Source organism: Mannheimia sp. E30BD (assembly GCF_041807785.1).
Lineage (GTDB): Bacteria > Pseudomonadota > Gammaproteobacteria > Enterobacterales > Pasteurellaceae > Mannheimia.
Genome location: NZ_JBGTYX010000015.1, coordinates 1 through 47,677, shown reverse-complemented (window position 1 = coordinate 47,677; position 47,677 = coordinate 1). Strand labels below are relative to the sequence as shown.

The 47,677-nt window shown below is 40.1% G+C and carries 37 protein-coding genes, 1 pseudogene and 1 CRISPR repeat array; of the genes and pseudogenes, 11 read left to right on the top strand and 27 right to left on the bottom strand.

All coding sequences use genetic code 11. The features are described 5' to 3' along the window. Positions 1-271 precede the first annotated feature (271 nt). Positions 272-856, top strand: a complete 585-nt coding sequence (locus tag ACERCG_RS08840; protein ID WP_373611678.1) for a sigma-70 family RNA polymerase sigma factor — start codon at positions 272-274, stop codon at positions 854-856. 214 nt (positions 857-1,070) lie between these two features. On the opposite strand, the gene ACERCG_RS08835 is transcribed toward ACERCG_RS08840, so the two are convergent. The 10 genes from ACERCG_RS08835 to allE all read right to left on the bottom strand — a co-directional run bounded on the left by ACERCG_RS08835 (position 1,071) and on the right by allE (position 13,487). Further along, positions 1,071-2,423, bottom strand: a complete 1,353-nt coding sequence (locus tag ACERCG_RS08835) for an NCS1 family transporter (RefSeq protein ID WP_373611677.1) — start codon at positions 2,421-2,423, stop codon at positions 1,071-1,073. A 2-nt stretch (positions 2,424-2,425) separates the two neighbouring features. Continuing rightward, positions 2,426-3,805, bottom strand: a complete 1,380-nt coding sequence (allB, locus tag ACERCG_RS08830; protein WP_373611675.1) for an allantoinase AllB — start codon at positions 3,803-3,805, stop codon at positions 2,426-2,428. A gap of 109 nt (positions 3,806-3,914) precedes the next feature. Then, a complete protein-coding gene (locus ACERCG_RS08825; protein ID WP_373611674.1) occupies positions 3,915-5,150 on the bottom strand; it encodes a M20 family metallo-hydrolase in 1,236 nt (411 codons plus the stop codon). A 43-nt stretch (positions 5,151-5,193) separates the two neighbouring features. Continuing rightward, positions 5,194-5,388, bottom strand: a complete 195-nt coding sequence (locus ACERCG_RS08820) for a hypothetical protein (RefSeq protein WP_373611673.1) — start codon at positions 5,386-5,388, stop codon at positions 5,194-5,196. Positions 5,389-5,401: 13 nt separating this feature from the next. After that, the gene (locus tag ACERCG_RS08815; protein ID WP_373611672.1) at positions 5,402-6,994 is read right to left on the bottom strand and encodes an L-lactate permease; all 1,593 of its coding nucleotides are present in this window, start codon (positions 6,992-6,994) and stop codon (positions 5,402-5,404) included. Positions 6,995-7,055: 61 nt separating this feature from the next. Further along, positions 7,056-7,304, bottom strand: a complete 249-nt coding sequence (locus ACERCG_RS08810; RefSeq protein ID WP_373611671.1) for a YceK/YidQ family lipoprotein — start codon at positions 7,302-7,304, stop codon at positions 7,056-7,058. Positions 7,305-7,426: 122 nt separating this feature from the next. Then, entirely contained in the window at positions 7,427-8,359 is a 933-nt protein-coding gene (arcC, locus tag ACERCG_RS08805; RefSeq protein ID WP_373611670.1) for a carbamate kinase, read from the bottom strand. A gap of 137 nt (positions 8,360-8,496) precedes the next feature. Continuing rightward, a complete protein-coding gene (gene fdrA / locus ACERCG_RS08800; protein WP_373611668.1) occupies positions 8,497-11,496 on the bottom strand; it encodes an acyl-CoA synthetase FdrA in 3,000 nt (999 codons plus the stop codon). Between the two features lie 131 nt (positions 11,497-11,627). Next, positions 11,628-12,680: an ureidoglycolate dehydrogenase gene (allD, locus tag ACERCG_RS08795; RefSeq protein ID WP_373611667.1), complete on the bottom strand. Its 1,053-nt coding sequence runs from the start codon at positions 12,678-12,680 to the stop codon at positions 11,628-11,630. Between the two features lie 21 nt (positions 12,681-12,701). Further along, on the bottom strand, positions 12,702-13,487 hold the full coding sequence (gene allE, locus ACERCG_RS08790; RefSeq protein ID WP_373611665.1) for a (S)-ureidoglycine aminohydrolase: 786 nt from the start codon (positions 13,485-13,487) through the stop codon (positions 12,702-12,704). A 77-nt stretch (positions 13,488-13,564) separates the two neighbouring features. Between allE and ACERCG_RS08785 the strand changes: the two genes are divergently transcribed. Continuing rightward, positions 13,565-14,422 (top strand): alpha/beta hydrolase, encoded by an 858-nt coding sequence (locus ACERCG_RS08785; RefSeq protein ID WP_373611664.1) that lies wholly within the window; start codon positions 13,565-13,567, stop codon positions 14,420-14,422. Positions 14,423-14,528: 106 nt separating this feature from the next. On the opposite strand, the gene ACERCG_RS08780 is transcribed toward ACERCG_RS08785, so the two are convergent. Both ACERCG_RS08780 and allB (ACERCG_RS08775) read right to left on the bottom strand, forming a co-directional pair. Next, a complete protein-coding gene (locus tag ACERCG_RS08780; protein ID WP_373611663.1) occupies positions 14,529-15,857 on the bottom strand; it encodes an NCS1 family transporter in 1,329 nt (442 codons plus the stop codon). Positions 15,858-15,943: 86 nt separating this feature from the next. Next, positions 15,944-17,350, bottom strand: a complete 1,407-nt coding sequence (gene allB / locus ACERCG_RS08775; RefSeq protein WP_373611662.1) for an allantoinase AllB — start codon at positions 17,348-17,350, stop codon at positions 15,944-15,946. A gap of 123 nt (positions 17,351-17,473) precedes the next feature. Between allB (ACERCG_RS08775) and ACERCG_RS08770 the strand changes: the two genes are divergently transcribed. Beyond that, complete coding sequence (locus ACERCG_RS08770; RefSeq protein WP_373611661.1) at positions 17,474-18,331, top strand: DUF2877 domain-containing protein; 858 nt, start codon at positions 17,474-17,476, stop codon at positions 18,329-18,331. A gap of 86 nt (positions 18,332-18,417) precedes the next feature. Beyond that, entirely contained in the window at positions 18,418-19,413 is a 996-nt protein-coding gene (locus ACERCG_RS08765; protein ID WP_373611659.1) for a hypothetical protein, read from the top strand. Between the two features lie 148 nt (positions 19,414-19,561). Here ACERCG_RS08765 and murQ read toward each other — a convergent pair whose 3' ends face one another. The 6 genes from murQ to hemW all read right to left on the bottom strand — a co-directional run bounded on the left by murQ (position 19,562) and on the right by hemW (position 24,907). After that, the gene (murQ, locus tag ACERCG_RS08760) at positions 19,562-20,476 is read right to left on the bottom strand and encodes an N-acetylmuramic acid 6-phosphate etherase (RefSeq protein ID WP_373611657.1); all 915 of its coding nucleotides are present in this window, start codon (positions 20,474-20,476) and stop codon (positions 19,562-19,564) included. A gap of 6 nt (positions 20,477-20,482) precedes the next feature. Beyond that, positions 20,483-21,604, bottom strand: a complete 1,122-nt coding sequence (locus ACERCG_RS08755; RefSeq protein WP_373611681.1) for an anhydro-N-acetylmuramic acid kinase — start codon at positions 21,602-21,604, stop codon at positions 20,483-20,485. Between the two features lie 205 nt (positions 21,605-21,809). Then, positions 21,810-22,649 carry an NADPH-dependent 7-cyano-7-deazaguanine reductase QueF gene (gene queF, locus ACERCG_RS08750; RefSeq protein ID WP_373611656.1) on the bottom strand — a complete coding sequence of 280 codons (840 nt, stop codon included), beginning with the start codon at positions 22,647-22,649 and terminating at the stop codon, positions 21,810-21,812. Between the two features lie 8 nt (positions 22,650-22,657). Next, a complete protein-coding gene (gene gmhB / locus ACERCG_RS08745) occupies positions 22,658-23,206 on the bottom strand; it encodes a D-glycero-beta-D-manno-heptose 1,7-bisphosphate 7-phosphatase (RefSeq protein WP_373611655.1) in 549 nt (182 codons plus the stop codon). Further along, positions 23,206-23,676: a thioredoxin-dependent thiol peroxidase gene (gene bcp / locus ACERCG_RS08740; RefSeq protein ID WP_373611680.1), complete on the bottom strand. Its 471-nt coding sequence runs from the start codon at positions 23,674-23,676 to the stop codon at positions 23,206-23,208. Before bcp ends, gmhB begins: the two co-directional genes overlap by 1 nt. A 73-nt stretch (positions 23,677-23,749) precedes the next feature. Next, positions 23,750-24,907 (bottom strand): radical SAM family heme chaperone HemW, encoded by a 1,158-nt coding sequence (gene hemW / locus ACERCG_RS08735; protein WP_373611654.1) that lies wholly within the window; start codon positions 24,905-24,907, stop codon positions 23,750-23,752. A 224-nt stretch (positions 24,908-25,131) separates the two neighbouring features. Between hemW and ACERCG_RS08730 the strand changes: the two genes are divergently transcribed. The 6 genes from ACERCG_RS08730 (at position 25,132) to nhaC (ending at position 33,749) form a co-directional block, all read left to right on the top strand. Then, positions 25,132-26,730 carry an ABC transporter substrate-binding protein gene (locus ACERCG_RS08730; RefSeq protein ID WP_373611653.1) on the top strand — a complete coding sequence of 533 codons (1,599 nt, stop codon included), beginning with the start codon at positions 25,132-25,134 and terminating at the stop codon, positions 26,728-26,730. 208 nt (positions 26,731-26,938) lie between these two features. Further along, complete coding sequence (locus ACERCG_RS08725) at positions 26,939-27,892, top strand: ABC transporter permease (protein WP_373611651.1); 954 nt, start codon at positions 26,939-26,941, stop codon at positions 27,890-27,892. Beyond that, a complete protein-coding gene (locus ACERCG_RS08720; protein WP_373611650.1) occupies positions 27,892-29,865 on the top strand; it encodes a dipeptide/oligopeptide/nickel ABC transporter permease/ATP-binding protein in 1,974 nt (657 codons plus the stop codon). The genes ACERCG_RS08725 and ACERCG_RS08720 overlap by 1 nt, the downstream gene beginning before the upstream one ends. Then, positions 29,862-30,668 carry an ABC transporter ATP-binding protein gene (locus tag ACERCG_RS08715; protein WP_373611648.1) on the top strand — a complete coding sequence of 269 codons (807 nt, stop codon included), beginning with the start codon at positions 29,862-29,864 and terminating at the stop codon, positions 30,666-30,668. Before ACERCG_RS08720 ends, ACERCG_RS08715 begins: the two co-directional genes overlap by 4 nt. 57 nt (positions 30,669-30,725) lie before the next feature. After that, positions 30,726-32,318: an FAD-binding protein gene (locus ACERCG_RS08710; protein ID WP_373611679.1), complete on the top strand. Its 1,593-nt coding sequence runs from the start codon at positions 30,726-30,728 to the stop codon at positions 32,316-32,318. 48 nt (positions 32,319-32,366) lie between these two features. Beyond that, entirely contained in the window at positions 32,367-33,749 is a 1,383-nt protein-coding gene (gene nhaC, locus ACERCG_RS08705; protein WP_373611647.1) for a Na+/H+ antiporter NhaC, read from the top strand. A 47-nt stretch (positions 33,750-33,796) separates the two neighbouring features. Further along, positions 33,797-34,230: direct repeats of the CRISPR family, unit length 32 nt; unit sequence GTTTCAATTCACAGCCACGCGAAGGTGGCTGC. Between the two features lie 190 nt (positions 34,231-34,420). Here the strand turns inward: nhaC and cas2 are convergent. The 9 genes from cas2 to cas3 all read right to left on the bottom strand — a co-directional run bounded on the left by cas2 (position 34,421) and on the right by cas3 (position 46,693). Beyond that, positions 34,421-34,714 carry a CRISPR-associated endonuclease Cas2 gene (gene cas2 / locus ACERCG_RS08700; protein WP_006248114.1) on the bottom strand — a complete coding sequence of 98 codons (294 nt, stop codon included), beginning with the start codon at positions 34,712-34,714 and terminating at the stop codon, positions 34,421-34,423. A gap of 66 nt (positions 34,715-34,780) precedes the next feature. After that, positions 34,781-35,794, bottom strand: a complete 1,014-nt coding sequence (cas1c, locus tag ACERCG_RS08695) for a type I-C CRISPR-associated endonuclease Cas1c (RefSeq protein ID WP_373611645.1) — start codon at positions 35,792-35,794, stop codon at positions 34,781-34,783. A 2-nt stretch (positions 35,795-35,796) separates the two neighbouring features. Continuing rightward, positions 35,797-36,984, bottom strand: coding sequence for an MBL fold metallo-hydrolase (locus tag ACERCG_RS08690; protein WP_373611644.1), 1,188 nt, complete (start codon positions 36,982-36,984; stop codon positions 35,797-35,799). 40 nt (positions 36,985-37,024) lie between these two features. Beyond that, positions 37,025-37,699 carry a CRISPR-associated protein Cas4 gene (gene cas4, locus ACERCG_RS08685; RefSeq protein ID WP_373611643.1) on the bottom strand — a complete coding sequence of 225 codons (675 nt, stop codon included), beginning with the start codon at positions 37,697-37,699 and terminating at the stop codon, positions 37,025-37,027. Continuing rightward, a complete protein-coding gene (gene cas7c / locus ACERCG_RS08680) occupies positions 37,699-38,562 on the bottom strand; it encodes a type I-C CRISPR-associated protein Cas7/Csd2 (RefSeq protein ID WP_373611642.1) in 864 nt (287 codons plus the stop codon). Before cas7c ends, cas4 begins: the two co-directional genes overlap by 1 nt. Before the next feature lie 9 nt (positions 38,563-38,571). Beyond that, entirely contained in the window at positions 38,572-40,350 is a 1,779-nt protein-coding gene (cas8c, locus tag ACERCG_RS08675) for a type I-C CRISPR-associated protein Cas8c/Csd1 (RefSeq protein ID WP_373611641.1), read from the bottom strand. After that, positions 40,347-41,024: a type I-C CRISPR-associated protein Cas5c gene (cas5c, locus tag ACERCG_RS08670; protein WP_373611640.1), complete on the bottom strand. Its 678-nt coding sequence runs from the start codon at positions 41,022-41,024 to the stop codon at positions 40,347-40,349. Before cas5c ends, cas8c begins: the two co-directional genes overlap by 4 nt. Positions 41,025-41,160: 136 nt before the next feature. Beyond that, the gene (locus ACERCG_RS08665; RefSeq protein WP_373611639.1) at positions 41,161-44,241 is read right to left on the bottom strand and encodes a TrlF family AAA-like ATPase; all 3,081 of its coding nucleotides are present in this window, start codon (positions 44,239-44,241) and stop codon (positions 41,161-41,163) included. Between the two features lie 163 nt (positions 44,242-44,404). Further along, positions 44,405-46,693 carry a CRISPR-associated helicase Cas3' gene (gene cas3 / locus ACERCG_RS08660; protein ID WP_373611638.1) on the bottom strand — a complete coding sequence of 763 codons (2,289 nt, stop codon included), beginning with the start codon at positions 46,691-46,693 and terminating at the stop codon, positions 44,405-44,407. 263 nt (positions 46,694-46,956) lie between these two features. Here cas3 and ACERCG_RS08655 point away from each other — a divergent pair. Beyond that, positions 46,957-47,677 (top strand): annotated as a pseudogene (locus ACERCG_RS08655) (YcaO-like family protein); the annotation flags it as partial.

Here is a 47,677-nt window from a genome sequence, read left to right as displayed (position 1 = left end):
AAGTTATCGGCTCTCTAAGCTACACAACGAAGTGCTTTCAAGGGACGAGACGAGATGCCGATAACGGGTTGTGTTGCTTAGTTTAACTCATTTGAGATATACAAGGGGCGGGTCCTGTGCCCGCCCGTAAATTAATATCGTTTGTGGGTACTATATCTGTCCCTACTGGTATGATAGAACTTGACATCTTGCTTTACTAAAAGGGGGGAGCTTTTTATACCTTATGATTACAAGCGGTTAATTTCCCCAAAATTTTTACAAAAGGACAACAATGACCAAACCCGTTTTACGGCAAATCCCACCGCAACAGTTGGAAGAAATTCGTCTGCAAATGGTGAAATTTGCCTTTTTACATTTAAAGCAAAGCGATCTCGCCGAAGATGTGGTGCAGGAAGCCTTTGTCAATGCGTATAAATATGCCGAAAGTTTTAAGGGCGACAGTGCATTAAAAACTTGGCTGTTTGCGATTTTGAAAAACAAGATTGTTGATCTACTGAAAGCCAAAGGCAAAATGGTGGCAGTTTCCGAACTGGTTGAGCAAGAAGAGCAAGATCTCAGTGAAAAACTATTTCACGAGAACGGAATATGGGATCGTGATGCTTACGAATCTTCCGAATGGAAAAACACCGACAGTCAAGCCTATTCCGAGCAGTTCTGGCAAGTGTTCGACCTCTGTTTAAACCACCTGCCACCGAGCCAAGCCCGTGTATTTATGATGCGAACCCATTTGGAGATGGAGACAGAAGGGATCTGTCGAGAGTGCGAGATTTCCAGTGCCAACCTACATACCCTGCTCTATCGGGCGAGGTTACAACTGCAAGTCTGCTTAACGCAAAAATGGTTTGGAGAAAAATAAGATGTTAAATTGTAAGAAACATACCGAATTGATTTCGCTCTCTTGCGAACAAAAATTGACTTTTAAACAGCAATTACAGCTCAAAATTCATTTAATGATGTGTCCTTGCTGTCGGGGATTTCAGAAGAATTGTCAAACGCTTGAAAAGATGATGAAAGAGTTTAAATAATATTGTGCGGTCAGAACTTAGCAAAGTTTGACCGCACTTTTTTATTTATTCTAAGATAGTTCCTTTACGGAAAGATGCTGAACTTTTCAAGGCTTTCATTAAAATGTAATAGCTTAAACCAGAAGGAATTAGACTTACATACCAAGAAAGATCAACTACGATTAATGAGCAAAGTGATCCGATTGCAATCGCAATTACCGCTGCCCAGTTGATACCTTTGAAAATCCCCTCTTTGTTATATAACTCATTCACGTTTAAGGTGCGTTTTCTTAAGATGTGGTAATCCACCACCATTACCGCAAAAATTGGGCCTAAGAACGCAGAGTAAATTTTTATGAAGAGTGATAATCCATCTGCTGATTCTGCTGTTACCAATTTCCAAGGCATTACACACATAGAAAGAATACCAACTAAAATTGTTGCGTGCGACCATTTCATTTTAAAGGCGTCCATTAAAATATATGATGGAGGAACAATATTATTCAACACATTTGTGGTTACCTGTGCGAAAGCGATGAATAATAAAGTGATGACGGTTAAGAATTTATTATCCATTGCGGTGGCAAATACTTCAATTGGGTCGCTATTACCTGTGGCTGCGGTAACTAATAAGCCGATTAAGCCCATAAATAGGGTCACAGGGAGAATCGATAGCACATAAATTACCCCTGTTGTGGTTGAGCTTGTGCCTTTTTTAACGTGGCGTGAATAGTCTGAGGCATTTAATATCATTGTTGAATAAATACCCAAGAAAGCCGTCGTTGCCGCCCATAATGGCATTCCCCAAGAGCCCTCAATATTGGCAAAACGGTCGCCAATTTCAACTGAGAATTTGGTATTTACCACATATAGCATATAGGCAAGAATACCGATTAGGAACACGACCGAAACATTTTCTAGCCATTTAATCCCTTTAAAGCCATTAATAGATAGACCTACTTGTAATAAGGTGAATAGCACATAAATAACAGGTAAGTTATCAAAACCAAATAGCAGCTTTAAGCACATATTGATTGCACCTGCACCCACCCAGCTTTGGAAACCAAACCAAACGATTGCGGGAACGCCACGCAAAATCCCCGGAATTTTTACCCCAGTTACACCAAAAGAGCTACGCAGTTGAATCGGGAACGGAATACCATATTTATGACCGCCATTCCCAATCAGCACTAAGCCAATAACAATCACAATACAACCTATCGCCATCGCCAGAATAGCTTGGCTTACGGTCAAAGCCCCAATCAGACTTGCTCCCATTGAGAATGTACCGATAGACACACAACCGCCCAAGAAGCTTGCCCAATAGGAGAAGTTATCCATAATACGCTCTTGGGTTGGCTGAAGATCGACATTGACCTCTTTTGCCAGCTCAGGGCTGAGTTCTTTGTTATCCAACATAATTATGCTCCTTCTGTTTTACGAATGAATTTACCAAAACCTTTGCTATCGGTGAGCCTGCCATCTTGGGCGATCACTTTTCCTCTTACAATGGTATAAACAGGTAAACCTTTTCCTTTTTTGCCGATATACGCCGAGATTTTATTTACATATTGCAAATCTTCTGCTTTGATTTCCCACTCTTTGTTTGGATCGATAATGGTAAAATCTGCATCAAAACCCACTTGGATATCGCCTTTTTGACCATAAATTCCGAATGCTTTAGCTGGCAGTTTCGCCATTGCATTAGCAAGCACGGTTGGCGATACACCACGTTCTACACAGCCTTCATAGAACGCCACTTGTACGCAGCTTTGAATGCCACTAATTCCGCCCCACACATCAAACACATTTTCAATTTTTTGACCTAAAATTTCATTGTACTTTTCATCGTAAGAACAAGGAGAATGGTCGCTGCCAATACCGCTGAATGTGCCATCAACCACATAATCCCATAAACGATCGACATCTGCTTTGCTCCGAAGTGGTGGAGCACATTTGAATAACGCACCTTTTTCAATCACATCATCTTCACTAAAACAGAGATAGTGGGCACAGGTTTCTGCGGTAATATCGTAGCCTTCTTGTTGGGCTTCTTTGATTTTTTGAGCAACGTCTGGGTGGCTAACGTGGCAGATGTGAGCTTTACAGCCGGTGGCTTTCGCAATTTCGATAATATTAATAGTGGCAAGCATTTCTGCAATAAGTGGGCGGGAGTCAAGGAAAGCTCTCCAGTCTAATCGACCTTCATTTTTCATTCGTTGCTCTTGCCATTTGATGGTAGAAAAATCTTCACAATGGAAGCCAGCACGTCCGCCGAATTTTTGGATAATTTCCATTGCTTCAACGGTTTGACCATAGTTGAGCGAAGCATAATCAGGCGAAACAGGGCCAATAAAGGATTTTAACGCCACACAGCCTTTATCATTTAATTCACTTAAATGCTCAAAATTACTTGGCACTAAGCCGCCCCAAAAGCAGTAATCCACATAAGCATTTGGCGATACTTTCGCAATTTTGGCATCAAAAATTTTACCGTCTGTTAAAGCTGGCTCATTTTGCAATGGCATATCAATAATGGTGGTATAGCCACCTACTGCAGCGGCTGCTGTGCCGTGAGCATAATCTTCACGCCATTCATAACCCGGATCGTTTAAGTGAGCGTGGGTATCTATCGCCCCCGGAAAAATGAAGTTGCCTTTCACATCAATTACTTCCTTGGCTTCAGGAACAGTGCCGTCTTCCAAAATCGCGGCAATTTTTCCTGCTTTGACCGCAATATTGCCGTCAAATACGGCATCGGATAAAACTATCTTCCCATTTTTAAGAACGAGATCGTACATAGTCGAATACTCCTTGTAGTTATGGTTTTAGTAAAATTCTAAGCTCGTTAAACAGGAACAAGCGGTCAATTTTTTATAAAATTTTGCAACTTGTTCCTGTTTCACAACATTATTCGTCTAATAGTTTTTCCACCAACTCTTGTTGCAATACGGCAGCTTTGGCGAAGTAGTGATACTCGGTAAACTCGACCGGCGTATGGCTTCTGCCCTCTTTGCTTGGTACGAAAATCATTACCGTTGGGATTTTTTGCCCGATTTCTAATGAATCGTGCCCTGCTCCACTCGGCAAGCGTTTATAGCTAAATTGATATGCTTTGGTTGATTCTTCTAAAATATCCAGCATTTTTTCAGAGAGCTTGACCGGTTGAATAATCAATTTTGTCTCTTTATCAAAGGTTGAACCAATTTTTGCGGTTTCTTCGGCTAATGCAGCATCAATTTTTTCAGCAATATCTTCAATATTTGCCATATTTAATGAGCGGATATCCACACTAAAGATCACTTTTTCTGCCACAATGTTAATACCCCCCGGTAGAACGCTCATATAACCAACCGTTGCTACTGTGCCATCATCTTTCTCTCTTGCCCAATCTGCAATTTTAGAGATAACTTTGGTGGCAACATCAACCGCATCTAAACGCATATCCATTGGGGTTGTGCCAGCGTGATCCGCTCGCCCGTGAACGGTAAACATATGGCGGTGTAAGCCTACAATACCTGTTACTAAACCAATTTCAAGACCGTGATTTTCTAACACAGGGCCTTGCTCAATATGGGTTTCAATAAAATGACCGATTGAGCCCTCTTCCCATTTCGCATTTTGCACTTTTTCTGGATCTAAGCCGTAGTTACGCATTGCCTCGTAAATTGAGATGCCATCTTTATCTAAGAATTTTTTGCAATAATCCGCATCACGAAGCCCGAGCATTGCCCCCGAGCCGAAATACCCTGTGCCAAAACGCATACCTTCTTCATCATTAAAGCCTGCAACTACAAAGTTACGTTTAAATTTTTTACCGCTGTCTTTTAATAAACGAGCCGTTTCAAGTGCCGTAATTACACCTGCAATACCATCATAATCGCCACCGTGAAGTACACTATCATAGTGAGAGCCTGACATCACACAGGGTAAATCAGGTTGCTCCCCTTCTAATACCCCAAAAATATTGCCGGCTTCATCTTCTCTTACACGAAGCCCGGCTTCCACCATTAAATCTCTTAAATAATTGACCGCATTTCTTGCCTCAGGTGTAAAGGGTAAACGGGTACAACCATTACCCGGTGTAGCGGTAAATTGTTTTAATGTTTCTAAATTTTGCGTAATACGTTCTGTAATTTTTTCCATTTTATATTCCTTTTTTGATAGGCGAATAACAATTCGCGCTACGTTATTTTTTTCGATTGAGGATAAAAACATCAATAGGCGAATAAACCATCGCTGCCACCATTACTACAAATCCGATATGGATAAAGGTGTTATTAGCTTGGTCAATACCTAACATAATTAAGAAAAATGCCAATAGCGTTGCAATAAAAGCTAAGGTCATTTTGCCTGCTTTGGTTTTTAAAAATGAGTTTGCCATTTTTTATCCTCTCCTAAAGTGAAGCAAAATAGGCTACAACACCAATTAATAAAGTTGGTAGTAAGGTGATCCAGATGATCGTTTTCATTACATCGCCTTCTTTACCTAAAATATTCGCCGTTGTTGTTCCTAAAATAATTTTACTTGGGCTAATCGCACTCCCGATTGCGCCACCTGTGGTTTGAGCCCCCAAAATTGCCGCTGAATTTGCATTAAGTAATTTTGCTGTTGTCATTTGGAAATCACCAAATAAGATGTTTGAGCTCATATTACTGCCTGTCATAAATGTACCTAAGAAACCTATAAATGGCGATAAAATCACATAAGATTTGCCTAATACGCTCGCCATTCCTTGAGCTAACACCGCCGTTTGCCCTGTTCCGCCCATAATTTTAGACATAATCACTAAGCCTACTACCGCAATGCCTGATGGCATTGTCATCGAGATAGATTTTGCAAAAATTGCTCTTGTTCCTGCTTTGGCTATCCAGCCCTTACGTTGGTAATAAATCAAGCCAATAATCGATGATACAAATAAGAATATACTTGCGTGAGTGAAAATAGCAATTGGTGAGTAAGATTCGTACGCCTTATTCACAAAACCATAACCTGTTACTGTTTCAGGGAATGCAAAGCCAAATTTAAATTGTGATAAGAACTGATTCACTGGCGTAATAACAAGAATTGCCAATGTCATTACTGATAGCACAATATACGGAATAAAGGCTTGCAGTAAATTCATATTTGGCAAGGATTCTTCATTTTCAGTGGTTTTGGTTCTATCCATAATTGGGCTATCTTCCACACGCCAGACTTCTTTATACATACTCATTTTGCTGATAAGCACAATCGCTAAAATCGACAAACACGCAGGAATAAAGGCAGAAATTGTGGTATTCACTTGGCTCAGTAACAATTCGCCACCACCTTGAATAGTGGCAATAATTAAGGTGGCTACTAAGCCTTTTTTCAGCGCTTTGCCTCTACCATAGAACCACGCAATGGCTAAGCCTGTTACTACAATCCAGAACCATAAAAAGGCAGCAGACCAAAGTGCGGTGAGGAAGTAATCATCACTGCCAACTTCTAAACCTGCTGAAACGGCTAATGCGTCCCACGCTGCCGCTAAAGTACCGAAAGTATTACCCCAAGCCTGACCGAACAATGGCAATACTACCGCCCATAATGGACGAACACCAATCCCAATTAATAATGGAGCACCCACCGCAACAGGCACACCAAAACCTGTGATACCTTGTAGGAAACTTTCAAAAATCCAGCCCATTGTCATCACAAGCAAGAGTTCATTTGGGAACAATTTACTCATTCCAGCACGAATGACTAAAAAGGCTTTTGCCCCATCGCTGACTTGGTACATCAGCACAGCCGTCCAGACGATCAAGAGAATCACTAATGCATTCCAAATGCCTTTTGCTGATTCAATAGCGATTAATGGAATATCCGCTTGATAAAGAAATAACCCCGTAAAAATGGTAATAAGCAAGCCAACAGGAGCAGCTTCTGTTGCTCCCCATTGGAATTTAACCATTAAAATAACCAATGTGATAATCGGCAATAGCGCCATAAACCACATAAAAAAATTCACTGGAATATCCATTTTGTTTAAAACAACCTAATTACAAAAAATTGAAAAAAATGACCGCTTGTTAATTGGAAATAGCACAAATTGCCGTAACAGGTAACAGTACCGTATCTGCAACTAAACTAAAAGGCATATCAACTATACCTAATGCAGTAAGAGCTGGACCATCTGGGCCAGGTTCAGACATCAGTTCAGCATTCGCTCTCACGCCTGAATAAGGGGAGCAATCTCCTACGCCGAATGATAAAAGTGTTCCACAGCCTGATAGAGAAGTCGCTAATAATGTGATTACCGCTAATTTTGTTAATTTCATAGTTGAACTCCAATGTTCTTATGTTTAAACAAGCTAATTGCAAAAAAATGAAGAAAAATGACCGCTTGTCATTATATTTTGTAGGGGCTAATTGCAATTAACCCCTACAAATTCATTCAAATTTACGAATAAATCACCGTACCTGTTTCGCCTGCAATACCTTCTGCCGCTTTATCTAACAATGTGATTAATGCTCTACGCCCTTCGCCACTTTCTGCGAATTTCAATGCAGCTTCCACCTTCGGCAGCATTGAGCCTTTCGCAAATTGCTCTTCGGCAATATATTGGCGAGCCTGTTCGGTGCTTAATTCAGAAAGCCACTCTTGGTTAGGCTTACCCCAATTAATGGCAACCTTTTCTACTGCTGTTAAGATAACTAAATAGTCGGCATTAAGTTTTTCAGCCAATAGCGAGCTGGCGTTGTCTTTATCAATAACAGCATTTACACCCACTAATCGACCATTTTTATCAGCAACCACAGGAATACCGCCACCGCCACAAGTAATTACAATATGCCCTGCTTCCACTAATGTTTTAATAGTTTCCAGCTCACGGATAAGTTTTGGTTTTGGCGAAGGCACCACAATACGATAGCCACGCCCAGCGTCTTCCATTGTGCGAATACCTTTTGCTTCTAGCTCGTCAGCTTCTTCTTTAGTTAAAAATCTGCCTATTGGTTTGTCTGGATTTTGGAATGCAGCATCTTTTGGATCAACCTCAATTTGCGACAAAATTGTACTGACTTTCTGCTCAATACCACGAGTAACCAATTCATACTTAATCGCATTTTGTAAATCAATGCCAATGTAACCTTGACTCATTGCAACACTGGTGGGTAATGGAATTTCATCGCCTGAACTCTTGGCGAAATCATCCATTGCTCGCTGGATCATCCCCACTTGCGGTCCATTACCGTGGGTAATCACAATATTTTTACCCTGTTGTAAGATATCCACAATCACTTTCGCTGTTTTTGCAACGGCTTCACGCTGCTCTACTAAATTATTGCCTAATGCATTACCGCCTAAGGCTAATACGATGGTTTGTTTTGACATTATTTCTCCTTTTTATCCCTACTACCCCATACGAGCCGTATGGGGTTCTATTATCCGAGCCACTTTGCGTCTCTAAAGTCCTGGAGGGACTTGGTTTATTAAACCTAGCACGGCTCGTGCTAGGTTAATACCAGATACTAGCCGTTAAACCCTAACTTTCTTGCATAGGCAAGCACAGCTTTTTCAAAACAAGCTAGTGGTGGGCGTACTGTGCCTGCACCTATTTGACCGAAACCAGCCACTTTGTGGGCAATACCTGTGTTGATTACAGGGGTAATGCCTTTTTCAACCACTAATCTTGCATCAATACCTAAGCAAGCCCCTTGGAAGTTCCAGTTCGGCACAATGTAGTTAGGGTTACGGTCGATACAAATTTCCATCATATCGTTACTGGTGCGAAGAGCATCTTCATAACCGCCAGCCCCCACAAAACGAGTTACCGCTGGTGCGGCGATCATAGCCAAACCACCCACACCTAAGGTTTCAGTAATGGCTGAGTCGCCAATATCCGGGCAAGCATCTTCGCCATCATAACCTGTGAAATATAAGCCTTGTGGTGTATTCACAGGGCCAACAAACCATTCATCACTCATACCTGCAATACGAATACCAAAATGCACACCATTACGGCACATTGCGGTAACAATAGTCCCTTCAGTAATGGTTCTTGCACCGTCCATAATCGCTTTACTGGTTGCCATTATAATATTAAGGAAGAATTGGTCGGTATCCGCTAAGAATTTAATGACTTCATATTTATCATTTTCCGCTAAATCGCTCATTGCCGTAATGCGTGGAGCAACTTCTTTGAAGAATGACATTGAAGCCGCAATATTACGTTGATGGAATTCATCACCCATAGCAATTGCTTTTGCCACTAATGGATTAACCGCTAAGCCATTTTCCATTGAGCGGATTGCTTTACCAAGCGCTGGGCCTAGCACATCACGCATCCACTCTAAACGTTTAACCACCTCATCAGAATAAGCACCGAAACGCAATACCTTACCGATACCTTCGTTCATCGTACAGTAAGCAAAGTTACCGTCAGTTGCGTTCTCAACCATCCAAACAGGCATATTGGCGGTAGTAATACCGCCCATCGGGCCTACTGCATTAACGTGGTGGCACGGTATAAATTTAATTTCGCCACTTTCTAATAAGGCACGAGCTGAGGCTTCATCTATTGCCCATTTTTCAAATAGTACCGCCCCAACGCAAGAACCTTGTACTGTGTTTGGCATATCTTTATATTGAATTGGTGGGCCAGCGTGTAAGATCACTTTGCCTTCATTAAGTTCTTTGATAACCGTTTTCGCTAATACGTTATCACGAATAATTGGTGCTGCAGCTACCACTTTTGCAATTACTTTACGGTTCGCTTCATCAATATCAACTGCTTCATATTCATTTAAGAAATTTAATGCTTTGATAAGTTGAATGTTACCGCCTGCCGGTGGTTGCCAGTTAAATTGCACCACTTGGCAGCCAAATTGTTCTGCCACATCTGCAAAACTCTTTAAGCCAATGTTGATGATCTTTGGTTTTTCTGACAATAAACGTAATAGCTGTTCAGAAGCAGGACGATTTTCACCTTGTACCACAGTTTTTGGCTGAACTGGTTTGGTTGGTTCATCAAATTGTAAACCTAATAATGCTAGGGATTTTTCTACTGCAATTTTATTGGTTTCGCACACGTCCACACCAGCTTCAACTAATTTACGCACGGTTTCATCATAGCCTTGGTAATCGCTGCGAGTACCGCATACGGTTGCCACAAAAGCAACATCACGGCTTTGAGCTTTAGCTTTTTGTTGCAGTTCTTGAATGGTCGGAATTAAGGCTGTTGCCATATCTTCGTGCGAGCCGTATCCTAACACAATGTCGAATAAAATCACGCCAGTAGTCGCATCATCAACCGCATCACGCATAGATTCAATACGCTTGGCGGGGTCAATCATCGGGTGCGGTTTGCCTTGAGTATAAATATCATCGCCTAAATCCACCACAATGTGTCCGTCTTGCTTAAACATAAAGCCGTCAGCTTTTGCACCGCTGCCTTCAATGTTTAACGCATCTTTTAGCAACATTGCCGCTTCGCCTGCAAGCGTACCACCTGAATAATAGGCTTTTAAAGTTTTACCACAAGCGGTCGAATTTACACTATTTTTTGCAAATGCAGGAATTGGCTCATTACGCACTAAGGCAACGGCTAAGCGAGCAGCTTCATCTAGCGTGTAAGCGTGATAGAAATTCTCTTCGTGGAACTCAGGTTTTTCGCCTAAGAATAGCGTAATCACAGGCTTGGTGTAGCGGCTTAAACGAGCAGAAATTTTTTCACGCACTGCTTTTGCAGGTGGTTTAGAGATCACGATCAGCACTTTTACTTTCTCATTTTGCTCCATCGCCTCGATAGTATCTAGCATTGTGATACCACCGATATCTTCATAGAGATCACGACCACCTGTGCCAATCGCATTTTCAACACCTTCGCCTAAACGATCAATGATAGTTGTCAGTTCTTGAATACCCGTACCAGATGCACCAATAATGCCGATTGAACCCGGTGTTACGCTATTTGTAAAGGCAACTGGAACACCTTGAATAATCCCCGTTCCGCAGTCTGGGCCCATTACCACTAAACCTTTGCTATGCGCTTTTTCTTTGAGGGCTTTTTCATCTTCAACGCTGACATTATCACTAAACATAAACACATTTAAGCCTTCATCTAACGCTCGATTTGCTTCTAGTGCAGCATAAGCCCCGGGAATAGAAATTACTGCTAAATTGGCATCAGGCAATGCAGCGGTTGCTTTACTCCAAGATTTTACGGCTTCTTTTCCTGCTTGAGCTGAAGCTGCTTGCGATTTCTGTTTTAAAAATTCTTCTACTTTTTCCATTACTACGTTGATCACGTCTTCTTGCTCAACGTCTGCAACCACCACCATATCGTTAGCCGTTGCTTCTAATAATTCTGGGGTATCTAACCCACTTTGGGCGAAAATATCTTTATTCGCAGGCGTTGCCATCATCACAGATACTTTTTTTACGCCTTCAAGCCCTGAAATTGCATTAGTAAGTAGCATCAATACCACAGAATCGTGGTAACTACCCTTTTTTACGACAGTTTTTAACATCTTTTATCCTTCCTATCTACAATCCCATACAAGCCATATGGGGTTCTATTATCCTAGCCGCTCTGCGACTACATAAGCCCCAAAGGGGCTTGATTTATTTAACCTAGCACGGCTTGTGCTAGGCAACAAGATTAATCCGCAAAACGGTTTTTGTGATCGTAACGGTCAAAATGGATATCATCGCTGATTAAATATTCATAGACCTTATCTACAATTTCAATGCCACCATTTGCGTAATATTTATCACGACGCATTTCTGCACGCTGTCCCGGATAATATACTTTATCATTGCCTGCAGCAGGCTGCATTGCATTAAGCTCATCGATAGATTGAGCCATATTTTCACGGAATTGCTCTGCTCCGCAGAAACGTGCAGGGTCAATCACTATGTGCATTTGCCCCAAGCGTCGACCTTCTGATAAATCGTGGTACATTGAAGAAACGTGTTTGCCGAATGGAACGCCTAATAAGATACCGGAGAAAATATCCACCATCATCATTAAGCCGTAACCTTTCGCCCCTGCAATCGGCACTAAGGCATTCACTTTGTTCGGATCGGTTACCGGATTACCTTCAACATCGACAGCCCAATCTGGAGGAATAGATTCACCACGAGAACGTTTATCCAAAATTTTCCCCCAAGCCTGAACGGTGGTTGCCATATCAAATACCACATTTCTGCCTTCATCAGCAGGAGCAGCAAAAGAAATCGGGTTTGTACCGTAATAAGGCTCAGAACCGCCATAAGGCACAGCCATTGGGTCTGATTGGCAGAATGAAATAGAGAGTAATCCTTCTTTCGCAGCCATTTCTGTGTAATAACCAATCGCCCCACTATGCGAAATGTTACGAATACCAACAATCGCAATACCTGATTTTTTCGCCATTTCAATCGCTTTTTCCATTGCGAAAGTTGCCGCTACATAACCGCAGCCGTTATCCCCTTCAAAAACCGCTGAAGCAGGGCCTGTCTCTTTCCACTCAAATTTAGGATCGTGCGTAATACCGCCTTTAAAAATACGTTCGCAGTAATATTCCATACGAACTGCACCGTGAGAGTGATAGCCACGTTCATCAGACCACGTCAGAATTTCAGCGGTAATATCTGCGTGTTGATCGTTTAAACCCGCTTTCATTAATTTTGCTTTCATCAAGCCTTTTAATTCATCTCTTGATAGTTTCATTGTTCATTCCTTAACGTTAAATTAAAGTTCTACATCACGGTTACACTCTTTCGAGTAGATATACACGAAATCTTCATCACCTACTGCATAACAGGCTTGCGGGCAGTAGGAATCCATAAACACATAATCATCTTTCTTCACAGGAATCCACTCATCATCTAAACGATACATTCCTTTTCCTGAAAGGAATAGCATTCCATGTTCTTGGAAATGGGTTTCGATATAGCCGTGCGAAGCACCTGGTTTGAATAACAAGATGTGCATATTCATATCAAAACCAAAATCGGTGGCTGAAGGCAGTAAATCTTTGATGAGGCAGGTTTTCATACCCTCATATTCAATGTAGTCAATTTCATTCACATTGCCTACATAAGTGGTTGCTTGATGCCCTTCTAACGGGGTATAACGGCGACGATGAATATAAATTTTAGTTGATTGTTCAGACTTATTCACAAAACTCAACACTTGGTCGGCAGGCGAGAAAATATAACCGCCACTTTCAAGGGTAATTTCAGTATCGCCATTTTTAACCGTAAGCTCGCCACTTACCGAATAAACAAACACCTCAATACCATTACCGCCCAATTGTGTGCAACCACCATTTGGGTGAACGGTTGCAATGTAATCGGCAAAAGATGCACCCAGTGCTGGGGACGATAAAATACTAATATCACAATTATGGTAATTTGGAATACTGTTTTTCACCAAGCCATCAGTTTCCAAAATCACAAAGTTATTCTTACGAATTACCGAACGTGTTTCCAGCAACCCTTTACGATAACCTGTTTGACCATTCAAATATCCCATAATATTCTCCTTCTTTATGTGAGTATGATAAGTTGAATTAATTTGTACTATAATTCATACAAAAATCGAGGTTCATTATGTTGCAAACAACACAAATCACACTAAATACTGTTAAAATTGAAGATATGCCTCTAACTATTGAGGCAACGCTCTATCAAGATGATAACATCGCACCTAAAGCCAATCTTATCTACCTACACGGCGGTGGCTTACTTTACGGAACAAAAGAGGATTTACCTCAACTGCATATTGAAACCTTTACCCAAGCCGGTTTGCAAATTTTTGCGATAAATTACCCGCTTGCACCACAGGCTCAGATTGAAAATATTGTTAGTTCGATACTTAACTCTATTCAGCAGCTACAAACTCAATCGAATTTTACAGAACTCCCCTATTTTCTATTCGGTCGCTCTGCTGGAGCTTATCTTGCATTATTAACGGCTGCTAAACTAAACCAACAAGCCGACATTAAAAAGCCACAAGGCGTTATTTCTTATTATGGTTATGGCTTTTTAACTGATAGTTGGTTTGATAGCCCAAGCCCACACTATTTAAAATTACCATTAGTCAGTGAAAGCACTTTTCAATCACTAATAGCAACTCCAAAGCAAGCAGCAGATTTAAATACCCACTTTAGTTGCTATATTTACGCTCGCCAAACAGGCAAGTGGAAATCGTTAATTTATCAAGGTAGAGATAAATTTTTCTACCTTGATTACAGCTTACGTTTGGCGGAATTAAACTTACCTGTTTTCGCTGCCCACGCAACGAATGATCCTGATGTGCCGTTTGCCGAGTTTCAAGCATTATGCGAAAAATTTAATCCAACCAAATTTGTCATTTCAGCCGATCTTCACGATTTTGACCGAGATGAACAGTCTGAATATACGAAAGAATTGCTTCAAGCAACTGTAGATTTTATCGAAACCACCTAGCACAAGCCGTGCTAGGCTCAATAAACTAAGCCCCTTCAGGGCTTTTAGAGAGCCACAACGTGGCTCAGATTATCTAGTCCCATACGGCTCGTATGGGGTTATGAGCTTATTTCTCCAAAATCGTGCCTTTTCTGAAACGTGCACTTGATGCCATATATTTCATACCAAAGTAATAAACCAATCCTGTTGGGATTGTCGCTGTTAGGAATGAAATATCAGCATTAAATAAACCGATAACCGCACCAACAGAGATAGCTAAAATCGCAGCCCAGTTTACCCCTCTGCGATTGCCGTTTTCATCATAAAGTTCAGCAATATCTACTTTCTGTTTGCGTAAAATATAGTAATCCACCAATAACACCGCAAAGATCGGACCGAAGAATACCGTGTAAGTTAATACGAAAATATCTACGCCTTTTGATGAAGCATCTGAGGTAATTAACCAAGGGCAAGTCGCAATCGCTAATAAGCCGATAAGCACTACCGAAGTTTTGTGCTTGATTTTGAATGCATCCATTAGCGCATATGCAGGTGGTACAACGTTACTTGCAAGGTTTGTTGTCATCTGTGCAAATAAAATAAAGAGTAAGGTAATAACCACTAAGAATTTATTATCGGCTGCTTGTGCAAACGCATTAATTGGGTTTGCGATACCTGTTGCTGAGGAGATCATTAAACCGATAATCCCCATAAATACCGTTGTTGGCACCATCGCTAAGAAATAAACGACACCACGTTTAGTAGTTGAATAACCGGCTTTTAACTCACGCACATAGTCACCAACATTAAGCATTACTAATACGTTTACGCCAAAGAATGCTACAATCGCACTCACAAATGGTAAGCCCCAAGTACCTTCTTTATTAATAAGGTTTTCTTCAATACGCCCACCAAATTTAGTCATACATACATAGAACATATAGGTAAGCGAGGCAATAATCACCATCGCACCAATGTTCTCTAACCATTTTAAACCGTGGAAACCTGTAGTAGAAATCCAAATTTGTAGTGCTTGGAATAATAAGAAATAAAGCACTAAATTATCATAACCAAATAATAAAATAGAGATTTGGTTAATTGCAGAACCGCCTAACCAACTTTGCACACCATACCAAACAATAGCCGGCACACCACGCAGCATAGCAGGTAAAATACCGCCTTTTGTCCCGAATGCACTTTTTAATTGAACGGCATAAGGCACACCACTTTTATAGCTCATTTGATCGTTTAAGCATAAACAGACAATCAATAACAGCGAGCCTATCAGCATTGCCACGAATGCTTGAGTGAGATTTAACCCCTTCTCTAATTGCCCTGAACCTAACGCAAATGTACCGATAGATACACAGCCACCAAGCCATAGGAAAAGGTAAGACAATAAATCCATAATCCGTTTATTTTCCGGAATGGGTTGTAAGTTGGTTTTTTCAGACATTTTCTGCTCCTGTAATTTGCATTTATATTTATCATAATAAAAATGCGGTCAATTTTTACCTTCATAAAAACTGACCGCATTTAAATTTATCGCTTAACCGGACGAATAAACTCTCCATAGCCCATTGCATCTTGTTTATACATACCATTCTCTGCCACTAAACGACCACGAATAAAGGTATGGGTTGCTGCACCTTTTCCTTCTAATCCATCAAAGCAAGTAACGTGTCCTTTGGTAAAGAGTTTTTCCTGTTCTACTTTCCACGGTTTTTCCGGATCAACAACCACAATATCCGCATCAAAACCGATTTCAAAAGCCCCTTTACGACCGTATAAACCAAACAATTTCGCTGGGTTTACCCCCATTACTTTCGCAATGAGGCTCGGGCTAAGTTTACGTTGATGAACCACCATATCAAACATCATCGGTAGGAAGAATTGAATACCGTTTAAGCCACCCCACGCTTCCCAAATATCGTGAGTCTCATTATTTTTTTCTTCATCAGCTGCTGGTGAGTGATCGCTACCCACGCAAGAAAGCGTACCGTCAATCACATAATCCCACAGTTTTTCCATATTCTCTCTTTTACGCAGAGGAGGCGTACATTTCGCAGGGCCACCTTTTTCAAACACAAAATCTTCGGTAAAACCTAAATAATGTGGGCAAGTTTCACCAGACACTGGCAAACCTTCGTAAATCGCATCTTTAACCAACTGAGCCACCATTGGGTGTGTAACGTGGCAAATATGCACTCGTCCACCTGTAGCACGGGACATATCAATGATATTTTTTGTTGCCACATACTCCACCCACACATCGTGAGCATCTAAAAATTCACGGATTTTTTCCTGATTGGTTAAGCCTGTTTTCGCTTTTGCCTCTTTCACACGCTCTTTTACTTGCCCATATTCTTCGCAGTGAAAACCAGATAACGCATTAAATGGCTTTAAAATTTCCAATGCTTTACGCACATTACCTAAATTCACAGTTGGGAATAAATCGCCGTTCGGACAAGTAAAACCTTTGAATGCTGCCACACCACAGGCTTCAAGATCAACTAAATCAGCAGAATTACTTTTAATGGAATTTGGGCTATCGTCATAATCGCCGACAATCCCGCCCCAGAGGGCAAAATCAATAAAGGAATGTTTACTAACATTGGCGTGTTTAAGTTTGAAAACGTCTTTGTTTATTAAGGAAGGATCATTATTAAGAGGCATATCAATTAAGGTTGTACAACCTGCTGCTACAGCTGCACGAGAGCCTGTTTCAAAATCTTCACGATAATCAAAACCCGGTTCATTTAAGTGAGCGTGGCAATCGATAATACCCGGATAAACCAAATGCCCCTTTACATCAACCACTTCTTTCGCTTGGATTTCAATGTCCGGCGCTAAAAAACCGGCAAATTTACCCTCTTTTACCGCAATAGTGGCAGGATAAATTCTATCAGGTGTAACTAATTGACCGTTTTTAACGATTAAATCATACATAATAAACCTTCTTTTTATTGACTTTTAACGGTTTGAAAGGAAAATACAGAATATAAAATCGCATTTCAAATTGAACCAATACTAATCAATAAAATAATAAAAAATCAACAGGTATTTTTTAAAATGAGCATAAATGAGCAAATAATAAACATTCCTATTTCAATAACAAGCCAATATGCCCATCAAAAAGTAGGCGAATCTCCTACGATTTCAATCCATTCCATTTATAACAAAACCATTAACCTATTGATTAATAATGAACTTTTCTCTCTACAACCAATTGTGAGCGAACTCTCCCCTATCAGCTTAATTACAAATTTCACACAAACACAATTTGAACATCTGAAATTAGAGCCACATCAAACCTATCAACTTCACTTAAATTATCAAAATTGTGCAATTTTTTGTACAAAATTGACCGCTTGTAACTATCATTTACATCATAAATTCAATGTTTGTACTGAACTTACTCAACAAATATTACAGCATTCAGATAAAAAAGGATTAAATCTTCTGTTTCAAGCACAAAATGATGACCTAATACTATCTGCTTTTAAGCAATATTTATCCCAAGTTGAACATTTTTATGCAATAAATGATGAGGAAAATGCTTGCCATATTTTGACTAAATTGATTGGATTAGGCATAGGACTTACCCCAAGTGGCGATGATTTTCTCTGTGGATTACTCGCTTCGTTTCAATATTTCAATGCAACACAAAGCTCTTTTTATAAAAAACTCACACACAAAATAAGACAAAACTTAGCGAATACTAACGCCATTAGCAGCAGATTTTTATACTGTGCATTACAACAACAATTTTCTACTCCGGTACTGACTTTCTTTAAAAATATGAATAAAAAAAATGTAGAAATAGGGCAACTGAGTAAACTATTTGAAAATATTGGGCATTCATCAGGAATGGATACACTCTTTGGGATTTATTATGGGAGTAATTTATTATTAGAAGGACTAACATAATTAATTACAAATTTTTTATAAAAATTAACCGCTTATCTATTATAATATAAATTATTTTAATTTATAACAGTATGGAGATTCAAATTATGTCTATATACGAAGCTTATTGTATTCAACTTAATAGAGTTGTATCTATTACAGAAGCAAGAACTGAATTCTTAAATCTTTATCCCTGCAAAAGATTCCAGTTTTTATGTTCAACAGAGTCTTGTCGTATAAAAGGGGTTAAAATTACTGGGGTAAACTATGATCATTTTCCAGATGAAATAAAACAATCGCCCCATTTCAAATATCTATCTAAAAATAATATTGCACACTCAGCAGATTGCCAATGGAATCAAACCAAAATTGAGCCTATTGCAGGAGAAAGTGATGAAGAATATAATCTCAGAAAAGTGCGTAGTAAATTACACGATTTTATAGATGAATTTCAATTACCAGAAGATGATATTGGACTACAAAGCGAAGTAACGAATTCCTTATCAACAACATCTCAATCTAAGATAAATAAAATAATTTCAAATCAACACAATCAGGCTAAACGAAGATATATAAAAACAAATCAATTAATAAGGTTAGTTGAAGCATATTTAGATGCCAAGAAGAATTTATCAGAAAAAGAATTTTTAAATCTACCGCTTAAGGTAGCTAATTCAAACATACGCTATCTATACCAATATTTTCGCAGAACAGAGAAAGCCATTCAAAGGAAGCAAAAATGTGTGTGTATTGCTGAAGTAGAATATACGGAAACAGATAAATGGCTATATTTTAAATTACAAAAACCTTTTAAAGAAAATGAAAACTCTCCTGAAATCCCTATTTATTTAGGTATTAAGAAAATAGATTTAGAAAACTACCACTATCGCAGAGTACTTTATGCTCACATTGAAAGCAATAAATATAAGAATAAATATTTCAAAATATATTTTATTCCACAAGAAAAAGATTTTAATATCAAAAAGATGAAAAATAAAGATGGAAAAGAAATTGAGCTATATTTTTTTGAAATAAACAACCTCAATTTATTCTGTTTATTTAACTATAACTACTTGAGAAAGAAAAAACAATCTGTTTTATAAAACTATAAGCAATTACTATACCAAGCAATCGGTTGATCTTCACCTAAAATATTAGATATTTCTCCTAAAGCAAAAGTAACCAATTAAATATTCCTTTAGAGTAACTCTTTAAAGATATTATAGCTATTAGGATTGCGGTAGCCTGGCTCTATACTTTTAACGCCTTTTGTAATCTTCCTTGATTTTGAGCTAATAAACTTTCCGCTTCAGGCTTATCTAAATTGCCTAAAATCATCATAATCGCTAATTTTGCGTTATTTTCGGCTAATTTTAGGGTATTTTCAGCCACATCTCTTTCACACTCTGTCGCTTGCATTACAATACGGATTGCACGAGCTTTTAACTTTTCATTGGTGGCTTGCACGTCCACCATTAAATTTTGGTAGCATTTGCCGATTAAAATCATTGAAGCGGTTGTCAGCATATTCAGCACAAGCTTTTGTGCCGTGCCTGATTTCATACGGCTTGAGCCTGTCAGCACTTCTGCCCCCACAACCGTATCAATCGCAATATCTGCAATTTGTGCCATTGCAGAGTTCGGGTTGCTAGCAATCGAAACTGTCGTTGCACCAAGTGAATTAGCATATTCCATCGCCCCTAGCACATAAGGCGTTCTGCCACTGGCTGCAATCCCGACTAATACATCTTTTTGCGAAAAATTGACCGCTTGTAAATCTAGTTTGCCTTGCTCTCGGTTATCTTCCGCCCCTTCAATCGGGAAACGTAACGCTCTTTCGCCACCTGCAATTAATCCTACCACCATTTCAGGTTTTACTCCATAAGTGGGTGGACATTCTGAAGCATCAAGCACACCTAAACGCCCACTTGTGCCAGCACCAACGTAAACTAAACGCCCTCCTTGCTGAAAGGCTTGCACAATTTTTTCGACTGCCTTAGCAATCTGCGGTAAACATTTTTCTACTGCAAGTGGCACTTGTTTATCTTCATTATTGATAATCTGCACAATTTCTAGTGCAGACAGGCTATCAATATTCTTCGAATGAGGATTACGCTGTTCGGTAATCATCTGCCCTAAGGCATTAAGTAAATTCTTCTCTGTCATTTTTCTTTATTCCGCTGGGTAAATCACCCCTAAACTTACCGCTTTTTTTGCTCCTGTAACACTTGGCATATTACTTGGTAAATTATTCATTCGCTGATGAGCAAGCCACGCAAATGCAGCCGCTTCCACATAATCAATATCTAAACCGAATTCTGTTGTGGTTGTAACGTTCCAGTTTGGCAGTAAATCAGCTAAGCGTTCCATTAAGAGCGGATTTCTTGCTCCACCGCCACATACCAATAGCAGGCAAGGCAATTCAGTTTGAAGTGTGATTAATTCATTGGCGATACTTTTTGCAGTAAATTCTGCAAGCGTACGCTGCACATTTTCAGGCTTGCAAGCGGTGAAATTTTCTAATTTTTTTGCAAGCCACGTTAAATTAAATAGCTCTCGACCAGTGCTTTTAGGCGGCGTTTTACTAAAAAACGGCTCATCAAGTAAGCTCTCTAACAAGGCTTCATTCACCTTACCACTTATCGCCCATTCGCCGTTTTTGTCGTATCGTTTGCCTTGATGTTGCTCGATCCAGCTATCCATAAGCGTATTGCCAGCCCCTACATCATAGCCAATGGCCGGGCGGTTTGGTTTTAGCACAGAGATATTACTAATACCACCGATGTTTAGTACTACGCTTAAACGACTAGGATCATTAAAGATCGCTTGATGAAACGCTGGCACAAGTGGAGCCCCTTGCCCACCAACCGCCATATCTTTACGGCGGAAATCGCAAATGGTAGTAATGCCTGTTTTAGCAGCAACTAAATTCATATCGCCAATTTGGGTGGTGAAAGGATATGCAGAATCCGGCGAATGCCACACCGTTTGCCCGTGGCAACCAATGGCTTGAATATCTTCCACCTTTAGCTGATTTTTCACTAAAAACACATTAATGGTTTGTGCATAAAGCAAGCCTAAACGATGGTCTATCTCCCCTAGTTTTTGGAGATTGGTTTCGCCCGTTTTAAGCAACGCGGAAATATCCGCTCGTAACTCCTCCGGCATTGGGAAGAAATCACAAGTGGTCATTTTTGGCGGATTTTTTGCAAAATCCATTAAGGCGATATCAACACCATCAAGGCTCGTGCCGGACATCACTCCGATGTAGTAATTTGGGCTATATTTATTCATCACAAAAATCAAAATCTGCTCTTTGTTACTTTTCTTTGCTTTGCCAAAGAAAAGTAACCAAAAGAAAGGCAACCCGAACTTCACCGCTATCCTCGCTTAGTTTGAATTGGCTTAACGGCAAATTTACATTCGCTCCGCTCAGAGTAAATTTACCTACCAATTCAAACACACTCAGGCGGTTCAGACGGAAATAAAAACAGTGAAATCATTGACGTGCCATTCGTCGATTTTCTGGCACACTTTCAAAATTCGACCTGAACGGATTAATATCTAACCCGCCACGTCTGGTGTAGCGTGCATATATGGTTAATTTTTCAGGCTGGGCAAATTGCATTAAATCGCAGAAAATGCGTTCTACACATTGCTCGTGGAACTCGTTGTGCTCACGGAATGACACTAAGTAACGCAATAATTTTTCACGGTTTAATTTTTTACCTTTGTAGCGAATTTGCACACTGCCCCAGTCTGGTTGTGAAGTGATTAAGCAGTTAGATTTGAGCAAATGACTGACTAAGGTTTCTTCCACCATTTCATCTTCGGCTATACTCTCTAAATAGTGGGTTGAAAATGCGTAGCTGTCGATGTGAATATCTTGTTCATCGATGCAATCGCCCTCAAAATCCACAATCGGTTGTTGCGTGTAGTGCGACAATGTGTAAATTTTTACCAAAACTTGACCGCTTGCACAGTTGGCTAAATCTTTTTGGAGGGTCTTTTCCACCTCTTCAATAGAATCAAATTTAGTTTGGTTAAAACTGTTTAAATAGAGCTTGAAACTTTTGGACTCGATTAAATTTTCGCTATTGAAATCAATGGCAACATCAGCAATCGCCACTTGCGGTAAGCCGTTTTTGTTTAGCCACGAAAGTTCATAGCACGTCCACACATCAGCCCCTTGAGTAAACGGCTGAGATTGCGTAATCCCTAATCCATCACGATTCAATTTACGAGGAACAGGTTGTAAAAGTGAAGCGTCATATTCGCTTTTATATTCGGTTTTTTGCCCCAATTTTAGGGCATCAAGAGATTTATCGTTGTAGTTCATTTCAATTCTTATTTAATATATCTAACTAAATCCACAAGGCTGTCTAGTACTAAATCTGCTTTTGCTTCGCCTTCGGCTGTAACGGCCTTGCCAGTTCGCACCAATACTTTGGTTTTCACACCTGCCTTTTCGGCTGCCAGTAAGTCTTCTAATTTATCGCCTACCATATAGGATTGAGTAGAGTCGATATTCAGATCTTTAATTGCTTGCTCAAACATTCCCGCTTTCGGTTTGCGGCAATCGCAATCTTCACGATATTCGCCATTGCCCTCTGGGTGATGTGGGCAGTAGTAAATGCCATCAAGCACCACACCGTAATCTTCATCGAGCGACCAATCCATCCATTCAGTAAGTTGCATAAATTGATCTTCGCTGAAATAACCACGAGCAATGCCGGATTGATTGGTAACCAGCACAAGCAAATAGCCTTTATCTTGAAGCTGTTTTAACGCTTTGCCAACACCTTCGATGAACTGGAAATCATCAATTTTATGCACATAACCGTGATCGATATTAATTGTGCCATCACGATCAAGAAAAATTGCTTTTTTAGCCATCAATTTGATCCTTTAATAAAATCGACCACCATTTGATGATGTTCGCTTGTTTTGAATTTATCAAAAACCTGTTCGATCACACCTTGTTCATTCACTAAAAAACTGATGCGATGAATGCCTTCATAGGTTTTGCCCATAAATTTCTTCTCGCCCCATACACCGAAAGCCTCTGCAACTTGGTGGTCAGGGTCTGATAACAAGGTGAAATTAAGCTTTTTTTTCTCGACAAATTGAGCTAATTTTTTCGGTAAATCAGGGCTAATGCCAAGTACCACTACATTTAGCTCGTCTAGTTCTGATTTGCTATCACGCAGTCCGCACGCTTGTGTAGTACAGCCTGGAGTAAGAGCCTTGGGGTAGAAATAAACTAACACTTTTTTGCCCGCAAATTGGGAAAGTGAAACCGCTTCATCAACCTGATTTTGAAGGATAAATTGAGGGGCTTTCTCGCCTGCTTTTAAGATATTCATTTGTAATTTTTCCATAAAAAATAACCGCTTGTATTGTACTACAAGCGGTCAAATCTTAAAATTTTTTTGCAAATTATTCTAAAAATCCTTCCAGCAATTCATTTAAAAACAGCTTGCCGTGTTGGGTAATTTGCCAATGGGTTGAGGTTTCAGAAATATAATTTTGGTTTAATGCCCAATCCATTGTTGAACGAACAATATTTCTATCTAGCCCTGTAAAGTATTCAAATTCTTGTTTTGGTGTGGCTTCAAGCAAGCGGAAACGGTTCATAAAGAATTCGAATGGACGGTCGTCTAGCTCAATCAAATTTTGGCTGTAGCGATATTCGCCTCGCATATAGCCTTTCGGGTGCTTGGTTTTGCTAAAGCGATAAATTTCGCCTGTCGGATACGAAATTTTGCCGTGAGCCCCGCAACCAATCGCTAAATAATCACCAAACCGCCAGTAATTGAGGTTGTGTTTGCATTGGTAGCCTTTTTTCGCATAGGCGGAAGTTTCGTATTGCTCGTAACCTGCATTGGTGAGTAATTGATGTCCTTGCTCGAAAATATCCCATAATTCGTCATCATCGGGTAAGATTGGCTTGCGGTAATAGAACATCGTATTTGGCTCAATAGTGAGCTGATACCACGATAAATGCGGCGGATTAAGGGCTATCCCCTGTTCTAAATCACTTAACGCCTGTTTTACCGATTGATTAGGTAATCCGTGCATTAAGTCTATGTTAAAGCTGTTCAAACCAAATTTTGCAGAATTTTGGGCAAAAACGATCGCTTGTTTTGCCTCTTGGCTATCGTGAATACGCCCGAGCTTGAGCAGTTTTTCTGGCTCAAAACTTTGAACCCCCATTGAAATGCGGTTTACCCCACCTTGAACATAACCGATAAATCGCTCTGCTTCCGCCGTTCCCGGGTTAGCTTCCAACGTAATTTCAATATTCGGCTCAAAAGCAATTCGCTTTTCCACTTCTTTTAATAAATAAGCAATACCGTCTGCGGAAAAGAGACTGGGTGTGCCGCCACCAATAAAGATAGAATGTAATTTACGTTCGCCGATTGCCGCTTTATAAGCAGTTAAATCTTGCGATAAATCTGCAAGGAGATGTTCGATATATTCTTGTTCAGGAATGAACCCTTTTTGAGCGTGGGAGTTGAAATCGCAGTAAGGACATTTTTGCACACACCAAGGAATATGGATATAAAGGCTTAGAGGAGGTAAAATGAGTTTCACGTTAAATATTTCGTTGTGTTTAAGAGGCGTAAATAATAACGAAAAGCAAATAAAGTGGGAAGTAGAGATTTTTTCGTGAGCTAGATCACAAATTCAAAAATTACCGCTTTACCACTTTGTTGTTAATGATATGATGATTTCGTTTCAAAAAATTAATATGTTTTGATAAATTCACTTCATATTAAAAACAAACTATCCAATATAGCGACCTTAAGGAGCTTACTATGACTAAACAATTTGAACACAACGAATCACGTCGTGGTTTTATGAAATTAATGGCTGGTGTGGGTGCAGGTTTTGCATTCAGCAGTACATTAGGCACATTTTCAGCACCGGCTGCAGCGGCAACAGCTCCAGCAAAAGGTTCTGTGATTGAAGCCGGTATTTCGTACTCTCTTTCCACAGGGTTCGATCCCTTGCGTACTACCGGAGCAACACCAATGGCGGCAAACCTGCATATTTTTGAAGCACTCGTGGACTTACACCCAGCCACACGTGAGCCATATTTAGGCTTAGCTGCAGCAATGCCTGAAAAAGTGGACGATACAACCTATCGCATTACTCTGCGTGATGGTGCAATCTTCCACGACGGTAAACCGGTTACAACCGCTGATGTGGTATTCTCTTTTGAGCGTGTATTAAACCCTGATAACAAATCATTATTCGCTGGTTTCGTACCATTTATCGACAGCGTAAAAGCAGTTGATGACAAAGTAGTTGAGTTCAAACTCAAATACCCGTTTGCCTTATTTGCTGAGCGTTTAATGATTGTGCGTATTGTGCCAAAACACGTTGTTGAAGCAGTCGGTGAAAGTGCCTTTGATGCAAACCCTGTAGGTTCTGGTCCATACAAATTTGTATCCGCAGTGAAAGATGACAAAATCGTATTTGAAGCATTTGAAGGCTACAACGGTATTTACCCGGCAAAAGCAGAGAAAATGGTTTGGGCATTATTATCAGATGATGCTGCGCGTGTAACAGCTCAAGAATCTAAACGTGTTCAAGCGATTGAATCTGTACCATATCTTGATATTCAACGCTTAAAATCGAAAAAACAATCTGTTGAGTCTGTTCAATCATTTGGCTTACTGTTCTTAATGTTTAACTGTGCTGAAGCTCCGTTTAATAATCCGAAAGTACGTCAAGCATTCCACTATGGCTTAGATACACAAAAAATGATCGATATCGTGTTCTTAGGTAATGCTCGTGCAGCAACATCTTACTTACAAGAAACTCACCCTGATTATGTGAAAGCGGCAACTCAGTACGATTACGACAAAGAAAAAGCCGCTGCATTATTAAAAGAAGCAGGTATCGATAAGCTAGAGTTTGAATTACTTGCAACAGATACTTCTTGGGTTAAAGAGTGTGCTCCGTTAATTCTTGAATCTTGGAATGCAATTCCGGGTGTGAAAGTAACCTTACGCCACTTACAATCAAGTGCGTTATATGGTGAGTTTATCGCATCAGGTAACTTCAAAGTCGTTGTAGCACCGGGCGATCCGTCTGTATTCGGTAACGATGTGGACTTATTATTAAGCTGGTTCTATCGTGGCGACGGTTGGGCGAAAAACCGTTATCGTTGGTCTGACACACCAGAGTATGCAGAAGTGCAAAAACTCTTAGATGCTGCAGTGGCTGCTAAGTCACACGATGAAGCAAAAGTGGAATGGTCGAAAGTGTTCAATATTATTGCTGAACAAGTGCCACTCTACCCGCTAATTCACCGTAAATTGCCAACAGCGTGGGACGAAAAAGCATTAACTGACTTCCAACCATTACCAACCACAGGTATGTCTTTCTTAGGCGTTGGACGTAAATAAGCCTTGATACACGGCTAAACAAGCGGTCGGTTTTTAGGAAAATTTTGCAAAAGATCGACCAAAACCTACCGCTTGTAACTTTCGATTTATTCCCAAGTTTTTCCGTGTTTTCTATATAGCATAGAGAGTGCGTTTTACGCACTATGACAAATCAATTCAGTGTATTCGCACTCAACCTTCCACTAATGTTTTATAGTCGGAGATAAAAATGGAAATTGTACTTCGCCTGTTATTCCGCCGTTTATTAGCATTACCAGTAATGATTATCGGGGTAACAGCATTAGTTTTTATTATTTTACAATTCACGCCGGGCGATGCCGCAACGGTTGCATTAGGTGATGCAGCCAGCGATGAAGCTAAACATTTATGGCGTGAACAACGTGGGTTAAATGATCCATTATTTCTTCAATACTTCCGTTTTCTCGGAAATCTTCTCGTGTTAGATTTAGGGGTAACTACACCACCTGAATTGCCGATTTCATCAATGATTGCTAAAGCCTTCCCAATCACACTGCAATTAACTTTTATTGGTGTAATCCTCGCCGCAATCATTTCATTCACCTTAGGGGTATTTGCCGCACTTCATCGTGATCGCCTTGCTGACCAAATTATTCGTTTATTCTCGGTAGCAGCGGTTGCAACACCTTCTTTCTGGCTCGGTATTTTATTAATCCAATACTTCTCTCTAGAACTTGATTGGTTACCATCTGGTGGCTATGTGCCATTTAGTGAAAGTCCAAAAGAATGGGCTATCTCAATAGTTCTTCCATCACTTGCATTGGCTATTCCTGTTTGTGCCTCTCTTATTCGAGTAGTACGTACCGCAATGGTAGAAGAGATGGATAAAGATTATGTACGTACAGCAATTGGCAACGGCGTACCATACTCAACTGTTATTCGCCGTAATGTATTACGTAATGCATTAATTACACCAGTCACCGTACTTGGCTTACGTGTTGGTTACTTGCTTGGTGGCGCAGTCGTTATTGAGCAGATTTTTGACTTACCAGGAATGGGTAAACTGATTTTCAACGGAATTACGAATGTAGACCTAAACTTAGTACAAGGCGTGGTACTCACCATTGCATTGACGTTTGTATTAGTAAACATCATCGTTGATATTCTTTATCTGATTATTAACCCTAAAATTCGGAGTCTATAATGTTTCGTCAAGGATTAGCAGACAGACTTGCTTCTGGCGGGGCAAGATTCAAAGCATTATCAACCGCCTCCAAAATTGCCTTAATCTTCTTGATTTTTATGGCTCTTGTGGCAATTTTCGCACCATTGGTTGCACCTTATGATCCACTGCAAACCCTGCGCCCAGTGCAAGCTCCAGGTTCAGAATATTGGTTCGGTACAGACCGTTTAGGACGTGATATTTTCTCTCGTATCGTTTACGGAGCTAGAACCTCTCTCTTTATCGGCTTAGGTGCAGTAGCCTGTGCAATCGTATTCGGTAGTATTTTAGGTGCAACGGCTGCAACGGCTGATAAATTCGGTAACGAAGTGATTATGCGTCTGATGGATATTCTAATGGCATTCCCTGGCATCGCACTTGCTGCTGTATTATTAGCGACTTTCGGCAACTCTTCACCGATTATTATCTTAACAATTGCGATTGTTTACACGCCACAATTAGCTCGTGTTGTTCGTGCAAACGTGGTTTCACAATGGGAAGAGGACTATGTGCGTGCTGAGCGTGTAATTGGTGGTAGCCGTACTTATATCTTATTAAAACACGTTGTGCGTAATACCGCAGCACCTGTTTTAGTATTCGCAACAGTAATGGTTGCTGATGCAATTATTCTTGAAGCATCACTTTCTTTCTTAGGTGCAGGGGTTCAGCCACCACATCCGTCTTGGGGTAATATCTTATCTGAAGGTCGTAACTTAGTATTAAGCGGCTTCTGGTGGGCAACGACATTCTCAGGTTTATGCGTACTTTTAACGGTATTATCATTAAATATTCTTTCTGAAGGTTTAACTGATGCGTTAGCAAATCCAAAAACCAAGAAAAGTCCAACAGCAGCAAAAAACGATGTGTCAAAACCGCTTTCAACAGACGTTCAGGAAGCAATGGCAGAAAGCTTGGCATTAAAACGTTATTTATTACAATTAAACCAAGCAGAAACTGTACGTACTGACCGTATGCAACTTAACCCAAATGCAAAACCGATTCTGCAAGTGAAAAACTTATCTATCCGTTTCCCGAACCGTTATGGTGAAACACCATTGGTAGATAACATCAGCTTTACCGTACACGAAGGCGAAACAATGGGCTTAGTAGGTGAATCTGGTTGTGGTAAATCAATTTCTGCCTTCTCAATTATGGGCTTATTACCAAAAACAGCCAAAATCACCGGGGAAATTTTGTTTACTGACCGTGCGGGCAATCAACACGATTTATTAAAAACTGACAAGTTGAACGATCTTCGTGGTCACGAAATCTCGATGATTTATCAAGATGCGTTAAGTGCGTTAAATCCATCAATGCGTATTCGTGAACAAATGGAGCAGTTAATCAGTCGTGGCGGTAAACAGTCCGCAGAGACATTACTCAAATGGGTACATCTTGATCCTGAAAAAACGCTCAACCGTTATCCACACGAACTTTCAGGTGGTCAGCGTCAGCGTGTGTTAATTGCAATGGCATTGGCTCGTGAACCGAAATTATTAATTGCGGACGAACCAACCACTGCATTAGACGTAACCGTTCAAGCAGAAGTGATTAAACTTCTTAACGAATTGCGTGAAAAACTCGGCTTTGCAATGGTGTTTGTGAGCCACGATTTAGCCTTAGTTGCTCAAATTGCTCACCACATCACGGTTATGTATGCAGGTCAAGTGGTCGAAGCATCACCAACCCGTGACTTACTAATGCACCCAACGCACGAATATACACGAGGCTTATTAGGCTCAGTGCTTTCAACCGAGTGCCGAGCAGAACGCTTATATCAAATTCCAGGTAGCGTGCCTTCTCCGTTTGACTTTGCAGACGGTGACCGTTTCGCCAGCCGCTCATTGCGCCCTGATGCGAATCCAAAACAACGCTTGAAACTTGTTCCAACTGGAGAACACCCACAACACATTTGGGCATCTCACTTAGAAGAAAATCAGGGAGCTAAACTATGAGTATGAAACCCATTAAAGAGCAGCCAATTATTGAGCTGAGAGATATTGTTGTCGAGTTTCGCTCCCGTGATGGAACGCTATTCAACCCGAAAAAATTCCGTGCTGTTAATGGTGTAAGTTTAGATATCCACGCAGGTGAAACAGTGGGTATTGTAGGGCAATCAGGTTGTGGTAAATCAACATTAGCAAGCGTAATCATCGGTTTACAAAAACCAACTTCGGGTACGGTAAAATTCAATGGATTACAAATGAAATACGGTAGTGCCGAAGCTCGTAAACAGTTTGGTCGTCAAGTATCGGTTATCTTCCAAGATCCCGCAACCGCACTTAACCCTCGTATGCGTGTGTTAGATATTTTGAAAGACCCAATGGATATTCACAATGTATTAGTGCCAAGCGAGCGTGAAAAACGTGTTTATGAACTCTTGAACCGTGTAGGCTTACCGCGTTCTGCTGCCTTAGTTGAGCCAACTCGCTTATCAGGTGGTCAAAAACAACGTGTGGCAATTGCTCGTGCATTGGCTCTTAATCCAAGTTTGATAGTAGCAGATGAGCCGACTTCTGCACTGGATGTATCCGTTCGAGCTCAAGTTCTGAACTTACTTGCCGATCTGAAAAAAGAGTTAAACCTTGCAATGGTATTTATCTCTCACGATTTGCAAACTGTTCGTCAAGTGTCTGACCGTATTGTGGTAATGAATGGCGGTAAAATCATCGAGCAAGGTGAAGCAGCACGAGTGTTCGATAGTCCGCAAGATGAATACACCCGTATTCTATTAGACGCAGCTCCATCATTGTTATAATTGTGATTTAAGGCTACAAGCGGTAAAATTTGGTAAAAATTTTACCGCTTGTTTTTTATTTCTATGATCAAAATTACCCAAACCATAAATACAGATTTACTTATTGTCGGCTCTGGCATTGCTGGGCTTTCTGCCGCAGTTGAGGCAAAAAGTAAAGGGTTAAATCCGTTATTGATTAGCAAATCAACGATTGGTTCGGGAGCCAGTTATTTTCCGCTGAAAGCAACTCTTGGCATTCAAGTGACAGGCGATGAAAACGACTATTCGCTTTTTAGAGAAGATATTGAACATATCGGTAAGGGCAAAATCAACCCAAATGTGGTACAGGCTTATATTGAAGATTCGCCGAATGCCATTAAGTTATTAAACTGTATCGGCTTTAAACCTTGGAAACGGAATGATAACCGCCCTGCTTGTTTTGCTAAATATGCTCGCCCAATTTATTTAATTAAAGATTGGCGAGAGGCTGCCCTACGTGCGAAACAAATTTTGCAAGAACAGCAAATTAACTTCTATGAAAATGCAACCCTTTTACACATCGTAACAGACAATAATCAGGTACAAGGAGCGGTATTTTCACTGCTTACAAGCGATCAAATTTCGTATATTTTTTGCAAAACCAATCATATTATTTTAGCCGCTGGCGGCATTGCCGGGCTTTATAAAGATAACCTTTACCCTGCTGATGTAATAGGTTCGCTCCACTCTGTTGCCGAGCGAGCTGGAGCAACATTAGTCAATCTTGCATTTATTCAATTTATTCCTGCCTTTGTTGAGCCGAAATACAAAGTTTTATTTGGCGAACATACGTTGAAATATGTAACAGAAATTACAGACTCTAACGGCAAAAATCTGTTTCCTCATTTAAGCCAATCACAATTTAGCAAAATGATGCTTGAACGTAGCCATTATGCCCCGTTCAGTTTGGATTTTGCCGGCGTGGAGTTCGATTTAGTGATGATGAAACATTTGCTTGAAAACCCTCACGAAAAAGGCATTTACCTTAAATACAGCCCAAAACTTTATGAAGATACCGAAGAGTTTTACACCGTCTATTTAAATTGGCTAAAAAATGAAGTGGGGATTGATTTAATCAAGAATAAAATTGCAATAACACCTTTTGCTCACAGTTGCAATGGCGGTATTCAAATTAATGAATGGGGCGAAAGTACGGTAAAAGGCTTATTTGCGATTGGCGAGATTGCTCATTGCATTGAAGGAGCAAACCGTATGGGCGGAAATTCAGTCGGCGGTGGCTTGGTGTTTGCCAAACGTGCGGTATCAGAAATTGTTCGTTCACTAAAACAGAATAATTTGCAAAAAAATCCAAAAATTTCACCGCTTGTAATAGCAGAAAGAGCCTTAAATCAGCTTGCTAACTCAACTGCTAATCTCGAATTAACAGCCAGCGAAGTGCTTTCCACTATTCGAGAGAAAATGGCGTTGTATGCGAATGTTTATCGTACTCGAGGCAATCTTCAACTTCTACTCGATGAATTGAACCGCTTGGAACAGCAATTTGACCCAATCCATCACGCTCAATATCAAGGCATTGAAGTTTACAATGCGTTAAAAACCGTTCAATTAGTGGTAAAAAATATGCTTAATGAGAAGAGTTTGGGGGCACACTACTTAGATGAACAAAATTAGTCTATAATAATCCTCTTTCATAAAGAATAATAAATATTAGGAGTATAAATGAATAACTACCTACTTACACTAAAACCGAGAACAGCCATCATACTTTCGCTTTTAACGGTATTCATCTTAGGTTTTACGATGATTGGGCTTGGCTGGGTGCCGCAAATTTCAATTCTAGCGGTTATTATTATGCTGTTGCTTTTCGGGCTAATGAATAAAATCCCGTTTAAAAATATGCAAGATGGTATGGCAAATGGGCTGGTGTCTGGTATTGGTGCCGTTTACTTGTTCTTTTTCATTGGGTTATTAGTTTCAGCACTAATGATGTCTGGGGCAATTCCGACCTTGATGTATTATGGTTTAAATGTAATTTCGCCTGAATTATTTTACATCTCTGCTTTTGCCTTAAGTTCTGTGGTAGGTATTGCTTTAGGTAGTAGTTTAACCACAACTGCCACCATCGGTGTTGCCTTTATTGGTATGGCTTCTGCATTTGGTGCTAATCCAGCCATTGTAGCGGGTGCGGTTGTTTCAGGAGCATTTTTTGGCGACAAAACCTCCCCACTTTCAGACACTACCACGATTGCCGCTTCTGTTGTGGGTATTGATATGTTCGCTCATATCCGCAATATGCTTTATACCACTATTCCTGCGTGGATTTTAACAGCGCTTATCCTTTGGTTTTTAACCGAACCTACTGATGCTCAAAATTTAGCAAATATTGAGAGCCTACGAACCAATTTACAAGAAACAGGATTAATACACGGCTATTCATTACTACCTTTTGTTACGTTAATTTTAATGGCAATGAAACGCGTTAATTCCATTTATATTATTGTCACTACGGTAACACTCGCTCTGATTATTACCTATATTCACAGCTCACCAACCCTTGAACAATTAGGCAATTATTTCTTTACCGGCTATAAACCCGTTGAAGGCGTAGATTTAGGCGAAGTGGCATCATTAGTTTCTCGTGGCGGTATTAATAGTATGTTCTTTACCATTACGATTGTGCTATTAGCCCTAAGTTTAGGTGGCTTATTACAAATCCTCGGCATTTTACCGGCACTACTTAACGGCATTAGTAGCTTTTTAACCAACACAGGACGTGTTACTTTTGTCGTAGCAAGCACCGCTGTTGGCATCAACGTATTAATCGGCGAGCAATATTTAAGTTTATTATTATCAGGTAATACTTTCCGTTCAACGTATGAACGTTTAGGTTTAGAGCTGAAAAATTTATCTCGCACTATTGAAGATGCAGGTACAGTAATCAACCCATTAGTGCCTTGGAGCGTGTGTGGTGTGTTTATCAGCAGCGTACTCAATGTGCCTGTTTTAGATTATTTACCTTATGCGTTCTTCTGCTACCTCTGCTTAATCCTTACCTTAATTTTTGGATTTACCGGGGTAACAATCAGTAAAAAAGCTAACTAATCAAATCTCATAATATAGGTTATTATGTCTATCCTACCTAGTAAAGTAATGTGGTTCACAGCCACGCGAAGGTGGCTGCCCTACGCATTATGCAATATATATACAATTTATGGCTGTTTCAATTCACAGCCACGCGAAGGTGGCTGCGCCGTTAATTCTTCTTTAGCATAATTCTTTGAGCCGTTTCAATTCACAGCCACGCGAAGGTGGCTGCCAAGAGAGCATTTAAACTATGTTACTCGCAATGATGTTTCAATTCACAGCCACGCGAAGGTGGCTGCCTAAAAAAGATAGGACGGTGTTCATTCCTTATTCTGTTTCAATTCACAGCCACGCGAAGGTGGCTGCGTCGGCATAGGCGCTGCTGATGGCACGCCATAACGTTTCAATTCACAGCCACGCGAAGGTGGCTGCCCCCGATGAGCCGTTTACTAACAAGGCTGGAATTTGTTTCAATTCACAGCCACGCGAAGGTGGCTGCCCCCTACAAAATAACATATTGAAATATCAGGCTTTTTAGCCCTTTATTCGCTAACATTTTGTAGAGAGTAGAAAAAGTATAGCATATCACCAATATACTGCACCTTATTTTTTCTAATTCATTGATTATTAAAGAACAATAGAGATTCGCTAACCTCCCTGCATTTTTATGAGAACTACAGGTTAGCGATTTATAAAATCAGCGTATCTTTAAAAATATCCACTGAAGGTTTTGCACCGTGGTGTTCGACTTTATTACGCCATTTACTGCCTAAATGGTAAAATCGTAAACTATCGCAGTCTGGGTTGTAAGTTGCCAATAATTTATTTTTCAGTGTTACCCACTGAGCAGGGGTAACATCACACTCAAACACAGAATATTGAGCCCGTACACCATAATCTAAACAATGCTTAGCAATACGGCGTAGGCGAGCCTGCCCTTCTGGGTCATCAAATGAAATGTCGTAGGTAATCAACATCAACATAGTTGCCAATTCCTCAATAAATAAAACAGAAACAAGCGGTCAAATTTCAACAAAATTTTGCAGATTTTAACGCATTAAAAACGGCGGATATTCTGCCAAATCGCCACGCAAATGACGAGCCAATAACATCGCTTGGATATAAGGTAACAAGCCGATTTCCACTTCTTCCTCTAAAAATGGGTGGATGATTTTTTCTTGTTTTTTCGCTTGCAAGGTTTGAAATAGTAATTTTCTTGCTTCAGGCTTGAGCGTTACCGCTCCACTGGCTTCCGTCACAAAATCATCAGGCTTAACCTGCCCTCGATTGATCAGCGACAGCACCATTCTGTCCACCCACCACGCTCGAAATTCCTCCAAAATATCTTGAGCTAAGCTATCTCGCCCCGGACGATCTGCATGCAAAAAGCCAATTTGCGGGTCAAGCCCCACGCCTTGCAATGCCCCGCTAATATCTTTCCCTAAAATACTATAAAGAAATGAGAGCAAAGCATTCACACCGTCACGAGGTGGGCGGCGATTACGTCCGTCAAAGTGGAAATCGCTATTTTCTTTGATAAGATGAGAAAACACCCCAAAATAACGAGCCGCAGCATCGCCCTCAATGCCACGAATCAAATCCAAATTGTCTGCTGTTTTCAACTGTTGCAGGCTGTAATTTAATGCGGTAATTGTCGATTGAAGGTCAGCATTTTCGCCGTGATTACGAATTTGCCGTTGTAACACCCGCTTAGATGCTTGAATTTTGGCTGCAATGATGTTGCGAGCCACAGGAACAGGGTTGGTCTCCGACTTTTTATACTGGGCTCGGCGTAACAATACATTACCACTTTGCCGCCCCTGCAACCGCCCAAGATAACGCCCATTTTCGGTAAAAAACGCTAAATTTACGTTATTTTCGCCACAAAATCCCATTAAAAACGGCGACACCAACACATTGCCAAAACAAAAAATATGCCCAATGGAATGAATCGGCAACTGTGCCACTTTCTTCCGATCTTGCTCCACCACCAAGGTTTCTCGCTCTTTATGCAAGTAGCTACCTTGGGTGGTGATGTAGAGGGTGTTTTGGAGTTTGCGCATAATTACTGCTCTAAAGATATATCAAAGCATTGAAAAAAAGAGCTTCCTCTCTGTTCAGTCACGCAAACAGGGATATGTTTATGACAAAACAACTCCGATAAAACAATATCTGAAGGATGCCCATATGTATTTTTAGTACCAAATGATATCGGACAAATTAAGAATTCTCCAAATTGATTAAAAAAATTCACATCAAAATTTTTATGACTGCCATGGTGTGCAACTTGTATTGTTCCTACATTATTTTTTATATTCTTTATTTTATTGATAAAATCAGAACTTATAACTTTTAAGTCTGAATCTCCAGTATAAATACAACCAGGGTTTACTCTATACCCAAGAAAAAATAATAGTTCCTCAATAGAAATAAAATATAAGGCGATATGAAGATTATTCAGAAGACTTCCTACTATATATCTGACTATTGCTACCTCAGTTGGGGACGAACATACAAGCATTGAATTCTCATTAATACTTCCATCAACAGCTTTACTTTTATATGCATCTCTAATTATTATTTGATTTTTTGAGTTAGACACAAATTCTGGGTCAGCTAAATTTTCTTCGGTTATTCCTTTTTTAGTTATTTCTTGTATAAATTGGCAATGTCGATTTGAATATCTATAATTGTACGGACAATAAATCCAAAAAAAAGAGGTACCAAATAATTGGAAACTTATTTGAGTTCCACTAGAAATTCTATCATTAATAGAATTAATATCTATAGGTGTTCTGTCAATATTATAACTATCTGATAAATCCCCTTCTTCTATATTTATTGATTCTACTAATATAACTTTAGTGTTTTCACCGAAAAAGCCTTGGGGATTTTCGATCAATTTAACTAGAGTGTGATTATATTTATCTCCTAAGGACTTATATAAGTTTATCAAGAAAATTTTTTCTCTCTCTTCTAATAATGGTAAAACAACATTTTTTATCTTCCTGTTATTTTTTAGAACTTCAATACCATTAATATGATCACTATCAAAATGTGAGATAAATAAAATATCTATATCATCACTCTCTTTAAAACTTTCTTTTATAACTCTATCAATAACTTTACTTTTAGGCATTGCTCCACAATCATAAACAACATTAAAAGCAATATTACTGTCATTTATAAAACGTTCGCTGTAAAAAGCTCCTTGCCCAACAGCATGAAAAGATCTTATTAGTTTAATATCCACAATAATTCCCTAATAACAAAATTACATTTTATACCACAATTTATTTCTTTTTCCCAAACAATCCCACCACATACTCCTTCGACCTATCCCTTTCCAACAACTGTGGTTGGCAGAGGTCGATAAGCGAACAGGCTTTGCAGCGTTTGCTGTATTCGGGGGGCGGTGTTGTTCCTCTGTTTAAAAGTGACCGCACTTCGGCAATGGTGGTGAGAGTTTTGGTGCGTAGTTCGGTGGAAAAAATGATCGGTAAACGGTGGCGAGTTTGCATATACCACAACGCCCCTTCGTTAATCGTCTGCTCTGTCATTTCTTCCAAACATAAGGCTTGGGCACAGAGTTGGATTTCATCAATCGGTTCAAGTTTCGGTTTGCCACGTTTGTATTCCACAGGCTTAAGTTCGCCTGTTTTCAGATCTCGCTCGACCAAATCCAAAATGCCACTTATGCCTAATTTTTCCGCTGCAACGTGAACTGTTCGCTCAAAGCGTACGCCTTTTCTGGTTTCCGGCTCACCACTATCTACCCGCTCGTGCAACGCTTGACCTTGTGCGGTGAGATAGTTTTCTGCCCACACCTGTTCGTTGTGGATCAGCGCACATTGACGTGGGCAGAAGGCATAGTGTTGCAAAGCGGAAAGCGAAATTGACCGCTTGCCATCGCCAAATTTTGGCTGAACAAGCGGTAAAATTTCCGCAGAATTTTGCAAATCGCCCATTACAGTAATTCTTCAACGGTTACACCCGTTAAGCCTTCGGTTTGTACGCTGATACGGTAGTCGTCATAACTTTTCGCTGGTGTGTCTTTTTCGCCATTGACACGTTCAACTTTCACCGTTTCAAACAATTTATGCGCAGGTTGGCTACCAAGTTCACTGTCGTGTTTAAATACAATCAGTTTGCGAGCTGCCATTTCGCCTCGTGCGGCAGAACGGTCGTGTTCAAACATAAGTTGCAAGGCTTGCCAAAGTTTTTGCACGTCTTCATCAGAGAATCCTGTTTTTTCAGCAAGTTTGGCAGAGATAAAGCCGTGAACACGATAAAGTGCATAAGGTACAATGTATTTACGCCCCATAGTGCGTTCTTTTTCAAGATCTTTTTCGTTAGTTACCGCCATTCGAGTGATCGACACTTCTAGCGGAATAATCGGATCGATAGACTGGGCGAACGCCAATTGCACAGGGCCTCGCACCTGTCCACTGTTTACTTCTGTGGTCATCACGGCCCCAAAAGTACGAATATCAAAGAAGTTTTTACACATCCAAGCGGTAATTTCTCGGGCTTTGGCTTCCTCTTTTGGTAGTTTTTTCGCTTCCGATTCAATCCCTAATGCCTCATAAGCACGTTTGTTTTGTAAGTTCAGAACACTTTTTTCTTTAACATAGATTTCGTAACCCGCCTCGTTTTCATAGCTCATCTCAATAAAATTGCGGATTTTGCGTTTTAAGCAAACATCGGTGACTAGACCTTTACTGGTTTCAGGATCAAGGCGTGGCATATTTCCTGCATCTGGATCACCGTTTGGGTTGCCGTTGGTGACATCAAAGAAAAAAACAAATTCATAGCGGTTTTGAATAGACATAGTGTTTCCTTAGTTTTCAATAGACTCAGTGGTTTCTTTTTTAGCGAAATAGCTTTGTTTTTGGTGGTAATAGCCAATCGCAAAGCGGCCTTGCTCATCGATACTTAAATGGCGAGGGAAATTTTCCGGCAAGCTGGCAATAATCTCACCTAAATCCTTATCCAGATTAACCGCCATTCCGCCTTTATCTTTTCTCAAGCGAGATAAATGGTGTTTTGCACCGCTTAATAAGCGAGGGAACACCGAAAACGGCACAGCAGACACAGAACCATAATAGCGGTCGGCAATGCCGGCATTTAATTCACCTAACGCTTGGGTTTGGATTCTTTCTAATACGGCAAATAACCTGCCGAGCAAGTAAGCTTGGTTATCGCTTTCTTTATTTAAGCTCATAGGAACTCCTTCTTTAATAAAACCTTTTCTAAATTTTCGTTGTAACACCGCTTTCATCAACGCCACTCGTAAGCCGTTAATATCGCCGTCTGCTCGGATTCGAGTCACCAACTGAGAAAGCAAGCTCATTGGGTATAAATGACCGCTAATAACCGCCCGAGCCATTTCGCCCGCCAAGACAGGAGAAATATTCTCACTTTTACCTAATGAAGCGGTTTGTAATAAAAGTCGCCAAATGGAGGGGGGCGTTTTCCACGCACAAGGCTCAAGGGCGAGATCTTGCCAATGTTCACTAAGATTTTTTGCCAGTTGCCTAAAGGTAGTATCCAGCCAAAAACGTACCGAAATTCGAGCCGCATTCGGAGCAAGCCCCAACACATAAAAACGGGTGTTTTCAGATAATTCTGGGGAAATTTCTGCAAGCGGTCGTCCCTTGCTGATTTTTTGCAATTCATCAAAGATTTTTTGGTTTTCTTGAGCGTCATCAGGTGGGGACATTAAAGCGGAGAAAAAGCCTTCGGCAGCTTCTGCTTGGGTGGTATTATCTGCTTCCGCCCAAAAGACGGTACTCGCATCGCCAATAGTTAAACGATGTTTCTCGGTGCGTAACAAATAATTTAAAGCAGTAGTGTAGGCAAAGGCGGCTTGTTCAGAAACAGGTGCGTTACTGCCTTGTTCCTTGCCAAATGAGGTGAAAGATTCTTTATTAAAAGAGATAATTGAACCGCCCGCACTTTGCCCGCCATAAACGCCTTTAATCGCAGGGTGGAGGCGTGCAATCGGGGCAATTTCGCCACTGATTAAACATAGTCCTTGTTCGCTCTCTTCGCTAACCAGCAAACGCCCCCAAAGGGTTTGAGCGGCTTCTCGCTGATGAATATAACCGCTTGTGCCGACTAATTTAAACACGACATTCGCATCAAGTATTTCGATTGGGCAGATTGATTCGGCAAAGTGTTCTGGTTGCCACTGTTGCAGGAAATTTTTTATCGCCATTAAACCTTCATCATTGGAATCCACAAGCAAATCCAAATGGTACTGTTTAAATGCCTCAAAGGTCTTCTCGGCGAATTTGATAGGTTGATCTTTAGCGGTGGCTTTATCTTGATTGCTTTCCACGCCTAGCACATAAGCGGTTTTATCCCACAGAAAATTGGGCTTAATGCCAGACGTGCGTTTTTCAGGGCGGGGGACACTCATCAATTTCGGTTTGGGTTTCTTGTCAGCGGTTAAATTTGGAATGACATTTACCAAATTTCCCTTTGAATCCAATTCTAGTACCCAACCGATTTTTTCTTCACTAAAACCATAGGAAGGTACCTTGGCTTCGCCTGTTGAACGATCTTCTTGTGCTGCAAGACGGTAATAATAGCGAGTTAAGGCGGAGAGAATCATGATTTCACCTCCTCTGCATAAAATGGTGGCACATCAATCACACCATTTTTCATTTCTGCTCGGAAGAAACGAGGCTGATTGCCGTATTCAAAATCAATATCGTGCAACATCCAGCCTAAATCCCGATCTCGCTCATTTTCTGCAAAAAAACTCTCAGGTAACGGCTCATCGTCATCTATCAAGGCAAAATTTGCAGCAAATTCACGTACACCCATACAAGGCTGTTGGAAACATTGCCCCTTTTTCGCACGGCGTTTAAACATTTCAATATGCTTGGTAACGGTTTCCGCTTCACCTGCCATTTTGGTTAACACGGCGTGAGCTTCGATCACATAACCGACATTTTTCAGCACCGTAGCGGCACGTTGTTGGCGGTCATCCTCAATTACCGTATATAGATCCGCCACTGTTTTACGCTTCATCGCTCCACTAATTTTACTGGCGGAAATTTTACTGCCTAACTCATTACGGCGAACCGACTCAAACTGAATCGGTTTTAGAACATAAATTTTATCAATCACCCAGCGAATCGCCGGCTTCCAATGCACCGCAGCCAAAATCCCCCGTGCCGCAGACGGCGTAATCACATCATAAGACACCCGCTCTACCTTCATTTCAGGACGGGTAAAACAAGCATAATCACCCCAAATATGGAGCTTGATTTTGTTTGGCATAGAATGCTCCTTTTAATTATGTAACACACCTCCCCGAAGGGAGGTGAAATTTCTTTAGCTTATAACTGCTTTGGTTTCAACCCACGCACTCGGTAAAATGCGAAATTATTTAAGAAAGTAAGTGCTTAATAGTTATTTAATAGTATTTCCAATGTCTGTTATCAAAGGCAGGCTTAGTACCTTCCAGTACAGTAACAACTTTCTTATTAATTTCACTATTTTCTATTGCACCTGATTCATAGCTAATTGTGAAATCATTAGAACGGCTGAAATGTGCATAAATAATCTGTTCGGCATCACAAACAACAGCTAAGTTAGGATTATGCGTAACCATAATTATCTGACGTTTTTTCTTTGCTTCCGAAAGCACGGGAACTAGTAGGCGAAATACGGTTTCGTTATCCAGATTCTCCTCAGGTTGGTCAAGAATAATTGGCATTCTTCCTTTGTCTACCAACAAATAAAAAATCAGCAATAATGCTCCACGCTGCCCTGGTGATAATTGCTCAATCTGAGTATCTTGGAAAACCAAAGAATATTTCGACTCAAGAAATTCCAACCCAAATAACAAATCATAAACAGCGTTTGCCGATTGGTCTTTTCTCAGAATATTGGTTATGCCTACTATGTCTGTATTTCCAGCACTAGAAGCAGCTTCAATTTTCTCAAATAAATCTTTAACAAAATTTATTGCTCCCTCTTTACCATTTAAATCATAAGAATCATATAATGATCTAATAACGGCTAGAGACTCATCTTGACCGCGAAACTCTCCTGAGTTTTGTTTAATCAATCCAAATAGCTGATTAGAAATAGCCTCTGAAGAAGCCGATAAGGTAGCTTGGAATTGCAATCTATAATCTTCTCTGATTAATTCGTTATTTTGAATTAGCTCTTGAACAGGTTTAAATAATATCTCTCGAGCTTCACGTTGTGCATTTAACGTATCAAAAATTTCTCCTGATAATTTTAAACGCTTTTCTCGTAATTCATTAAGTTGACTAGGTAATTGTTGAATTTGTGCTATTCTGGTTTCCAATCCTATTTTTGTTTCTGGGGCTGTGGAAGAACCAGTTAACAGAGAAAGTTTTTGTTGCCATTCTCCAAGTTGACGTTGATATGCTTCATATTGCTGTTGTGGCGCATCCAATTGAGCAGTATATGTTTTTTGCTTTTCTAGTAATTGAGCACGCTCTTTTGCAATATTCTCAGTTTCAGTTTTAAGCTCGGATTGTTTTGATGATATTAAGTTACTTTTTCCATTTAATATGGAAGCCTTGATTTCTAAAACAGCAATATCATTCCAAGATAATCCCAACAACATTAAATCGCTATCCGACTCCTGTTTTACCTGTGCAAATGAACGTTCAAGTAAGCGAAGGCGTTCCTGAATATCACGCAATGCCTGCTGCTGCTTGGCTAATTCTGAATTTTCAATAAAAATTTCCTGCAATCGATTTTGCTGTTTTTGCAATTGCTGATTAACTGTAGCAAGCTCACTAGCAATCTGTTTCTGATTTTCATTTAATGTTGCTTCCGGCTGACTAACTGCAACAGGTTTTAACTTTTCGTGCTCTTTAATTTCCTTATTTTTTAATTGGAGTGCTTCCTTTAATTTTTTTAGCTCGATTGGCTGCAGTTGTTCTTCAATCACAACAATTTCTTCATTAACTTTAGCTAAATCTTTTCGGTATTCGCTTAATCTGTTTCTAAGAGATTGTTCTTGTCTCTCAATCAATTGCTCAAAATCAAGCGCACCAAGTCTCATTTCTTCATTAGTATGTGAAAAAATAACCGAGCGAAGCTCTTTTTCAAAAGCATTTGATTTCCCTGAAATATGCTCATTGCACAACTCTTCAAAATATCCTTGTGGAATATAGCGAACTCTTTCAGTCTTCTCTTCAAGAGTCGGCTCATTCAGTAGTCGAGTTTCCTCACTACTATCACACCAAGAGAGAATTCCAGTGAAATTATTTGCTGGTTCCCCTGATTTACCCCAAAATCTATCTTTTTTTAGGAAACTGAAATATTTTGATTGCTTAGAATTACCAAGCATGGCAATCACATCAGCCAATGCACTTTTCCCACTACCTTTATTACCAATAATCGCTGTTAAATCAGGATTTAAAGGGATAGAACACCCGTGCAACCATTGACCTATATTAGGTTTTTGTCCTGTTTTATTAATTTGTATCGAATCAATATAAAAAGTCTTATTAAATTCAATTTCCTGTAATTTAGGTGGTTTTTCTCCAATATAGGAACGTTTTGCAGGTTCTAAAATTGCCTGTTTTAACCCTCTGAAATTAGGTTCAGCTTTAATCCATGTTCTTTTATTAGAAGGGAAATCCCCATAGCCACGTTTATCATTATTCCCAGGCTCACCCACAAAACGATGTGCATCACTACCAGACACTGCTAGACGTGGAATATTTTTTAATGCACGTTGAAAACTATCAAAATACTTAACATTTTTATCTGTAATTTCACCGACAAAAGCCCCTCTCATATCAATATTTCTAGTTTCAAAAATAGGGGAACATTCAAATAATCCCATGACATACGCATAATGTTCAACCCAATCAACCTCAGATACTCCATCATTTGTATCAAAAGGCATAAATCCTATAGCCTGATTATTAGGCACTTTAGAAATTGCTGATTTATATGATTCAGTTATAATTTCAGCTATTGTTGAGCCTGCTTCCAATGCTTTATCATCTTGACTATCAACATCATCCTTTCTAAACCCGTGTTTTTTTAACTTATCGTGATTTGTTTTTCTAGCAAGTTCAATTAACGCTGAATCAGATAATGGTCTATTAATAATAGCAATCTGCAAAGCAGATTTAAAATCTTTCAAATCCTGTTCTTTTATTTCATTTGAAAAGATCACATGTGCGTTAAGCCGTCCATCCATAGGAGCCAATAATCGCAGTTCTATTCCAGGAAAAACCATTTTAGTAAGTTTAGGAGCATTAGGTTCTTTTAAACGCTGTTGTAATTTAAACCATCCATCAAATGTCCAATAATCCATAATGGCAAATACTTTTGGCTCTGCATTATTTAAAGCTGAAATCATTTCATCAATCAACGCATCATCATGGGCTTTTTCTCCATTAAATTTTTCTGTATTCCAATGAAATGATGCGGGAGTATGGATATGTAAATCCCACTGATTCCATACAGAACCGCGTGCTTGTTCTTTTTTGTTCATATTAATTATTCCTTAGTTAAAATTATTTCCTAGTACTTCCATTTATTAAGTTCACGTCCCATAAATGATTATTTTCCAAAATAGTACGAAGTTATTTTTTCTCATATATTAAGTCAGCCTACATCAAAAATCAACTTACAAAGAAGTTAAAATGAATATTCATCTATAAAACCAATTTCTCCGTCTCAAGAAAATCCACATTCCCCCAACTCAACCCTGCCACCTCATCATATAAATCCATTCCAATTAAGCAGTAAAACTGTTTACCTAAGTTGGCTTCATTAATGACTTCAACTCTACCTGCTTTATAAAGTTCGGCTAAAGCTTTTTCTGGTATTTGTACTGTGTAAGGTTGGAGTTTTCTTAAAATACCGCCCACTTGATCCGCATAGCGTAAACGGTCAATAAGGTTTTCGGCTTCTTGGTCGAAAGGGATAATCACCGGAATTAAATGGCTTGTGATCATTCGGAAATCTTCAGCTATTTTTTGGAATGGGAAATTGAGGCTTTGCCCAGCGTCGTGACACGCCTTTAAAATATTTGGCTTATCCAGCTCTTTTCCTTTAGCCTCATAAACCGCTTGGAAATAATGATTGATTGCTTGCGGAGTAAGTAGATCATCTGCGTGAACCTGAACCGTTGAACGCATACAGCCAGAAAGTAAGCCTAGCTCTGGTGGTGCTTTCCACTGTTCTTCAGGTTGGAAAACCCAAACATTGCTTTCTACAGATAAACGTTTCCCCTCTCGGTTGCAACGCCCTGCTGCTTGAGCCACTGAATCTAGTCCTGCTTCAGCTCGCATAACCAGTGGGAAATCGACATCAACACCGGCTTCAATTAAAGAAGTGGCAATCACTCGGCAAGGTAGGTTTTGTTTTAGGCGAAGACGAATTTCAGTCAGCGTTTGTGAGCGGTGTTTAGCACACATTAGCGTGGTGAGGTGATAAGCTCCCTCTAACTGTTTCGCTGAATCATATAACGCTCGGGCGTGACGGCGGTTATTCACGATTATCAGCATTTGTGGGTTATCTGCGAGTTTGCTTTGCAACTCCACATCTGTTTGAATACCGATATGCTTTACCGTAGTACGTTTCAATTTTTCAAAAAGTGCGGTTGGATTAGGGGCAATTTCTCGCACATTTTCAAATCCTTTATAAAAACCGTTCGCTTGATGAATAGCGGGTTGTGTCGCTGTGCAAAGCACTACCGAACATTGATAATTGCGAGCTAATTCATCAATCGCAGCCATAATTGGGCGTAATAAATTCAACGGTAGCATTTGGGCTTCGTCCAAAATAATCACGCTACCGGCGATATTATGCAATTTGCGACAGCGTGAAGAACGGTCGGCAAACAAACTTTCAAAGAATTGCACTGCAGTTGTAACCACAACAGGAGTATCCCAATTTTCTGATGCCAATTTCAGCTTATCTCGGCTTGATTTATCAGGTAGGCTATCGTGATCAAAAGTGCTGTGATGTTCCAATACCGCCTCTGTTCCTAATTCGCCAAAAGCTTTACGAAATTCCGCAGCATTTTGTTCAATAATGCTGGTAAACGGAATCACATAGATAATACGGCGTAAACCATGCTGTTTGGCGTGTTCAAGGGCAAATGCCATCGAGGTAAAAGTTTTGCCACCACTGGTTGGCACAGTCAGAGAAAACAAGCCTGTTTCTTGCGTTGCTTGAGTAACCGCATAATCCAAAATTTCACTCCGCAAGCGGTTTACTTCCGCTTTGCGTTGTGCCTCCTGCGTATTAGGCGTTTGAGTGGCAATCTGCTTCCTAAACTGTGCAATAAATTGATTAAATTGCTGATGGAGTGCGGTTAAATTGGGGTAATTTCCTCGTTCAAGCGGTCTTTTTTCGAGATTGGCATAAAAAGCTTCTGTATCAAGAAAGTCGGCATCGACAAGGCAAGAATAGAGCATTCGGATAAAAAAGGCGTAAGAAAAGAAAGGTTCGTTTTTAGAAGGCTTTAACGGCGGTAAGGGCAATTTTTCAGGCAAATTAAGTTCTTGCTGCCAAATAGCGTCAAGTACCGGTAGATCTTTATGACCATAGCCAAATTGCTCTTGCAAACGTTGTGTAAGTGTAGAACGATTTTTCCCTTCTCCAGAACCATTTGCTAACCCAGCGTGGTGGCCTGCGATACAAAACGCCATCATTTTGCCCAAAGGCCCCCAACGTTCCACTGCAATTTTTGCACCAGCAGTAGAGTGATTTACCCGTTCTCCGCCATGTAAACGCTTTTGGTAACGTTCACTATATTTGCCTAAATCGTGCAATAGCCCCGTGCAGCGAGCAATTTCTTGTGAAGCAAACGGCGCAGCAAATTCGGCGGCAAGCAAGCCAACATTATTGGCGTGGCTGAGTAAAGTTTGCCAATCTGAATGATCTGAAAGCTTCCCCGAATGGGCATAAAAAGACTGAATAGTATGTTCTTCCATTTTTATACCTTCAATATTTCCTTCCTAACACAAGCAATACTACCTCTAACCTTTTATTCTGTATATATCCTAGATAATATTTTCTTAATCTAAATCAAACACAAATTTCACTTGCAAAATTCAAGTAAAATTTGACCGCTTGTAATCATTTTTTCTAAGTTTTGAAATCTGTTCTTTCAGCAGAAATTTCACAAAAAATTTACTTATCTATGGGGATTTTTGCTAGAATGTTGCCATTTTTACGACAAGTTAAAGGTATTATCATGTCAGAACAAACTTTTATTACCGGTAAAGATGCTGCACTTGAAGACAGCATTGCGACCTTTCAGCATNAATGTGTGGTCGGTGCATATTCGTGATGCAGACTGCCCGCAATGTTTTTCTAACGGTAAGGGAGCAAGCAAAAAAGCCGCTCTTGCCTCTGCATTAGGTGAGTATTTTGAGCGTTTATCTACCAACTATTTCTGGGCGGATTTTTATTTAGGTCAAGAGATTGCTAATAGTGAATTTGTGCATTATCCAACCGAAAAATGGTTTCCGATTGATGATGAAGCCATTCCACCAATGGAGATGATGGACGAGTTTTTATGGGAATATTTTGATCCGAATGGTGAAATCACGCCGGAATTATTGGCTGATTTACAATCAGGAAATTATGATCGTGGAATTGTTACTCTACCTTACGTTCGCCAATCTGACAATGAAACGGTTTACATTCCGCAAAGTATTATCGGTAACTTATTCGTTTCAAACGGAATGTCCGCAGGTAACACAAAAAATGAAGCTCGTGTACAAGGTTTATCAGAAATATTCGAGCGTTTTGTGAAACACCGTATTATCACTGAGGCGATCAGCTTGCCTGAAATTCCGCAAAGTGTGATTGACGGTTATCCGACAATCAAAGCCTCTATCGAGAAACTAGAGCAAGAAGACTTCCCGATTTTATGCTATGACGCTTCATTAGGCGGAGAATTTCCAGTTATT

Coding starts and splice junctions, on each gene's coding strand:
- allB (WP_373611662.1), bottom strand. CDS start 17,350: ATGTATGATTTAATCGTTAAAAACGGTCAATTAGTTACACCTGATAGA.
- queF (WP_373611656.1), bottom strand. CDS start 22,649: ATGAACTACAACGATAAATCTCTTGATGCCCTAAAATTGGGGCAAAAA.
- cas2 (WP_006248114.1), bottom strand. CDS start 34,714: ATGTTGATGTTGATTACCTACGACATTTCATTTGATGACCCAGAAGGG.
- allE (WP_373611665.1), bottom strand. CDS start 13,487: ATGGGATATTTGAATGGTCAAACAGGTTATCGTAAAGGGTTGCTGGAA.
- ACERCG_RS08765 (WP_373611659.1), top strand. CDS start 18,418: ATGTCTATATACGAAGCTTATTGTATTCAACTTAATAGAGTTGTATCT.
- ACERCG_RS08730 (WP_373611653.1), top strand. CDS start 25,132: ATGACTAAACAATTTGAACACAACGAATCACGTCGTGGTTTTATGAAA.
- gmhB (WP_373611655.1), bottom strand. CDS start 23,206: ATGGCTAAAAAAGCAATTTTTCTTGATCGTGATGGCACAATTAATATC.
- ACERCG_RS08820 (WP_373611673.1), bottom strand. CDS start 5,388: ATGGCAAACTCATTTTTAAAAACCAAAGCAGGCAAAATGACCTTAGCT.
- cas8c (WP_373611641.1), bottom strand. CDS start 40,350: ATGATTCTCTCCGCCTTAACTCGCTATTATTACCGTCTTGCAGCACAA.
- allB (WP_373611675.1), bottom strand. CDS start 3,805: ATGTACGATCTCGTTCTTAAAAATGGGAAGATAGTTTTATCCGATGCC.
- ACERCG_RS08755 (WP_373611681.1), bottom strand. CDS start 21,604: ATGAATAAATATAGCCCAAATTACTACATCGGAGTGATGTCCGGCACG.
- cas7c (WP_373611642.1), bottom strand. CDS start 38,562: ATGTCTATTCAAAACCGCTATGAATTTGTTTTTTTCTTTGATGTCACC.
- ACERCG_RS08715 (WP_373611648.1), top strand. CDS start 29,862: ATGAGTATGAAACCCATTAAAGAGCAGCCAATTATTGAGCTGAGAGAT.
- ACERCG_RS08840 (WP_373611678.1), top strand. CDS start 272: ATGACCAAACCCGTTTTACGGCAAATCCCACCGCAACAGTTGGAAGAA.
- ACERCG_RS08770 (WP_373611661.1), top strand. CDS start 17,474: ATGAGCATAAATGAGCAAATAATAAACATTCCTATTTCAATAACAAGC.
- ACERCG_RS08665 (WP_373611639.1), bottom strand. CDS start 44,241: ATGAACAAAAAAGAACAAGCACGCGGTTCTGTATGGAATCAGTGGGAT.
- ACERCG_RS08720 (WP_373611650.1), top strand. CDS start 27,892: ATGTTTCGTCAAGGATTAGCAGACAGACTTGCTTCTGGCGGGGCAAGA.
- cas3 (WP_373611638.1), bottom strand. CDS start 46,693: ATGGAAGAACATACTATTCAGTCTTTTTATGCCCATTCGGGGAAGCTT.
- murQ (WP_373611657.1), bottom strand. CDS start 20,476: ATGACAGAGAAGAATTTACTTAATGCCTTAGGGCAGATGATTACCGAA.
- ACERCG_RS08835 (WP_373611677.1), bottom strand. CDS start 2,423: ATGTTGGATAACAAAGAACTCAGCCCTGAGCTGGCAAAAGAGGTCAAT.
- ACERCG_RS08725 (WP_373611651.1), top strand. CDS start 26,939: ATGGAAATTGTACTTCGCCTGTTATTCCGCCGTTTATTAGCATTACCA.
- nhaC (WP_373611647.1), top strand. CDS start 32,367: ATGAATAACTACCTACTTACACTAAAACCGAGAACAGCCATCATACTT.
- ACERCG_RS08825 (WP_373611674.1), bottom strand. CDS start 5,150: ATGGAAAAAATTACAGAACGTATTACGCAAAATTTAGAAACATTAAAA.
- cas4 (WP_373611643.1), bottom strand. CDS start 37,699: ATGGGCGATTTGCAAAATTCTGCGGAAATTTTACCGCTTGTTCAGCCA.
- ACERCG_RS08780 (WP_373611663.1), bottom strand. CDS start 15,857: ATGTCTGAAAAAACCAACTTACAACCCATTCCGGAAAATAAACGGATT.
- ACERCG_RS08785 (WP_373611664.1), top strand. CDS start 13,565: ATGTTGCAAACAACACAAATCACACTAAATACTGTTAAAATTGAAGAT.
- allD (WP_373611667.1), bottom strand. CDS start 12,680: ATGAAACTATCAAGAGATGAATTAAAAGGCTTGATGAAAGCAAAATTA.
- arcC (WP_373611670.1), bottom strand. CDS start 8,359: ATGTCAAAACAAACCATCGTATTAGCCTTAGGCGGTAATGCATTAGGC.
- cas1c (WP_373611645.1), bottom strand. CDS start 35,794: ATGCGCAAACTCCAAAACACCCTCTACATCACCACCCAAGGTAGCTAC.
- bcp (WP_373611680.1), bottom strand. CDS start 23,676: ATGAATATCTTAAAAGCAGGCGAGAAAGCCCCTCAATTTATCCTTCAA.
- fdrA (WP_373611668.1), bottom strand. CDS start 11,496: ATGTTAAAAACTGTCGTAAAAAAGGGTAGTTACCACGATTCTGTGGTA.
- ACERCG_RS08810 (WP_373611671.1), bottom strand. CDS start 7,304: ATGAAATTAACAAAATTAGCGGTAATCACATTATTAGCGACTTCTCTA.
- cas5c (WP_373611640.1), bottom strand. CDS start 41,024: ATGCCAAACAAAATCAAGCTCCATATTTGGGGTGATTATGCTTGTTTT.